We start from the raw sequence: 40,632 nt of genomic DNA on the forward strand, positions 1-40,632 counted from the left end.
CCGTGGACCCGGACGTGCTGACCGCCGTCGCCGCCGCCTGCCGCGAGCACGAGCGGCTCCGCTTCGACTACCGCAGCCACGACGGCACCGACTCGGTACGCGACACCGAACCTCACCGACTGGTCCACACCGGCCGGCGCTGGTACCTGGTCGGCTGGGACACCGACCGGCGCGACTGGCGCACCTACCGGGTCGACCGGATCCGTCCCCGCATCCCGACCGGCCCTCGCTTCACACCCCGACCGGCACCCGACGTCAACCTCGCCGGCTACCTCACCCACGGTATCTCCACCGCCCCCTACCGCTACCAGGCCCGAATCACCCTCCACGCCCCGGCCGAGACCGCCGCCGAACGGATCGCGCCCACCGTCGGTGTCATCGAAGCCGTCGACCCGCACACCTGCCTCCTGCACACCGGATCCAACTCCCTCGACGAACTCGCCATCTACGTCGCATCATTCGGCTTCCGCTTCCAGATCCACGAACCACCCGAACTCATCGCCCACATCCGAGACCTCACCACCCGACTCACCGACGCCGTCCGCTGACCGCCAACAAACCCCATGCAACGGCAAGGCCCAGCGGCCTCGACCAACTGCCGGCAACCTACTTCCGTAGATCCGGAAGCTGAGCGGTTAGCCGCGGTCAGGCGTCCGCCAGGCAGGGTTTGCCCATCGCGCGCTGACCATCACCTCCGGCGAACGTGAATGGCCGATCGTCGCGGGAGGGCCGACCTGCTGCTGGGTCGCACTCCGATCCGTGCCTGGTTCTGTACGCGTGCCGTCCGCCGTTGCCCTGCTGATCTCGGCGCGAGGCCGTCTCGGGCGAAGGCCCGGCCGGGGCGGCCTCTTTGCAGTTCCGATCTGCGTCCGTGAGTCGCTGTGAGGTCTTGTCAGGTCGTGACAGGCGGGCGGCGAGTTCGATCGACCTGACAGCCGAGATCTGGGCGGTGCATGTCATCCATGGCATGCCCGCCCGGTGGGGACCGCCCATCCGGCGAGGCTCACGGTCCGGCACGGCTGGCGCGGCGTACTGACACCGCAACCCTTCACCCGATGCAAGGGAGGAGCGCCCCCACCGGACCACAGGGTCCTTCGCCCGGTCCCCACCGCGGCGGCCCACCAATCCCTAGTGGAGGGCCGCAAAATGCACACGATCTCTGTCCTCAACGACCTAGTCTTGGCCGCCCCCGTCCCTGACGACGGCGGAGGCCCCCACTCCATCGCGCAGGTCATCGCCGGCATCACCGGCTGGGTCATGGGCATCATCGCGGTGGTCGCGACGATGTTCCTGGTCATCGGCGGCCTGCGGTACATGGCCGCTGGCGGCGATCCGGCGCAGGTCGAGCAGGCGAAGGGCAATGTCAAGTCCGCGCTGATCGGCTACGCCCTCGCGGTGCTGGCACCGGTGGTCCTGCAGGTGTTGCAGGGCATCCTCGGCGGCTGAGGCGGCTGTCATGGTCGACTGGCTGATGAACGGCCTGGTCAGCTGGCTCGCCGAGAAGGTCACCGACCTTCTCGGCAGCCTGCTGGCCTTCCTGGCCTCGTCAATCTTCGTTTCGCCGGACGTCACCGTCCTGCCGCAGGTGACGTCGATCGCCGGCAAGAGCGCGCTGGTCGTCAACGCCTGCTTCATCCTCGCGATCCTCACCGTGGGTATCGCTGCGATGATCGGCGACTCGGTCGAGATGCGCTACGGCATCAAGGACCTGATCCCCCGGCTTGTCGTCGGGTTCGTGCTGTCCGCGTTCGCGGTCCCGTTGACCCGTCTGCTCATCGACGTCGCCAACGCCTTGACGGTGTCGATGGCCGGCACGTCCGCGCCGACCACCGAGGCAGTCACCTTCGTTCGGGCTCGGATCGCCTCGGCGATGACCGACCAGAGCGCCGCCCTCCTGATGGCCATCATCGGACTGCTCATCGTCGTGCTGATGTTCATGCTCGTCGGCACCTGGCTCGTGCGGATCGGGGTCCTGGTCGTCCTGGCCGGCGTCGCGCCGGTCGCCCTCGCATGCTACGCCACCCCATGGACGCAGGGGGCCGCGCAGATGTGGTGGCGCACCCTGCTGGGTTGCCTTGCCACGCCCACGCTGCAGGCGGTCGCGTTCTCGGCGGGCATCAACCTGCTGATCGACCCGGAGTCGAACCTTCCGATCCTGCTCGGCCTGCCCGGCTCGGACACCCTCAACCTGCTGCTCGTCATCGTCGTCCTCTGGGTCACGATCAAAATCCCCGGAATGGTACGCCGGTACGCCAGCCGCGCGGGGTCGCCGAACGCCGGTGGGGTTCTGCTGCGCGCGGTGCTCATCCAGGTCGTCACCCGCCACCTACCGCTCGGCCGGGTCGCGCGTACCGCCGTGCGAGGTGGGCGATGACCCACGAGGACGCTCCCCCACGCGCTGTCGTTCCGGCCAACGTCAACGAGGCCGACCGCATCGCGTTCGGGCTGACGTTCCGGCAGCTGGCCATCATCGGCGGCACAGGACTCGCAGGGTTCGGCCTCTACCGCACGTTCGGACATCTGCTGCCGGCTGTGGCGTGGATCGTCGCCGGGGTCGTCGTGTTCGCCGTCGCGGTCGTGGTGGCGCTCGGCCGCCGTGACGGCCTGCCCTTGGATGTGTGGCTGCGGCACGGGTTCACGTTCGCCGGTAGCCCGCGCACGCTCGCGCCGGGTGCGGCTCGGGCCAGCGCGGTCGCGGCCGTCGTGGGCAAGCCGAGCGTGCCGGCGCCGCTGCGCTCTCCGGTCACGGCGGTCACACCGGCCGGAGTCCTCACCAGTGAGGGCAGCGACAAGGTCCTGATCGCCTGCGGCACCACGAACATCCACCTGCGCACCGGCAGCGAGCAGGGCGCGTTGCTGGACGGGTTCGGTCGGTTCCTCAACAGCTTGACCGGGCCGGCGCAAATTGTCGTTGCCGCGCAGCGGCACGACCTGACCGTCTACGCGCAAGCGACCGTCGATTACGCGCCGCGCCTGCCGCATCCGGCGTTACGGGCCGCCGCCGACGACTACGCCGAGTTCCTGCTCGACCTCGACAGCGAGCGGGATCCGTTGCGCCGCCAGGTCCTCGCCGTCGTCACTGGCGAGCACGCCGCCGACACCGCCGTACGCGCCCTGTCCGGCCTCGGTGTCGAAGCCGCCGCTCTCGACGGGCCGGCAGTCGCCTCGGCGCTCACGGGCGCGGTCGATCCGTTCTCCCCACCTGTGCCTGGCCCTCGTGCGGTGCCCGGCACCCCGATCACCCTACGGAGCACCTCGTGAACCTGTTGACGCCCAAGAAACAGAGCGTCGCGGCCGGGGACGGCATGCCCTCCCCGGCCGCGTTGTCGGTCACCCCATCGCACGTGCAGGTCGGCGACGGGTACGCCGCCACCTACGCGGTGTGCGGATACCCGGCCGAGGTTGGCCCCGCCTGGTTGGATCCGCTGCTGTCCTACCCCGGACGGGTCGACGTGGCGGTGCACCTGGACCCCGTGGCGCCGCAGCTGGCCGCGCCGATGCTCAAGCGCCAGCGCGCCCGCCTCGAGTCCTCGCGCCGCTTGGACTCCGACCAGGGCCGCTTGGGTGACCCGATGGTCGAGGCGGCAGCGGCTGACGCCGCCGACCTCGCCGAGCGCGTCGCCCGCGGGGCGGCGAAGCTGTTCGAGGTCGGCATCTACGTCACCATCCACGCCCGCACCCTCGACGAACTCGCCACCGTCACCGCCGGCGTGAAGTCAGCCGCCGCCAGCGTGCTTCTCGACTTGCAGCCGGCGACGTTCCGCCACCAGCAGGGTTGGATCTCCACCCTGCCGGTCGGCGTGGACCCGCTGCGGATCCGCCGCATCCTCGACACCACCGCCCTCGCGGCGGCGTTCCCCCTCGCCTCGGCAGATCTCGCCGCCCCCGCACCGGGCACCGTCGCCCCGCCCGAGGGAGTGCTGTACGGGGTCAACACCACCAGCAACGGGGTGCTGATCTGGAACCGGTGGGCGCAGGACAACCACAACTCGGTTGTCCTGGCCCGCTCCGGCGCGGGCAAGAGCTACTTCGTCAAGCTCGAAGTGCTGCGCAACCTGTACCAGGGCACGACGGTGTCGGTCATCGACCCCGAGGACGAGTACGCGCCCCTCGCCGAGCACGTCGGCGGCACCGTCGTGCAACTCGGCCAACCGGGCGTTCGCATCAACCCCCTCGACCTGCCCGCCGACAACCGGCCCGACACCCTGACCAGGCGCGGCCTGTACCTGCACACACTCATCTCGGTCATGCTCGGGGCGACCCCACCACCGGCCGAACGAGCCGCCCTCGATCGGGCCATCACCGCCACCTACCACCGGACCGGGATCAACGGCGACCCGGCCACCTGGACCAAACCCGCCCCGCTGCTGCGGGACCTCGCCGAAGTGCTCGCCGCGGACGACGACCCAGCCGCCGGGCAGCTGGCCGCGCGGCTCGCCCCCTGGACGGTCGGGAACTTCGCCAGCCTGTTCGACGGGCCGACCACCATCACCCCGCGCGGGCACCTGGTCGTGTGGTCGCTGCGGCACCTGCCGGACGAGCTGCGCACCGTGGGCACGCTGCTGGCCCTGGATTCGATCTGGTCGGGCATCGACAGCCCTGCCACGGGCGCCCGCCGTCGGCGGCAGCTCGTCGTGGTCGATGAAGCGTGGCTGCTGATGCGCGACGGCGAAGGCAGCCGGTTCCTGTTCCGGATGGCCAAGGCCGCCCGGAAGCGGTCCGCCGGGCTGTGCGTGATCACCCAGGACGCCGCCGACGTGCTGTCGACCGACCTCGGCCTCGCCGTGGTGTCCAACGCCGCGACCCAGGTGCTGATGCGCCAGAGCACGCAGTCCATCGACGCCGTGTCCGAGGCGTTCAGCCTGACCGCCGGCCAGGCGCGGCTGCTGCTGTCGGCGCCGCGCGGCGAGGGCCTCCTCGTCGCCGGCCGTAGCCGGATTCCGTTCCGCGCCCTCGGGTCGGCCGCCGAACACAAGATCGCCGTGACCGGCATCGGGGAGGCGCAGTGATGACCACCTCGACCTGGCCGCAAGAGGTCTGGCACTGGATCATCGCCCGGCCGTGGCTCGGCGTCATCGCCGCCGCCACGATCGTCGGCACGGTGTTCGCCCATGATCAGCTGCTCGCCTGGCGGCACAGGCGGTTCGCGGCCGGCGCGCGATGGCTGACCATCGCCACCCCACCAGAGGTCACCGAGGGGGCCGCCGCCGCGTTCTGGACCACCCTCGTCGGCGTGCTGACACCGTCGCTGTGGCAACAGCGCGTGTTCGGCTACCCGCACGTCGGGTGGGAGTACACGTGGACCGGCCGCGCCCTGACCATCCGGGTCTGGGTGCCCGGAACCGTGCCGCCCGGCGCGGTCGAAGCCGCCGTCCGCGCGGCCTGGCCCGCCGCGACGATGACGACCACCGACGCCGGCGCGCCGATCCTGGTTGAGGTCGGTGAGGAGGTGGGCGGGGCGCACTGGCCACAGCACCCCGACGGGCTGCCGCTGCGCAGCGAGCACGACAGCGACCCGCTGCGGGCGCTGCTCGCCGCCGGGGCCGAGGTCCGGAACCGCGAACACGCGTGCGTGCAGATCCTCGCCCGCCCGGCACCCGCCTGCCGCGTGCGAGCCGCCAGACGGGCAGCAGCGGCCACCAGTAACCATCCCCACGGGCGGCCCGATGTGGCCGCCCGCGTCGTTTCCGGCGCGGCGCGGCTGGCCATCGAGCCCCTGCTGTGGCTTTTGGATGTGTTCACGCCCGGCTCGTCGCGGCCGCGCACCGCGGCGGCAGTGGGGCGTGCGGTCGAGCGGGATCCGGTGGCGATCGCGGATGCCCGCACGATCGTGGACAAGGCCGTGCGGGTGCCGCACTTCGAGATCGCGGTCCGGTTCGCCGTGGCCGCCGACGCGGACAAGACACCACCGGACAAGCGACGGGCCAGGCAGATCCGCGGACGGCTCGTCGAGCTTCGGCACACCATCGCCTCGGCCGCCGCGGCCTACACCGGCCCGAACCGGCTACGGCGCATGAAGATGCCACAGCCGGTCGCCACCCTCGCCGGGCGCAGGCTGCGGCGCGGCTTCCTGGCCACCGTGCCGGAACTCGCGGCCCTCGCCGCGCTGCCGCAAGACCTCGCCGTGCCGGGCCTCGACCGAGCTCGGGCCAAGGCGGTGCCGGCGCCGGTGCAGGTGCCCTCCGGCGGGCGAGGCGTGAAGGTGCTGGGCCGGTCGCAGATCGGCCACCACAGCGTCGGCCTGAACGTCACCGACGCCCGCCAGCACGTGCACGTGGTCGGCAAGACCGGCGTCGGCAAGAGCACGCTGCTGCTGAACATGATCCTCGGCGACATCAAAGCCGGACGCGGGACGGTGGTCATCGACCCGCGCGGTGACCTGATCACCGACATCCTCGACCGGCTCCCGGTGTCGTACGCCCGCAAGGTCGTGATCATCGACCCGGACCAGGAGAACCCGGGCTGTTTCAACCCCCTCGACGATCAGGGCGATCCGCATCTGGCGGTGGACAACCTGGTGGGGATTTTCGCGAAGATCTTCCAAGGTCAGTGGGGACCGCGGATGGACGACACCATGCGGGTGGCGTGCCTGACGCTGATGCGGCACGCCAAGCCGACCCTGAGCCTGGTCCCGTCGCTGTTGCAGGACCGGGAGTTCCGGGCCCGGTTTACGCACGGCCTGGACGACCCGGATGGGCTCGGTGGGTTCTGGGTCTGGTACGACGGCATCAACGAGCAGTTCCGGGGGCAGGTGATCGCTCCGGTGCTGGCGCGGTTGCGCGCTTTCCTCTTGCGTGACTTCGTCAAGAGCGTGATCGGTAACGCGCACAGCTCGTTCGACATGGGCAAGGTGCTCGACGGCGGGGTGCTGCTGTGCCGGCTGCCGAAGGGAATCCTCGGCGAGGAGACCAGTCGCATCCTCGGCTCGATGATCGTTGCCCGGGTGTGGCAGGCCGCGATCGCCCGGGCCACCAGCCCCGAGGACCAGCGGAAAGACGCCTGCCTCTATGTGGATGAGTGTCAGAACTTCCTGACGCTGCCCGGCAGTGTCGGGGACATGCTGGCCGAGGCGCGTGGGTTCCGGCTCGGGCTCGTGCTGGCGCACCAGGACTTGGCGCAACTGCCCAAGGATGTCGCCGCAGCGGTGTCGGCCAACGCGCGGTCGAAGCTGTTCTTCACCGTCGACCCGGCCGACGCCAGGGAGCTGTCCCGGCACACCAAACCCGAGCTGGACGAGCACGACCTCGCTCACCTCGACGTGTACACCGCCGCCGCCCGGCTGCTCGTCGGCAACCGGGAGCTACCCGCGTTCACCTTCGTGACCAATCCGCCGGCGCCGGTCGTCGGTGAGGCGACCGCGATCCGGCAGGAATGCGCCACCGCCCACAGCCGCACCGACGGCGAGCCGCCGTTGCAGCAGCTCGCCCGCACGGCGATGCGCCGGCGTATCAACTCCCGCGACCGCTGACCCGCTCGCTCGTTCGGGGGCTCGGCTGGGTGCGGCATGGGGGGCTCGTTTGGGGGTGTCTGCGACACGAGTCCCCACACGAGTCCCCTCCGCCCGGCCTGTCAGGTGCCTGACCTGCCCAAACCCGCCTGATGACAGCGCCGAAAGCAAGATCAACCCGCCCAGACTCCCTACGGGATTTCTCTCTCCACGGGGTGAACACCTATGCCGCAATCACACTCTGCTGGCCTGCTGGCCATCTACCCCCACATCACCACCCGCGACCGTCGGCTGCTCCAACTGCTCGACGACCACCAAGTCCTCACCACCGACCAGATCCACCGCACGCTGTTCCACGCCCGCCGCACCTGCCAGATCCGGCTCGGTGAACTGGCCGCCCTCGGCCTGCTGGACCGGTTCCGGTTCGCCCGCGACGGCGGCGGCAGCCAACCCTGGCACTGGACCCTCGGCCACAACGGACACCGGTTCCAAGCCGCCGCCCACAACCTGCCCGAACCCACCGTCCGAGCGAGCCGCCAGAGCGTGCAACGGCTGTCGGCCAACCCCAACCTGACACACCTGCTCACCGCCAACGAATTCTTCGTCCGGCTCACCGCGCACGCCCGCCAGCACAACGACGCCCGACTGGACCGCTGGTGGTCCGAGGCGACCACCACCAAGCAGTTCCGGACCATCACCGCTGACGGGCACGGTCTGTGGAGCATCGGCGACACCACCGCGGGGTTCTGGTTGGAGGCCGACACCGGCACCGAGCCCCTGGGCCGGGTGGTGGCCAAGCTAGACCGGTACGCCCCACTCCCCCACCGCGGCGGGCCCCGCTACCCGGTGCTGTTCTGGCTACCCAACGCCGAACGCGAAGAACACCTGCATCGCCTGCTCCCCAGCGCAGCGGCTGACGTGCCAGCAGCCACCGCGACCCAGCAGACCGAGCCGGCCGAGGCGGTCTGGCTGCCCAGCGGCGGCATCCAGCGGGTCCGGCTGGTCGACCTGCCCAGCGACCACGGACGGGCCGTGGCGGACAACCCGAACTTCATCGACGGCATCTTCACGATCTGACAAACCCTGACCGGCACCGCACCCGATCCTGACAACGCAGCTCACCGGCATGATCACCATTCCTGACAGGGCCGGCGCTGTCAGGTCACGAAGCTACGGTGCTAGGCAGTTTCTCTTCTGCTCGCACCGCCGCCCGTCTGCCCTCTCTCGGATCTGCCCGCGCCAGCGGGACCACCGCCCACCGTCCGGTCGGCTCGTGACTCCCCGCCCCGCGCCCTCTCCGGCAGCTTCCCTGCCCAGACGCCGCGCCCGGTGACACCACCCCCTCGTCCGCTTCCTCGTGAAGGGATCTCATCTCCCATGCCCGCCAACCATCCGATGACCGTCCGCGTCGTCACCGTCTGCTTCGCCCCCGGCGAGGACGCAGACTGGTTCGCCGCCAGCGAGAAGGTCAACGACCTGCTCCACGCCGACGGCATCCCGGCCCGCCGCTACCACGTACGCCACCGTCGCCTGCTCGGCTGGTTCACCCGCTGGTTCGGCTACTTCCTGCTCGAGGCAGCCCGCCGCTTCGGCGCGATCACCGTGGCCGCCGGCGGCCGCAAGAGTCGCCTCGACCTCACCGGCACCGCAGCCCGCGCCGCCACCAGAGCAAGCCTGCGGTGGCGGGCGTGGAACGCCCACATCGCCCACACCACCCGTCCAGCCCGCCCCTGGGAAGACTTCCTCGCCCAACACCACGCCGACCCACGGAAGGTCCCCCTGACCGAGGCGCGTCGCCGCTTCGAGCAGCAACCCCGGGTGCTCGCCATGCTCGGCTACGCCGACGGCCACACCTTCGACCCCTACGAGCTGTCCCTCTACCAAGCCGGCGAAGTCACCTACGTCGGTCTCTACTGGCGCATCGCCCTCATCGGCGACGCGCTGATCACCACCGACGGGCAACTCCTCATGCCCGCCACCACCTCGGTGGCCGACCGGTTCCGGTTCCTCAACGCCGCGTGCGCCTACCTGCGCAGCCTGCGCGGCAACGCGCGAGTATGCGCGGTCGCCATCGCCTGACACCCACGCCCGAGGGCCGGTCGCAGCCCCGCTGCGACCGGCCTTCGCCATACCCACACCCCCACCAGAAGGAGGCCTCCTCGTGTTCCTGTCCGATCCCGCGCTGCGGCGCATCGCCGCCGAAACCAACGACGTGCACCGAGAACATCTGTGGCGCCACGACACCGCCGCCCTCGACCCCCTCGGCGATCTCGCCCGCCTGCTCCACAAGATCACCCTCGGGTTCAACGACACCACCGCCACCCTCGACAAGGCCCTCGCCCGACTGGCCGAACAGACCGAGGCCGCGCAGCGGCAGCTTGCCGCCCACGCGGACCTGCACACCCCCAGCCACGCCCAAGCCCTGACCGACGTGCTCGCCGCCAGCGAACGCCACGCCGCCCTCGCAGAAATGGTCGTCAATGCCTACCGGGCCTGGCGCAACCACCACCGCAGCGGTGACGGCGATGAGCGGTACGTACTGCTGCAGCCCGGCGACCCCTCCTACGGCGTTGCCACGCTGCGCCGGCACGCGCCGGACGCCTGGCTGGTACTCCCCGACCCGGAGGCCGCCAACGCTTTCGACGTGCCCTACCCGTGCCGCGTCGTCGGCGAGGTCTGCCAGACCGACGACGGGTGGGCGCCCGTCGCATGTACCAACCCGGAGCACCGCGACACCCAGCCCGCCATCACCTACCACCTGCCGACCTGCAACGACCTCCCGGCCGCATGCCGGTCGCTGCTGCGGTGGTGGCACCTGCGGCACTCGGCCGCCTGGGCAAACCGCACTCCCGCCCAGCTGACCCCGGCCGAAGCCGCCGGCCTCTCCGCCTAAGGACGGCCCCTGTCCGGCACGTATCCGCGAAACCGGAAGCCACCGGCCACCCGCGCCACGACGCATCCCGCGCCTGCCGCGCTGGCGGCGGCCCACGCCCCGGGCGCACCACAGCCCCGGCACAACCGTGCCGAGCTGCCCAACGAGTTCCCGAAGGAGGAACCCATTCATGGATAACCAGTCCCCATCCCTGTCGCCTGCCACGCAGGCGGTCCTCGACGCGCTGACCGCACTCGGTCAGGGCAACGTCCACGAGATGGCCGAAAGGTCGGGCAAGGCCCGCTCCACCACCGACAAGGCCATCAAGACCCTCACCGACGCCGGCCTGATCGTCGCGGTCGACACCGGCGCGGACCCCGCCGACGGCACCCCCACCAGGTGGAGGCCCGCTACCCCACCAGCCGGCACCGAGCCCCAGCCCGAAGACCAGACCGGCCCCACCGACGCCGCCCTCAACCCCGATGACGGTGACGACATCGACTCCACCAACGACGGCAGCACGGCCGAGACGGACCACGGCAGCAGGACCGACCACGACCCCGCTGCCGAAGACTCTTCCGGCGACACCTCGCCGCAGACCACGGACCCGGCCGAGAAACCCGCCGACGAGCCCGACCGCGACGGTCACGACGAGTGCACCAGCACGAACAACGCCCCCTCCGTCCAGCCCAGCCGCCCCGGTGACCGCAAGGTCATGGCCATCAAGGGCATCCTGGCCGACCACGACGACGGCGCAACGCTCGACGTGATCGTGGCCGAGAGCGGCATCGGACACCCCACCGCCGCCCGCCTGCTGACCGCAATGGAACAGGCCGACGCCGCCCGACGGCGGCCCGGCCTACCGCAGCGGTGGGTCGCCGGTCCCACCAAGGCCAGCGAGGTCGACCCGAACCCGCAGCCGCCCCGCTGCCCGCTGTGCTACCAGGTCATCCGCGGGCTGGCGAACACGCCGAGCGCCACAGCGACCGTGCTACCCCTCATCCGGCCTGACGGCACTCTGCACGTCGTCGGGCCGGACGGCGAGACCCACGTCGTCGCACTGCCCACCCGCACGACGGGCATCACCAGGAGCGCGGGCCGCCGCAGCGACGTGACCATCAACGCCGACGGCAGCCAACCGTTCGGCCGCGGCGAGCTGGAGAAGCTGACCCTCGACATCCTGGCCGCCAACCCCGGCAAGGCGATGACCCCGCAGGACATCGCCACCGAGATCGGCGGGCAGCTCGGCCGCACGGTCAGCTCAGGGGCAGTGCGCAACAACTGCACCAAGGCCGCCGCCGCGAGTCGCATCGTCATGGTCTCCGACGCGCCGCTGACCTTCGCCTACCCGACACACGCCGACGCAGGCAGCACAGAGCAAGGCGACAACGCCACCGAGCAGCCCTGATCCCACCCATCCCAAATCCCATCCGGGGGCCGAGCCGCGCGCTTGGCCCCCGCAGCGCATCGAGAGGGAAACCCCCGTGCCGCACGAACTCGAGACATTCACTGACGGAACGACCGCCTTCGCCAGCGCCCGCTTGTCGGCCTGGCACCAACTCGGCACCGTCACCCAGGACACCATGCGGGCCGAAGAGATCATGGCCGCCGCCCGCCTCGGCGACTGGGGCGTACGCACCATCCGCACGGTCGGCATCGACATCGTCGACGGGATCGAGATGCAGATCCCCGCCGACGACAAGCGGATGACCGTACGCCGCAACCCGGTCACCGGCCAGACGGAGTACCTGGGCATCGTCGGCACCGACTACACCGTGGTCCAGAACGAGCAATGCGCCGAGATGTTGGACCGCCTCGTCGATCAGGTCGGCGGCGCCCACTTCGAAACCGCCGGCAGCCTCCGCCGCGGCAAAAGCGTGTTCGTGACCATGAAACTGCCCGACGCGATGGAGATCGCCGGGGTAGACCGCCTGGACCTCTACCTGATCGGCACCACCTCCCACGACGGCACCGCCGCGCTACGGGTGGACGCCAGCCCAATCCGGATAGTGTGCGCGAATACGCAACGCGCCGCCTTCGCGCACGCGGTCGGGCACTACACGTTCCGGCACACCTCCAACGTCAACTCCCAGATCAGCCAGGCCCGAGAAGCGCTGGGCCTGATGTGGAAGTACATGGAGACCTTCGAGAAGGCCGCCGAGCGGATGCTGCACGCGGAGCTCACCATGCGCGAGTTCGAGAACGTGGTGGCGCAGGTGTGGCCGGTCAAGGACAACGCGTCCGAGAAGACCAAGAACAACGCCAAGCAGCGGCTCGGCACGCTCAAGTACCTGATCCGGGAGGCCGACACCCAGAAGGCCATCGCCGGCAGCCGGTGGGCCGGATTCCAGGCCATCACCGAGTACCTCGACCACTACCAGCCCGCCAAGAACGAAACCGCCCGCGCCAACCGGGTGCTCACCGGCAACGTCGGCGACCTGAAGGTGGCCGCCTTCGACCTGCTGAAGGTCTGACCGCATCCCTCGCTCACCGGCCGGGGCGGCGGTCACCCTGCCGCTGCCCCGGCCCGCAAAGGAAGGGACACGCCCCATGGCACAGCCGAGCACGACCAGGTGGGGATCGGGTCGGGCAGGCAGCCGTTGAGCTGCCACATCCGCCACCCCCGCCACCGACGGCAGTCGGTGTGCGGGCGGCCTGCCGCCGCCGCAGAAATCGACAGCCAGCACGACTTCTACGACGCCAGCGTGATCATCGAGCACCTCCTACGCCAAGCCGCCCACGCACTCCCAACCTCCATCAACTGACCCGACCGCTCAAGGTGGGCCGCCCGCGCGGCGGCCCACGCCCTTTTGTGTTTCACGACCCGAGGAGAGCTATGCACCGCGCGCACCCGCGCGGACACCGGCCCTTTCTGTTTGAACGGGAGTCAATCACCACATGACCAAGGTCATCATCGGCGTCATCGCCGTCGTCATCGTCGCGTGCTTCGGCGTGCCCATGCTGCTGCTGTCGGCCGTCATGGGCGGCGGCTCCGGCCGGTGCGGCATCGTCGCCGCTCCCGCCGTGCGCCCCTCCGGGCAGCCACCCGGCACCGGTAGGTGGGACACCGAACAGCTGGAGATCGCCGCCACCATCATCGACGTCGGCGTCGCCAAAGGCACACCCCGCTGGGGCTGGGTCATCGCCGTCGCCACCGCCATGCAGGAATCAGGCCTGCGCAACCTGCCCCACCTCGGCGACAGCAACGACCACGACTCCATCGGGGTGTTCCAGCAGCGCCCAAGCCAGGGCTGGGGCAGCGTCGCGCAACTGTCCGAGCCCGCCTACCAGGCAGGCAAATTCTTCGACAAGCTCCTCACCATTCCCGGCTGGGAGTCGACGCCCCTCACCCAGGCCGCCCAGGCGGTCCAGGCCTCGGCCTTCCCCGACGCGTACGCCAAGTGGACCGACGACGCTCTGCACCTGGTGGAGCAGCTGACCAGCACCCTCGCGGACTGCGCCACCGACGCGCTCGCCGCCCTCCCGGACGGGTTCACGCTCCCCTCCAACACCCCGCCCGCCGTCACGACCGCCATCTTCTGGGCCGTAAACCAACTCGGCACCCCGTACCACTTCGGCGGATCATGCACCGACCCCCACTCCGGCGACCCCGACAAACAGTGCGACTGCTCGTCCCTCATGCAGTCGGCGTACCGAGCGGCCGGCATCTCGATCCCCCGAGTCACCACCGACCAGGCCAACGCCGGAAAGCCCGTAACCGACCCGGCGCTCCTGCTCCCGGGCGACCTCATCCTCATTCCCGGTAGCCAAGGCACCATGGCCTACCCACGTCACGTCGGCATGTACCTCGGCGAGGGACTTGTCATCCAAGCCCCGAAGACCGGCGACGCCGTGAGGATCACTCGGCTGAGCAGCTGGATCAATCAGATCGCCACACTTCGTCGCATCGTCGCCCCGTCAGATGAGGGCTGATTGAGCGCCGACCTGCGGTGGAGTGCGGTGCGGTGACGCCAGCACCAGGTCGGCGGCCGGGTCCAGCAGTGCGCCCAGCTGCCCGAACCCGTGCGTCGTCTGGCTCAGCAGCTGATTTGCGGCGCCGATGACGTCCGCCGGCGATCCCGGCCGACGTGGCTTGACCCCGGCAACGGATTGAGCGGGAATCAGGTCCGCCGGTGGCTGATCCATCGGCGACGGTCCACAACATCACCAAACGGCCCGACAGGGCTCGCTGACGAAGAGGCGGGTTGCGATGGCTAGTCCTGGGCTGGGCCCACAAGCTCCGCCGTAGGCCCCTGCCGTGGGCGATCGCAAGACCCGCCTTCACCGCCATCCTCAGGTAGCCGGTATGCCCGCCGCCGCGGCTGCCAGGAGCAGGCTCTCACGCCGATCCTCGACAGATTCCCGGGCCGCGGTGAGAAGCGCCGCCGCAACGGACGTTCGCCTACGTATCGCACCGCCGCACCGGAAGTGCCGGCGGTGTCAACCCAGAGATCGGCCCGGGGCGCCACGACGCGCGCCGCGGACCCTGACGGACGGAGATCCGCAAGCCATGAGTCAAGCCGTCAAGGCTGTCCTGCTCACCACGAAAGATCTTGGGAAGAACGAGCGAGCGGTGGCCATCGCCATCGCCGCCCACGCCAACCATGAGGGCAACGCCTGGCCATCCGTGGCCACCCTCGCCGAGTACGTCGGCTGCTCCGAGCGCACAGTGCAACGATGCCTGGCCAAGCTTGTACAACTGGGTCGTCTCGTCGTGTCGAAGGTCACCGGCATCACCACCCGCGTCTATCGACTGGTGCACCCGGATCGACGGGCCACAACCGAAGCGGGGGTGACAGAACAAGCGTCGGGGGTGACACATTCGCCTGCCGAGGGTGACAGCCAGAGTGTCACCCGAAGTACTGAAGACCAATTGAAGGGTGACGCGCCCGTGAGCGCTGCGGGGTGGCGGCGGCTTCTGCCGACGAGCCGGCGGGCTCCGGCGCCAGCCGGGGCCGACTGGCGGCGCGCGGCCACGCCAAACGCCGGCGGCCGGTGCCAGCGTCCTGGCCATATTGGTCAGCCCGCTGGCCGCTGCGTCCCCTGCCGTTCGGAGGCGATCGAGCGCAGGTGAACGGTTCGACGCCAGCGCGGCATGGACCCGCATCGGAGCCCATGCCGCTGCCACGGCGACCTCACTGTCACAAGCCCACGGCGGCAGGACGCCCCTGGCTCAGCCGCAATTGCCCCAGCTCTACTGGCCGGTCGGGTACACCGACGTCACGCTGCGCCAACGCGTCCGCGTCTCGATCGGTGGCGACACGATGCGACTGCGCCTGAGCAACGGCTACGGCAGCGCCCCGCTGGCGATCCGCACCACCACGCTCGCCCGTCCCGGTGCCCGGCCCGGCGACGTCGATCCGACGACGCTGAAGCCGGTCACCTTCTGCGGCTCGCCCAACGTCCGGATACCACCCGGCGCCGAGATTGTCTCCGACCCGGTCCGGTTCGCCGTGCCCACCGGCGGCGATCTGATCGTCAGCAGCCACCTGCCCGGTCCGACCGGCCCGCTGACCTACCACGAGAGCGCCCATTCGACCGGCTGGCTGGCGGATGGCGCACTCACCGACGTCGCCAGCGGCGCCGCCTTCTCCCGGCGTAGAACCTCCTTCTGGATCCTGGCCGGCGTGGACGTCTGGACCGAGGTGGACGGGGGGTGGTCTGCTTCGGCGACTCCATCACCGACGGCACCGGCTCCACCCCCGACGCCGACCGCCGTTGGCCCGACCGGCTCGCCGCCCGGATGCTGGCCGGCCCGCTCGAGGAACGGTTCGGGGTGCTCAACGCCGGCATCGGCGGAAACCGGCTGCTGCTCGACGCCGGCAACCCGGGACAGGGCGTGAACGCGCTGGCTCGTCTGGAGCGCGACGTGCTGGCCCGGACCGGGGTGCGCACCGTCGTGGTGCTCGAAGGCATCAACGACATCCAGCAGGACCCCTCGGAGTACGACCCGGGGCAGCTGATCGCCGCGTACCGGCAGATCGCGCTGAGGGCCCACGACCGCGGGCTGCGGGTCGTCGGCGGCAGGATCCTTCCGTTTCAGGGCTGGCACAAGTGGACGCCCGAGCGGGAGGCCGTCCGGGCCGCGGTCAACGAGTGGATCCGTGGCACGGACGAGTTCGTCGACTTCGACGCCGCGACCCGCGACCCCGGTCAGCCGCTGCGGCTCCTCCCGGCGTACGACTCGGGCGACCACCTGCACTCGAGCTCTGGCGGTAGCAGGGCCTCGACGCTGCCCAGTGGTTCAGTCATCGCCCCTCGCAGTGGTTGCGGGGCCGGACGGACGCCCGGCCCCGCAATCACATAGGTATTTCGTCAGTAGTGGATCTGGACCGAGCCGGACGTCATGGCCGTCAGGCTGGCGCCGCCGGGCCGCACACTACTCAGACCGATGGTCAGACATATCCCTTCAGCGAACCAGCGCGGACCGCCACGACCGGTGGTGCGGCCGGGCGGCCGCACCACCGGTCACGGCTTCTCGCTGAGGCCCGTGACGGTGACGGCCGCGCCACGGTCCGGACCGGCCGTGCGCGGCGGAGACGGCGACCGCGGCGCGTGGGCACACCGTCAGCGCACGACGAGTAGTTCGAGCAGGTCGTCGGCTGGCGTGTCGAGCAGGCCGCCCCAGTCGGCGAGGCGCTCAGCCACCAGTTCCGCGCGCTCGGCGTCCAGCGCCGCGCGGAGCCCGCGACGCAGCTTGTCTCGCACCAGCGGCTCGGCCTCGGGCCGGCGTCGCGGGTGGCCGATCGGGATGCGGATTTCCTGCCAGCCGGTGTCGGTGCCGTCGGAGAAGGTGATCCGCAGCGCGTTGGCCACCGCCCGCTCGGCGGGGTCGAGGTAGGCGCGGCTGTACTCCGGGTCCTCGGTGACGATCATCCGCTCCCGTAGCGCGTCCACCCGGGGGTCGGCCGCCGCCTCGTCGGTGTAGTGCTCCTCGTCGAGTCGGCCGTGCAGCAGGGCGATGGCCACCATGTACTGCAGGCAGTGATCCCGGTCGGCCGGGTTGGCCAACGGTCCGGTCTTGTCGATGATCCGGACCGCCGCCTCATGCGTTCGGATCTCGATCCGGTCGATCGCGGTGACCCGGTCGCCTACCGTCGGCGCGAGCCGGAAGGCGGCTTCCACCGCTGTCTGGCCGTGGTACTCGGCCGGGAACCACGGCTTGAGCAGCACGTTCTCCATCACGTAGCTGCCCAGCGGCTGCGGCAGGGTGACCTGGTGCCCGCCGAGCAGCGAGTCCTGGAAGCCCCAGCCCTTGGCGGTCAGCGGGGTACGCGGGCTCTCCGCGCCGCGCAGCGCGAGGTAGGCCAGCCGGACCGCCCGGCTGGCCGCGTCACCGGCCGCCCAGGACTTACGCCAGGTTACGTTCGGCGTGTGCCGGTACGCGCGCAGCGCACCGCCGTCGACCCAGGCGTGCCCGAGCGCCCGCCGGATGTCCTCCTCGGAACCGCCGAGCAGCCGTGTGGCCACCGCGGTCGAGGCGATCCGGACGTACGCGACGTGGTCCAGCCCGTGCCGGTTGAGCGCGGTGCCGAGGGCCAGCACACCCTGGATCTCGTGCGCCTGGATCATGGCGACCAGCACGTCGCGTACGGTCGGCGGGGTGCTGCCGGTGGCCCGTGCCCGCTGGGCGAGGTGGTCGGCCAGCGGCAGGATGGCGGCCAGGTTGTCCGACGGGTGGCCCCACTCCAGAGCCAGCCAGGTGTCGTTGAAGTCCAGCCAGCGGATCAGCGTGCCGGTGCTGAACGCGGCCTGCACCGGGTCGGTGGCGTAGCCGGTCGCCAGCACCCGGCTGGGGTGCGGCGCGGCGGTCGGGAACAGCGGCTCTGCGGTCCGCCGGCACTCGGCGTCGGCCAGCCCGAGGAAGGCGCAGGCGGTGGCGTCGAGGAAGGACAGGTGGGCGGTTCGCAGGGCTAGCTCGGATTCGATCCGCTCCGGGTGGGCGGCATACTCGGCTATCTGTACCAGAACGTCGTCGTAGGCGGCGGACATCAGCTCTCCTATCGGATCGTGCTAGACGGTGGAGGATTCGCGGTCGGGGGTCGGGACGCCGGCGGCCTGCTGGGCCCGCCGGGTCCGCAGCCGCAGCAGTGCCGGGATGCACAGCACGAGCAGCAGGAGGCTGTAGACCGTCACGGTGAACGGGGTGCTGACCAGGGTGGTCAGGTCGCCGCCAGCGATGTCCAGCGCCCGGCGCAGTTGCAACTCGGCGAGCGGGCCCAGGATGGCGCCCACGATGAGCGGGGCGATCGGGAAGCCGAAGCGACGCATGAAGTAACCCAGGACGCCGACCACCAGCAGCAGGTAGACGTCGAACGACGAGCCGTTGACCGCGTACGCGCCGACCAGGGCGCACAGGCCGATGCCGGCGTACAGGTAGGGCTTGGGGATGTGCAACATCTTTACCCACAGCCCGACCAGCGGCAGGTTGAGCACGAGCAGGATCGCGTTGCCGATGAACAGGCTGGCGATCAGTCCCCAGACCAACGCCGGCTCGGTGTCCAGGAGCTGCGGGCCGGGCTGGATGCCGTACTGCTGGAAGGCCACCAGGATCACCGCGGCGGTTGCGGAGGTGGGGATGCCCAGGGTGAGCAGCGGGACCAGCGCGCCCGCGGCGTTGGCGTTGTTCGCCGCCTCCGGCCCGGCGACGCCCTCGATCGCGCCGTTGCCGAACTCCTCCGGCCGCCTGGACAGCCGGCGCTCCAGTGAGTACGACAGGAACGTGGGGACCTCCGAGCCGCCGGCCGGAATGGTGCCGAGCGGGAAGCCGATCGCCGTGCCGCGCAGCCACGGCTTCCACGACCGGCGCCAGTCCTCCCGGGTCATCCACCGCTGGCCGGCGACCGAGGCGATGCCGAAGGTGCTGGCCTGCTGGTGCGCGGCGACGTAGAGCACCTCACCGATGGCGAACAGCCCGACGATGAGCAGCACGGTGTCGATGCCGTCGAGGAGCCGGACGAGCCCGAAGTCGAGCCGCGCCTGCCCGCTCTGGAAGTCGATGCCGACCAGGCCGATGGCCAGGCCGAGGCCGAGGCTGGCGAAGCCGCGCAGCATCGACCCGCCGAGCAGGGAACCCACGCACATGAAGGCCAGCACCATCAGCGCCAGGTAGTCGGGGGCGCCGAGGCGTACGGCCAGATCGACGATCCTCGGTGCGGCCACGGCCAGCAGGCCGGTGGCGATGGTGCCGGCGAGGAACGAGCCGATCGCGGCGGTGGCGAGGGCGGCGGCTCCCCGGCCGGCCCGGGCCATCTTGTTGCCGTCGATCGCGGTGATGATCGAGCCGGACTCGCCGGGGGTCTTGAGCAGGATGGACGTGGTGGAGCCGCCGTACATCGCGCCGTAGTAGATGCCGGCGAACATGATGAACGCGCCGGACGGTTCAAGGCCGTATGTCAGCGGCAGCAGCAGGGCGATGGTGAGTGCCGGCCCGATGCCGGGCAGCACCCCGATCATCGTGCCGACGATCGTGCCGACCAGCGCGTAGCCGAGGTTGGCCAGGGTGAGGGCGACCGCGAAGCCCGCGAGCAGCTCGCTGATTCCGTCCATCAGCCGATCCCTTCCAGCGGGCCCGCAGGCAGGTCGATGCCGAGGCCGTAGGTGAAGCCGAGGTAGACGACCGCCGCCACGGCGAGTGAGATCACCGGGGTACGGACCGGGTGGCGCGCGCCCAGCGCGTACGCGATGCCCCAGAACGCGACGAACGCCGCGACGAGGTAGCCGGCCAGGTCGAGCAGCAGCCCGTGGGCGAGGACCGCGCCGACCACGAGCAGCGCCGGACGGACCTGGGTGTGGGACGGGTCTACGTCACCCTCGCCCTCGTCGGGGGTGCCCCGGTGGCCCCGGAGCACCGCGACGATCAGGGCGGCGGCGACGGTGAGCAGGGCGACCCCGACGATGGTTGGGAAGAACGCCGGGCCGACGCCGGAGGCCGACGTCGAGGCGGGCAGTCCGGCCGCGTCGACCAGCACGGTCACCGCGACCGCCGACAGGAGTACGCCGAACGCGAGTTCACCCCACGCGATCCGGCCCCGGGCCGCCCCGGTCGGCGGGGTACCGCCGACCGGGGGCGGACCATCGACCGGGCGGGGGGTGTCGGGCTGGTCGCTGAGGGAGGTCACTTCACCAGTCCGAGTTCGGTCAGGACGCCGCTGACCCGGGTCTGCTCCTGGCCAAGCCAGGTGCCGAACTCGTCACCGGCCAGGAAGGTGTCCTCCCAGGCCCGTTCCTTCAGCGTGGCCTGCCACCCCGCTGAGGAGTGCATGGCAGTGACGGCGTCGACGTACGCCTTCTTCTGCTCATCCGTCAGGCGGGACGGCGCCATGATCGAGCGCCAGTTGTAGAACTCGATGTCCGGGTGGCCGGCGTCGGCGATGGTCGGCACGCCCGGCATGCTCTCCACCGGCTTCGCGGCGGAGACCACCAGCGCCCGCAGCTTGCCGGCCTTCACCTGCTCCTGGAACTCGCCGGTGCCCGCGACGCCCGCGGCGACCTTGTTGCCCAGCAGCGCGGTGGTGGCCTCGCCGCCGCCTGAGAACGGCACGTAGTTCACCTTGGCCGGGTCGATCCCGGCCGCCTTGGCGAGCAGGCCGATGAAGATCTGGTCGGCGCTGCCGGCCGAGCCGCCGGCGATCGGGACCTTCTTCGGGTCCGCCTTGATCGCGGCGAGAAGGTCATCGAGCTTCTGATACGGCGAGTTCGCCGGCACCACGATCGTCTCGTACTCCCCGATCAGCCGGGCCACCGGCGTGAGGTCGTCCAGGGTCACATCCGTGCCGTTCGTGAGGACGCCGCTCATCATGGCCAGCCCGGACATGATGAGCAGGTCCTTCTTGCCCTTCTGCGGCGCCACCTGGGCGAGCGCCACGGTTCCGGAGGCGCCGGGGACGTTGGTCACCTCGACCTGGCGGGCCAGGTCGGCCTTCTGCAGCGAGTCCTGTACGGCCCGGGCGGTCTGGTCCCAGCCGCTGCCGGGCGCGGCCGGGGCGATGATGTTGAGCCGGGCGAGTTGCTTCGCGCCCTGATCGCCGCCGCTCTTGGCGGACCCGCCGCCGCATGCGGAGACGGTCGCGACGAGCGCGGCCAACACGGCCGCGATGGTGCCGGTTCTGGTGATGCGCATGGTGCTTCTCCTTTGGGGGATGAAGGAGTGGCAGGGGTCGTTAGGCGTAGCGAGATTCGAGTTCGCGGTAGCGGGGCAGGCCGATGAGGTCGTCACGCTCGGTGAAGGTTGCCATCCGGTCGGCCAGCCGGTCGGTGGAGCCGCTCTCGCGCAGCTCCCGGGCGGTGTCCTGCATCGCTCGGATGGCCGCGCGTTGCAGGTCGGACGGCGCGATCATCAGCTTGAAGCCGAGCCGCGCCAGGTCCTGCGCGTTCATCAGGGGTGTCTTCCCGCCGGCGAACATGTTGATCAGCAGGGGTACGGGCAGTTCGTCGGCCACCCGCTCGATCTGTGCCACCGAGGTGGGCGCCTCGATGAACAGCATCTCGGCGCCGGCCCCGACATAGGCGTGGGCGCGGGCGACCGCGGCGTCGAAGCCCTCCGCCGCGATCGCGTCGGTGCGGACGATGAGCAGTGGGCCGTCGTCGCCGCGGGCGTCGGCCGCGGCCCGGACCTTGCCGGTCATCTCGTCGACGGAGATGAGTTGCTTGTCCTCGTAGTGTCCACAGCGTTTCGGGGTGACCTGGTCCTCCAGGTGCAGCGCCGCCGCGCCCAGCCGGGCGAACTCCCGTACGGTGCGGCGCACGTTGAGCGCGTTGCCGTACCCGGTGTCGGCGTCCGCGATGACCGGCACGTCGACCGCGTCGACCACCTCGCGCAGCCGGCCCAGCACTTCGGTCATGGTCAGCAGTCCGAGGTCCGGCACGCCGCTGCTGCGGGCCACCGCGCCGCCGCTGACGTACACCGCCTCGAAGCCGGCGAGGGCGGCGATCCGCGCTGACAGCCCGTCGTAGACGCCGGGCGCGACGACGATCCCTGGGCCGGCCAACCGGGCACGCAACTGCTGGGCGGGACTCATGGACAACGGCGCTCTCCCTCGCTTGCGGGCCGGACCAGGAACTTCTCCGGCTGAGAACGAGACCGTAACGCCGTGGGTACTTGTATGCAATAGTGCAACGGGCAACGAGTCATGGCAGGATGAGACGGTGACCAGAGGGCAGGCGAATCTGCGGCGGCAGTCCGGCGCGCAGGCGGTGTACGAGTTGATGCGCGCCAAGATCATTTCAGGTGAGTTCGAACCGGGCGGCCGGCTCACCGAGCCGGAGCTTGCCCGCACGCTGGGCGTCAGCCGGACCCCGGTGCGCGAGGCGCTCCGGCTGCTGATCGCCGAAGGTCTGGTCGACCAGTTGCCCACCGGCGGGTCCCGGGTGGCCCCGCTCGACCCGGCCGACATCCGCCGGGTCTACGACATCCGGGCCCGCCTCGAGGGACTACTGGCCCGGGACGCCTGCACCCGGATGACCCAGCCGGACCTCGACACGCTGACCCGACTGATCAACCTGATGCACCGGCTACGCGGCGACGAGACCGAGGTGCTGCGCATCGGCCGGGAGTTCCACGCCCGGATCGCCGAAATCGCGGAGAACCGCTGGTGCGAGCAACTACTGCACCAGATCCGGGGCCACGTCGACCGCTACCGATCACTGTCCACACGGGAACCAGGCCGGCCAGACCAAGCGGTGGCCGAGCACCAGGCGATCTACGAGGCGCTGGCCAGTGGCGACCCCGACCGGGCCGAGCAGGCGATGCGGCTGCATGTTGACCAGAGCGCAACATCCGCCGTGCATGCGGCCGGTCATACCGTACCGACGGTCGACGTACCAGACGAACCGTCAGCTAGTCGGTAGGGAGAGACCCGGTCCACCGGTCCGGATCCAGATCCGGCATTGCGCTTGCGGATCTCGTCGGTGGCCTGGGGGACGACTTTGAACAGGTCGCCGACCACGCCGTAGTCGGCCAGTTCGAAGATGGGTGCTCAGCGTCCTTGTTCACCGCGACGATGGGCTTCGAGGTTTGCATGCCGGCCCGATGCTGGATCGCGCCGGAGATACCCAACGCGACGTACATCTGCGGGGAGACGCTCTTACCGGTCTGACCCACCTGGAACTGATGCGGGTAGAAACCAGAATCGACCGCCGCGCGGGACGCCCCGACCGCACCGCCAAGCAGATCAGCCAACTCCTCCATCAGCGTACTGTCCGCGTTACCAACACCACGATCGCCGGAGACAACCACCGTCGCCTCGGTGAGCTCGGGACGGACACCCTTCTGCTCCGCGACCCGCCGCACGTCGCTGCTGGAGTCGTCGCGGCGTAAGGTGATCTGCTCCGCGATGTCGGCATAACGACGCTGGCCGCGCCATCCTCTGCTCATTTGTTCCGAGTTGAGGAAGCGGTCATGGGTCGACCGGTGAGCAGGGTCAGCAGGGTCTTGAAAGCGGGGCCGCTGGCCTCGTGGCCTCGGGCATCGTATCGGCGCCTCCACGATCCGCCGGATCCTCCAACGTCTGGGCATACCGCCAGCACCGCCGCGCCGAGACCCCACCACCTGGCGAAGCTTCCTCCGCACCCAGGCGTCGAACATCCTCGCCTGCGACTTCCTCCATGTGGACTACGCGCTCACCCTCAACGCCTGTACGTGTTCTTCGTGATGGAAGTCGGCAACCGGTACGTGCACATCCTCGGCGTCACCGCCAACCCCGACGGGCCGTGGACCGTCCAGCAGGCCCGGAACCTGCTCATTGACCTGGCCGACCGGGCCGACCAGGTCGAGGTGCTGATCCGGGACCGGGCCAGCCAATTCACCGCCACCTTCGACGCCGTACTGGCCGACGCCGACATCACCGTCTGCAAGAACCCGCCGCGCAGCCGTCGCGCGAACGCCTACGCCGAACGGTTTGTCCGCACCGTCCGCAGCGAGGTCAGCGACCGCATGCTCATCGTCGGTGAGCGGCACTGCAGTTGCAGCCTCCACGCTCCGACCGCCCCATCGTCAACCTTGCCCACCGGCCGATCGAACGCCGACCATCCTCGGCGGACTCATCTACGAGTACAAACGAGCCACATAAAGACCCAGCTCAGCGCACGCGACGAGGTTCTCGAACCCCACAACGGCCATCGCGTGACCTTCGGTCGTCCACACAACACCTGATGATCAGGGCGTGACTGCAGCGGATCCAGATGCACCTGCTGCTCATCGGCAGGCCCGCGGTTGCTCACCCCGGGTCGCCGTAGTAGCCCTGCTCCTCGCCGAGCAGCAGCGGCACGTCATAGACCGACAGGTCCGGCCGGTGCCGCGCGTAGCGCACGCGGTGGCGCCAGCGTCCGTGTTCGAACGCCACGTCGGCGTCGATCTCCGCTACCACGCTGGGCTCCACCTGCCCGTACGGCAGCGGCTCTGGCCGGTCCAACTGGCCGGACCAGGACGCCGGCAGTGGATTCGGCCACGGGTGTGCGACCGCGCCACGGCGCGGCATGCGTGGCGGTGAGAGCTGTTCGGCCAGCGCCGCCCGCTGATCGGTGGTCAGTGGGTGGGAGCGGCCGGTGTACCGCAGCCGTTCCCGCCGGTCGAATCGGCCGAGCAGCAGGGTCTCCGGGCGGCTGATGCTGCCAGTAACCCCGCCGACGATGGCCTCGGTGACGATGCGGGTACGGAACTTCGACCAGCCGCGGCGGCCGGGCTCGTACCGGCCGGCCAGGCGCTTGCTGACCACGCCCTCGATCCCCACGGCGACGGTCCAGTTCAGCAGCCAGTCCGACACCTCCCGCATGTCGGCCGTCTGCGGGGTCACGGTGAGCTGCGCCGGGACGCCGGCGAGCAGCCGCTCCAGCCGGGCCCGACGCTGCGCCAGCGGCAGGTTCAGGATCACGCGACCGCCGACGTCGGCGAGCAGATCGAACAGCACGTAATGAGCAGGGCACTCCCGCGCCACGCGCAACACAGCGCGGCCGGCGGTGACGCGCCGCTGCAGCTGCGCGAAGTTGGTCCGGCCACGCTCCCAGACGATCAGCTCACCGTCGAGCACCACGCCGGGCGGGATGACCGCCCGGATCGCGCGGGTGATGTCCGGGAAGTAGGTCGTCAGGTTCCGCCCGGCCCGCGACTGCAAATACACCCCGCCCGCCTCGCGGAAGGCAATCGCTCGCCACCCATCCCACTTCGGCTCGTGCACCAGATCCCGGCCCTCCGGCACCGCATCAACCGGTGCAGCGAGCATCGGCGCAACCGGCCGACGCAGCACCGGTTCCGCCGCCGCACCCACCCGCGCCCGGCCGGAACTCACCTCCAGCCCCGCCCACGAGCCCCGCTCATCTCCGCCCCCCACATCATCGTGGAAGGGAGCCGGCTCGCCTCGGGCGGAGATCCGGGACAACGAATGCCGCAGTGGTCACAGCACCGCTATCGCTGGACGATCCGGCGACGGAGGATGCGCTCCTCCTGTTCAAAGCACGTCAGACCAATCTGCGCGGACTGATTCGGGGCCACGTACCACCGTTGTCACCTTTGAAGGTGCCAGCATTCGGGCGGCCGGATGGGATCCAGGCAGTGCTCGCTCGTGAAACCCGGTCGGCATACCGCGGCGACAACCGCCTGGTGGGGTGCTAGCACATTCGGTCATGATCAGGGCGTTTTCCACAGCGGCCAAAGTTCTATACAGCACGCGATCCCGGGCTGGCGAGCGACGGGCGCCGAAGGCGAACCTGATCCGGTCGGCGAGGCCACCGCTCGGCTGCTGATCACGGCCACGTGGAGGTGGAGCAGCCCCGGCCGCAGGCCACCGACGACCGGCCCCCGCAGCGAACAATTGCGGGGACCGCGCCACCCCAAGCTCCCACCCGAGTCCGACGACAGAGTCTCGTACGCCGCGCCCCGCCTTCGCCAAGCACGTACCGTCGGAGCGTGGACGTGCTGCTACGCGGCGGGCCAGGTGACGGCCAGGTGCTGCCCGGCAGCGGGGAAACCGTCGTGTGGCAGGCCTGCCTGTACGAGATCACCACCGAGCACGGCCACCGGAACGGCCGCGATCTACGGGCCTACCGGCACCGCCCCGACTGCTGCGAGCCGTACGGACGAGGCGCCGACGACCGCTGCGAATGACCCGCTCCCACCGCTGTACGCAGGCTTGGTCGTGTCACCCCAACTCGCCAGCCTATCGAACATGCGTACGATAACGGTGTGGAAGAGGTGGCCCGGAGGTGGTGGAACGGCGTCTGGGGGCGCCTGGCGCGCCGCGACGTGTGGCTCGTCCGCGAGACGCGCTGGAAGGTGTTCGGCCGCGCCGGGGACACCGAGACGGGGAAGGTGATGCGGTGGGCGTTCGAGACGGAGCCGGAAGCCATGCTCATGGTTGATCGCCTTCTGCACGCCGACACCGCCGGGCAGTGGCGTGAACAAGAAGTTACGGCGCCACCCGGCGTGGCAGCGACGGATACAAACAGCGCTGCGGCCCGGCCCGCCCGTAGAGGCGGAACAAAGCGTCATGCCCCGGCCTCGCCAGGCGGACACGGTCGACGACATGACCGCGAAGGTGGCCGCCATCGTGGCGGACCGGCCGGGCGTGACCGCTGAGGACGTGGCCGTCGAGATTGGCCGTGCGCCGAGGACGGCCCGGCGCTACTTGGCCGCCGTCCGGGCCAACCTTGCGGGCGCGTGACCGAGCTGGTGCCTCGTCACGCCAGCTTGACCGGGAATTCCGGGTGCCGGCTGGCGGTGCGCCAGGGCGCGGTGGTGCTCTCACTGCGTGGCCAGGCTTCTGCATAGCTGGTTCGCCTGCGTGATGGTCGATTCTTGGGGTTCAGCGTCGAGGTCGGCGAGGGCTTTGGCCAGGGCGCGTTGGAGGGTGCGGATGCCGTCGGCGTCGCCGAGGGCGTGGCGGGCGTGCATGGCGCGGGTGTAGAGGGTTTCGTTGTAGCGGTCCAGGTCGATGGCCTTGGTGAGTAGGTCGGATGCGGCCTGCGGGTCGGTGTCGAGCAGGTCGTCGGCGAGTAGTAGGTGGGCTTCGGTGCCCCAGCGGCGTACGGTCTCGCGGTGTGGCTGGAGCCATTCGTATTCTTGGCCTTCTGCGAGGGGTGCGGTGTAGAGGTCGCAGGCGGCGGTGAGTAGTTCGCGGCGGCGTTGGCCGGTGGCGATGGCTGCGGCCCGTAGGAGGTCGCGCAGCGTCCAGACGTCGACGTCGATGGTGGCTGGGTCGAGCCGGTAGCGTCCGGTGGTCTTGATGAGGTAGGCGTTCTTCGTCTCGGCGGTGCCGGCGCGGCCGAGGACGTGTCGCAGGTTGCTCGCGTTGGTGTGTACGCGTTGGTCGGCTTGGCTGATGCGGGCGTCGGGTTCGAGGTATTCGCCGATCTCGCGGGTGGTGACTCCGTCGGGGTGGCAGGCGAGGAATACGGCGAGTTCGAGGGCTTTGGCGCGGAGCGGCCGGCCGGGTTGGGTGATGTTGTCGATGTGCGGCTGCCCGAGCACCCGCAGCTGCGCTTTGCCGGTGACGGCAGGGGCGGACTGCGTGGTGACGGGGGCAGGCTGGTCGGCTGGCTCGGTGTCGGTTCGGTTGGCGTGCAGTGGGACGACCGTGACTGGTAGAGCGGGTGAGGCGACGGCGGGTGGTTCCCCGGTCTGCGCCTCCCGCAGCGTGGTGAGGATGTGGATCGCCGGGTCGGGCTCAAGTACGGGCAGGCGCGGTGGCAGCGGCTCGGCCGCCTGGCCCGACACGAGTGTGGTGTGGCCGTCCGGACTGACCTCGACGGTGGCGCCGTAGGCCCACTCGCCGAGCAGCAGGGCGGACACGTGCAGGTCGCCGCCGAGGGCGAGCGCGGTCTTGGTGCGCATGCGGGCGCCGGCGGGCGGGGTTTCGGTGATGAGCATGGTCGGCGGCAGCGCTTCCTCGTCGGGCGCATGTTGGCGCAGGGTGTCCAGATCCGTGAGGGCGTGCTCGTCGAGGATGCGGCTGCGGTGCAAGAGTTTGGCCTCGATCACGGTGAGCGCGTCGTCGACGCTGTCGGTGACGTGGAGCCGTGGCCATGGCCTGAGGGCCGTGGTGTTGGGGCCGAGCAGTGTTTCCAGGGTGGCGGCGTCGATGATGACTTCGCCGCGGGCGTCGGGGTGGTGCGGGCCGCCGGATGCCAGGACGGCGACGAGGGTGGCGCGGGCGGCGGCGTGCGCGCCGTTGCCGACGATGCCGGTGCCGCCGGGTGGCAGCGGTGCGAGGTCGGGCACGAGTGCGGGCGGCTCGGTGTTGTTCGGATTTGGCAGTTCGGGGTTGCGGGTCACGGCGCGGCGCAGGTGGCGCACCGGTGGTGGTAGCTGCGTGAGTGGGTGGGCTGCGGGCTCGCCGGTGTATCGGCGGCGGCGTTGTGCCCAGACCAGCACGGCGGCAGCGCTGATCGCGGCGGCGAGTGACCAGGGCAGCCAGTTGGACGGTGATAGCTGCACGCCGTGCTCGTCGGTTGCCACGGTCGGGCTTTGCGTGTCGCTGATGCCCGGCGAGGTGGACGGCGACGCTGACGCGGTGGGGGTGGGGGTCGCAGGTCGGGTGGGCGATGTGGACTCTGGCGGGCTCGGGGTGGCCGTCGGTGTGCTGCTGGGGATTGCTGCTGCTTCTTGTTCGGTCGTGGCGGGCGGCACTGTGGGACTCGGCGAGTCTGGGGCGGCACTCGGCGATGCCGAAGGAGCCGCGGTCACCGGCGGTGGCGTTGGCGCAGCGCGCGGCGTCGCCGGTGTGGCACCGTTCGGCGGGCGGGCGTCGGCGGGGAGCCGCAGTTCCCAGCCGGGGTAGATGAGGCTGCAGTCGCGCAGGGTGCCACCGACTTGAGGGAAGTGGCGGTGCTTGTTCAAGCGGCAGATCTCCGGCCACCTCTTGGCGTCGCCGAGCCACTCCTTGGCGATCTTGGACAGGGTGTCGTGCCGCTCAACGGTGTAGACGTAGCGGGTGTCGGCGACGTGGATCAGCGCGGGTCCTCGCGCGACGGCTTGTCGAGGAATCACGCCGGTGCTGTCGGCGGAGGCGACGACGGCCGCCGACCTGTCACCGTCCTCCCCCGTGTTGAGGGGTCCGACGGAGGTGACGGCGATCGCGGCGGTTCCGGCAAGGCCGAACACGAGCCGGTGTAGCGGTGCCGGAAGCCGCAGCGCTGGGATCCGCCACCGGGTCAACACCGCGAGCAGCTCTGCGGTCAGGAGCAGCGCGCACGCTGCCCAGAACAGCCACAGCATCCAGATGGCTGCGCCAGTAAGCACCTCCGGGGTGAATCGCCCGCTGGGCTCGTCGAACCAGGTGACAACCTGCGGCCACGTCGGCAACCGTCGCACCGGGGCACCACCGACGATCCACAGCAGAGCCGGCACCCCGACCAGGAAGACCAGAGCGCCCACGACGGCGCGGATTACCCCAACGGCAGCCGACCGCCGCTCTGGCGGCCGGGGCGATGACGATTCGTGTGGGGCATAAACCGTGGGACGCACATATTCGGCCAGCCGGTTGCCTCTGTTCGGGGACTGCTGCGGCACGCTGCCTCCATCCGCCGATGCTGATCTTCCTCCCGCATACACGACAATGGCCGTCGATGGCCATCTCCTCAAGAAGGATTCTCACCATACGCGCACAAAAGATCACTGCGCGGGACGGTGGTTGACGATCCACTCCCCTGCCGGGAGAAACTGCCGCACATGCCAAGCGGGGGCGTCCGCCTATCCATCGATCTCAGTTCGTCGGCCATCGCCGCCACCGTCGACCGACACGGCGCCCGGATCCCCGTCATGCTCGACAGTGGTCTCGTCATGCCGCACGGCGTCGCCCTCGACCCTGCCGGTCACGTTCACGTCGGGGTGGCCGCAGCCTCCCAGCCGACGGCGGACCACCAGTTCGTCAGCGACCCGCTGGACCTGCTCGGCAGAAAAGAGGCCGACCAGCCGGTCGACGGCGTGCAACTGCTCGCCGCACAACTGTGGCATGTCGCCGACCAGGCCGCCCGCCAGGTCGGTGAGCCGATCACCACACTCACCGTGACCATCCCGGCAAGCTGGGGACCACGCCGAAGAGGACAACTCACCGACGCGGCAGCCCACGCCAGCCTGCCCGCCCCCGCCATGGTCACCGCGCCGGCAGCGCTGGCCGCCTACACCAGGACCCACGGGGTCACGACACCTGACGGCGCCTGCATGCTGATCTGCCAGACCGACCGCCATCCGGTCACCCTGACGATCCTCCAGGTCAGCGCCGACGGGTACCGCGAGCTGGCGACCCGATCGATCGACCTGCCCCGCGACGTGAACCAGGTTCTCGCCCAGCGAATCGTTGACGCGGCCACCGAGGACGACGACCCACTGCGAACCGAGATCGCTCACCCCACACAGGACCAAAACAATCGAGCGCTGCTGGAATCCATCCGACATGCCAGACAGCTGTTGACGGCGCAGGATCGCGCGCCGGTGCTACTCCCCGCACCCCGCAAGCCCGCGGTCATCACCCACGACGACGTCGCCGTCGCCGCGCAGCCCCTCCTCAACAGGGTCCACGACGCGGTCCGAGACATCCTCGACGCCGCCGACATCGACAGGCAACACCTCAGCAGCGCCTTCCTCCGGCAAGCCGAAGCGATACCCGGCCTGCAAGACCGCCTCGCCACCGCCAGCGGCCGCACCCCGACCACCCTTACCGGCCACTCCCACGCCCTCGCCGACGGCGCTCTGGCCCTCACCGCGCCACACCACCACACACCCACCGCCGCCAACGCGCAGCTACCACGCGTCCGACTCCGCATCCGGGACCTGACCAGCGCCCTCCTTCTCGGCGCCTGCTCCCTCACACTGCTGCTCCAAGCAATCCTCACCGCAGACATCACCGCCACCTACGCTCTCCGGGTCGTCGGCGTCCGCACCTCCCTACCCCAGTTGGGCACCGCCGGCGCACTCGCCATGCTCACTGCCTTCGCCGTCGCGCACCTCGCCCCCACCACCTGGCTCGCCGGAACACCCACCACAGCAACACCCGAGCCCGCGGCCGGCAGCCTCATCCGGCGCGGATACCTCGCCGCCGCCGTCGGCGGCGCGGTCACCGCCGCCCTCTACGGCCTCGCCACCGGCACCTCCGTCCAATTCGACTACAGCCAATACCTGAAATGGACACTCGGCTCCGCGCTACCTCTCGCGGCCTGCGCCGCCGTCATCGCCGCCGCCGCACCCCGGATCCCGGTCCACGCCCTGCCCGCCTGGCTCGCGCGCACCAGACCGGCGATCATCCACGCCGCCATCGCCGTCGCCGGCATCTACCTCATGCGAGCGGCGCTCACGATCACTGCGCCCGTCGACCTGACCGGCATGGAAGGCCTCATCGGCAGCATCGGAGCGGCACTTGTCGGCGTCGGCACCGGCCTGACCGCCAGCCGAAGCCGCACCATCCGCACCATCACCGCAACAGGCCTCGCCATCGGCTACGCCATCGTCTTCACCAACAACACCCACGGCGCGCTAATCGTCGGCTACCTCGTCGCCCTCACCTGGTGGGGCATCCGCCTCACCGCACACACACTGCAACTTGCATTCCCTACCGCAGGCGCAGCCCTCCGCCGCATCGTCGACGGACGAGACACCTGACGCGCTCCGGCCAGCTGGGCCGCCCGCTGGCCATGCGGTAGCTGGGTCCAACGCACACCGCATCGGCCGGCAGGTCGACGACCTGGTTGCCGAGGCCCACGAGATGCCGAGCGTCGGGGCGTACCAGGTGATGGTGCGCCGCTATGTCGAGGGCCGGCTGGCCGAACTGGCCAGGGCGTGGGGCAGGGCCGCGGCCGGCTTCGAGTCCGACCTGCTCACGGTCTTCGAGGATCTGACCGGTCGCGGGCAGGCCGACCCGCTCGGGGCGCTCGCGATGGCCACCGGACGGCCGCGAACCGACCTCGACCATCTGCTCGATGTGGCTCGCCAGCGGAATGATCACGATTGGGCGTAGCTCATCCGGGCAGCGGGAGTGGCACCGACCTGGGTGTGCCATCCCGCGAGGCGCGTCAACCTGCTTGTCCGCCGACCACCTTCGTGAGCTTGATGTAGTCGATGACGATCGACCCTGGTTTCACGGCCTCAAAGCGGATCGGATGCTGTCCGGCGTTCGCGAAGGTCACTCGCCCCAAGTTCACCGGGATGTACTGGTTGGCCGTCGAGCTGTTCTGGTCGACCGCTGCCCCGCTCGCGACGCCGTCCACGTAGGCCTGGACCGTCGCCCTTCCGGACGTGTTTGTTTTGTACTGGTACGAGACGTCGTAGGTCCCCGCGACGGGAACATCGACGAGGAACTGGATCCACTCCCCGGCCGGCACCGAACTGGTCTGCAGGTACGTCCTCCCGTTCGTCGAGGAGGTGGACAGGGTGATGCTGGGGACGCTCCTCTCGACCGAGCCGAGTTGCGACTCTCCCTCGATCACCAGGTCAGGTGAGATGGCGATCCGGTACTCCGCTCGCGTCGTGCCGTCTTCCGCAGTGACAGCCAGGGTGTCCCCGGTGTCGATCAACGCTTCCGCGCTCCTCGGCCGGCCGTCGGGATCGGTGACCGCATACGTCTGGGCGGTGCCGTCCGTCGACTCGATCTGCGTGGTCAGGTCGGCCGTGGTGGATCCCAGTACCGTCGTGACGACCATCGTTTCGGTGTTCAGGTCTGTCACGTTTTCGTGGCCGCTCCGCTTGAGCTGGATGGCGGTGTTGTGCGGGTCCTTCACTCTCGGCGGATAGGCCTGGGCGTCCGTAACGGTCACGTTGGTGAGGTCTTGGAGTGGAGTCAGCTCGTTTCCCCAGGTGCCGTCGTAGAAGGCGGAGTTTCGGACAGTGATGTTGCTGGCGTTCTTCAATTCGATGACGCTGGGGTTGTTCCTTCCCCTCACCATCGTCAGGCCGTCGAGTTCCGCGTTCTTGACGTCGTCGAGCACGAAGGCGTAGCGGTCGTCGTTGCGCTCGAAGTTCGTCGTCACGTTTCTGAAGCTCAACCCCTGCACGTGCCGCGCCCAGAACCCGTAGGAGGGCTGCACCCCGAAGTCGGCGACGTTGTACTTACCCACGCCCAGCTCGGGAGGGCTGACCTGCGAGTCCTCGTAGCTGTTGCCGCCCTTCACCAGCACGTTCACGTTCTCGAACGTGACGTTCTCGACGTAACCGATGGTGCGGCCGTCCGGGAGGGCCGGTCCGCCCTCACCGACCTTGTAGCCGGCGATGATCGGCGTCGCCTTGTTCTGGTTGGTGTAGGGAACCCATCGCTTCGAGGGGTCGCTGTACTGACTGCCCCCGTAGACCTCCTCGATGTTGACGTCCTTGATGTGCACGTTGCGGACATGCCCGATGTTGACGTTGGTGCTCAGCAACTCGTCCCGCTGCACACCGTTCTCCCAGAACTTCGTTCGCTGCGCCTGTCCGCCGATCACCCGGCCCCGGTTGGAGATCGAAATGAAGAAGGGTGCTCCCGTGCGTCGCATCTGCGCCTGGTGGTGGACCGGTCCGGTCTTACCCGAGTTCAGGTAGATGTTCTCGACGGTCGCGCCGTCATTCGTGGAGATGGAGAAACCGGCCTTGTTGCCGGCCAGCACATAGATGTTGTCGACGTAGGCGTTCCTGATGTCGTCGGCTGTCTCGCTGCCGATCTGGAAGAGATTGCAGTTCGTGTCGCCGATGATGTTTCGGACGTAGAAGTCGGTCGCCGGCCTGGTGAACCCCAGGGAGGAGTCGCTACCGGGTTTGACGATGTCGTCGGACGTCCCCTTGGCGTAGATGTTCCTGGCGGTGACGTAACTGCTCCCCATGTAGTCGAAGACGTCTCGCGCTTGACCACCCTTGCCCTTGTCGTAGTAGAAGTCGTGCGTGTTGATGTGGTCCGTGCCGGTGGCCAGCAGTGCGAAGTGTCCGGCGTTGTCGACCCTCAGCATGTTGCTGATGTCCGTCTGCTTCGACTCGGTCGTGCCGTCCTTGCGCAGGCTAACCGATTTGATTATCGATGATCAGTGATTATAGATTGGCCTGTGTGGAACGTTTTCGGCTTTCCAGGGCCGGGAAGCGTGTCGGTGTTCACCCCGTGCACGTTTTGGGTTGGCTCGGGGAGGGTTCCGGTGGTGTGGGTCGGCGGTAGGGCCGGTTTTTGTGGATCGGTGTTGAGGCGTTGAGTCGGTGAGCGGGAAGCTGCGGCTGGCCGAGGGTGAGGCCGCCCGCACCGCGTGTGCCCGCGCTGTGCTGCGCACCGGTGTGGACGAGGAGACCGGCGAGGTGCTGTCTCCGATGGTGCTGGCGCAGCGGGTCGGTTGGTGTGCCGATCTGGTGGCGGGCATGGTGGCCGCGCTGATCGGCGCGCATTGGAACAGCGTGGATGTGGGGGTGTTGGCTTCCGGGGTGGATGCGGGTGGGCGCAGGTTGCCGTCGAACGCGTGGATGGCGCTGCGGCGGCTGGGGTGGACGGTCGCCCCGTCTGGGGGTGTGAGGGTCAATGACCGGGTCGTGCGAATGGCGCAGGAGCAGGCGGGGCGTGCGCTGCGGTCGGTGAAGTGGCGCGCGGACGTGACCGCCGGGATCCTGGCGGCCTGGCCGGACGATCCGCGCAAACGCACCCCCGCCGAGTGGGATCAGGTGCGGGCCTCGATCCCCGGCGGGCAGCATCTGCCATCCAATGTCATCAAGGGCCGCACCCGGCAGGCTGTCACGTTCGCCAAGACCAACGGCCGGCTGCCGGTGGACGTGTTCGAACTCGAAGGCATCCCGAGGATCGGGCGGATGTTGCTGTTGGCCGCGTGTGATCGGCAGCAGGCCAGCATCGAGCGCTGCGACGCCGACCTGGGCAGTGCGCTGCTGCGGCTGCAACTGCCCACCCGTCCGGATCCGCAGACGTATCGGGACTGGACGTGGGTCGAGTGTCCGATCAGCCTGCCGTCCACGGTTCCCGCCGCGGCGGTGCTGCACCTGCCCACCCTCCGCCTCACCGACGGGACGGTGCGTGCCGACATGGCGTACACGCACGTCGTGCCGAAGGCCCGGGCTACCGGCCACACGGTGGCGCTTGGCGTGGACTGGGGCCTCAACACGCTCCTCAGCGCGGGCGCCCTGCGACTGGGTAAGGATGGTCGGATCACGGCGTTGGGGGCTGGTGGACAGTTCCGCGCCGCTGGGGTCCTGGCCAAGCAGCACCGGCTCCGGCGCCTGTCCGAGCGGCTGCATGCGAAGGCCGAGCAGTACGCGCGGCTGCTCGGCGGCTGCCCGGACGAGCAGTTGAGGGCGAAACAGGAGGTGCTGGCCGGCGAGATCCGCCACGTGTCCGCCCGCCGCCAAAACTTGAATACCGCGCTCGCCTGGGCTGCCGCCCGCTGGACTGTCGACCAGGCGATCGCCGCCCGGGCGTCCGTCATCTATCTGGAAGACCTGCGGTCGATGGAAGCCAAGGGCATGGGGCACAGCCTGAACACGCGCTTGTCCCAGCAGGTCCGCGGAAAGATCAGCGACCGGATGCGGCACCTCGCCGCCGAGCACGGTATCGCCGTGGTCACCGTCCCCGCCCGCAACACCTCCAAACACTGCCCGCAATGTTTGACCCCGCTACAGCACCGTAAAGCCCCCGACCAGCCGACCGTGGCCGGATGGAAGTGGGCCATCTGCCCCGACCAGTCCTGCCGCTGGCAGGGCGACCGCGACCACGGAGCATGGCGGCGCATCGCCGCCCGTGGCCTCACCCACCAGGGCAAGACCGTCACCGACAAGACCAGCGGCGCCATGGTGATCCGCACGGTCGTCGACGAACTCGAAGCCGCAGCCGTCGTCACCCCGAGCTCCCATGCCAGCCGGAGGGACCGGTCGAAGACCAGCCCCACCCGGCCCCACACCTCACGCCCCGCGCCCAGGCGACGCAGGGCACCCTCCCCCACCCGGCCCCACGGTCAGGCGGGCAAGCGTCCGGAGGGACACGCACCAACGGACCGCAGGCTGCCCCGCGCAGCCCACCGACACCAGAGCGTGAACACGATCAGCACACCCACCACCACCGGCCACCGGCCACGAGGAGCGGCACTGGGCGCAGGATTCCATCTCCACGCCCACGCGACCCCACCACAGTGGGAAACGATCCCGGAAACCCCATCCGACACAGGATCGCTAAGCTAATCAGAGACGCTCAGATGGTGTACGACGACGACCCGCCCGAGCCTCTCGGCGCCATCGACGACGACCGGCTCCGGCTGATCTTCACCTGCTGTCACCCGGCGCTGGCGATGGAAGCCCGCGTGGCGTTGACGCTGCGCATGGTCGGCGGTCTGACCGTGCCCGAGATCGCCCGCGCCTTCCTGGTGGCCGAGAGTGCCATGGGGCAGCGGATCACCCGCGCGAAGGCCAAGATCAAAGCGGCTCGCATCCCCTATCGCGTGCCGTCCGCCGAGGATCTCCCAGCCCGGGTCTCCGGCGTACTCGCCGTCCTCTACCTCGTGTTCAACGAGGGCTACCTGGCGACCGGCCCCGACACCGATCCCCTACGTCACGACCTGACCGCCGAGGCGATCCGGCTCACCCGCCTGATCCGTGCCCTCCTGCCCGACGACGGCGAGGTGGCCGGGCTGCTGGCGCTGATGCTCCTCATCGAGGCCCGCCGCCCCGCCCGAGTCTCGGCCAGCGGCGAACTGGTCGCCCTCGACGAGCAGGACCGCGGGACCTGGGACGCGGCGCTGATCGCCGAGGGTCACCGGCTGGTCCGCGAACGCCTCGCCGCTGCCGCCGCCGGGGTCGCTCCAGGCAGCTACCAGATCCTCGCCGCGATCAACGCCGTACACACCTCCGCCCGCGACATGCGCGACACCGACTGGTCGCAGGTCCTCGCCCTCTACAACCAACTCGTCCGCCTCGACCCCTCCCCGATCATCACCCTCAACCGGGCCATCGCAGTCGCCGAGCTCGACGGCCCGCAGGTGGCACTGGCGGCCGTCGACCGGCTTGAGCACAAGTTGGCCGGCTACCACGCCTACCACACCACCCGCGCCGACCTGCTGCGCCGGCTGGGTCGCAGCCAGGAGTCACGCGCGGCCTACGACAAAGCCATCGACCTGGCCGGCAACACCGCCGAGACCGCCTACCTGACGCGCCGCCGCGACCAGTTGGGGTAGCCGGGATCCCGATCGAAACCCCGCGCAGCGGCGACCGAACCCGGGGTGCCCTGCCGACGCATTCCGCAACCTATCGCGCCAGCGACGGGTCTCTCGCTTCGTCCGAGCTTCGAACGCCAGGTCGCGACTACACATTTCGCGACGCCGAGCGCGCAGACGATGCCCCGGTAACGGCCATCAGATCGGCCCAATACCCGCATGAGGTCGTTCAGCTTCTGACGGTCGGCACCGCACTGTCATCGGCAGTTCAGGTTGCCCGCTCGACCCAGTGGCCAGCTACGGACCGTGACCGCTCTTGGTCGATCAGCATGCACGGACTGCGGCAGATCCGTGCGTTCCGACCCGGGCGCGGCAGGCCCCGCCAGCGGTCCGCAAAGCACTCGTCAGCTGCGCACGGGCTGTTATCGGTAGAGCGGCTGGTCCTGGGTGGGGTCGGCGGGGACCACGTCGAGGCGTGGATCGGTGGTGAGGTGGGTGATCAGCGCCCGAGTCCCGCCGATCCCGGCCCAGTGCGGATCGACGTCCTTGGCCACGCACCAGGCGTGATCAGCGGGCCAGGCGTACGCCGGCTCGGCGTTGCTGAGACGTCGCTGGCCCGGCCACTCCGCAGCGGTGTCCCATGTGCCGACGTCGGCTAACGGCCCTCGAAACGCTCAAGTGTCCAGGACCAGGGGGCAACTCCCCTCGGCGGCAGATCAGGATGCCTGGCGCGCCTGCCTACCCGCGCCTGCAGTCTTGCCGGCGCACTCAGATTCTGTGTGCTGCGGCGTAGAGCAGGTACCACAGCGCCGCGCTCAGGGCACCGCTTGAGATGGCCGCGGTAAGCAGCATCGGCCATGTGCGCCAGAGGCGGTGCACCGCCGCCACCCAAGCCAGGACGACGATGGGAAGCACAATCTTGATGAGTTCCCCGATCGCAACGCCTCGGAAGAACTCTGCTTGGTGCGGGTCGGGCACGGTCAGCAACTGCCAGGGCGGCGCCAGCATCACGGCCTGCCAGCCTTCGCCGGAGAGAAGGCCGCATACCGCACCCGCGGCCAGCGCCGAGGTCGACGCTTTGCCGACTCGCACGATGTGGCCGAGCTTTCCGAGAATCGTTCCCCCGACGAGGGACCCGGTCAGCCATAGCGCCGTCATGATGGCAACCGAGCGCAGCCCCAGCAGGTCGGCCGACGTGCCGTCCTCCAGAGTTCCCCCACTCCATCGGCGGCTGATGATCAGCACAAGCAGGTAATAAAGCAGCGTCGCTAACACCAACAAGGCGGTGGCACCGCCAACCGCTCGTTTCGCCGTGGCCGCCGAACGGCCGGCCACGAACGCCGCCAAGCCCCAAGCGAAGCCGCTGCTGGTCAGCGCGATCAGGACCTGCCCCACAACGCCCGCGACGGAGTCGGCAGCGAACGCAAGGAGGCCAAGCGCGACAGCGGCAGTTGCAACCACCGCCAGATGGGTACGACGGAATCCCTCAACAGCAACGTCGGTCACGCCCGCCCCCTCCGAAGGGACGCCGACCATACCAAGATCCGGCACTGCCGCGGTTCCTTCGTAACAGGGGAGGGAAAAGCATCCTCATTTCGACACGTCCGGACGTTCCTCCGGACGCAAGCGGTCACGATCCGTAACGCTCGGATCGCGGCTACCCGTGCGCTGGAGCGACGGCGTGAAGCTCGGGTGGGCGGTGAGCTCACGCTCGCGTGTCGCCCCGACCGAGCCGCGTCTGCGTACGACGCCGCCACCGTGCGTCTACCGCCCGACCAATCAGCACGGCGGAGACCACGCCCGGTCCGCAGTGGACCAGCAGCACGCCGGCCAGGCTGGGACCACCCCAATCGTCGCGATAGCTGGCCGGATCGCTGAGGTCGATCACGAACGGCTCGGCGAGCGCCCGTGCGATGAGGTAGAGACCGAACACCATGCCGAGAACGACAAGACCCTTCTTCATGAGCGCGACGATAGGAAAGCATGGTTCGGCACCGCGTCAACCCTCGGTAGCATCGCCCGATAGCTCCGAAGTACGACTCGGCGCTCCCGGGTCAGGTCGGCCTCGGGATGGCTGGTGGTGTCTACGGCCAGGTAATTGAGGTCAGTACATCTGCACGCTGCGACCGGTTCGGCACCTCGCGGTGGTTGCCAGTCAACCCCTCATCAGCATGTGTATTACGGAATGATCATCGACGCCGCCGCTGGTTTATTGCGTGCGAATCGAAATGCGTTCGACGCACAGGCAAGCGACCTGGCCGATTCGCGCACATCGGCATGTCCGGACACTCCGAGGGCTGCTGCTGGGTGGTCACGCTCCTCATCGCGCTGATCGCGGCATGGCTGCTCAGACAGGCAAGCACGTGCCATCGTGCAGCGTCCCAGCTACGCCGGCCGCCTCTCTCGAGGGAAGCACGTAGCCGAGCACGCAGGCACCTCCAACTCGCGCGGCGAACACGAGCCCCTTGCCCTCGGTGATGTCGTCGGACCGTGCGGGTCGTACGACATGGTCGACCAGACCCACCCGGTTTAGCGCGTTCCGCAGCTCGCCGGCGTCGATTTTGTCGCGACTGCATGGCCCGGGTCCGCCGGCCGCAGTCGTCACGCAGACCAACGGCTGCCGATCGATCAGGGCCGACACCTCCGTTCGGAGTTCAACGGCGGCGAGTCGGGCGGCCTCCCGCGCCGCTTGGCTCGGGGTGCTCCGGCCCGCCGCGACGGCGAGGTCCCAGCATGGATCGGGCACCGCCCCGGTCGGTTGCGGGGGTTGGAAACAGGTGATGGCTCGGGGGGCGGTCGGTTCTGCCGCAGTGCTGCCACCATCACTGCTCTGGACCAAGATTGGCACGCTGAGCGAAACGGCGGCAGAGAGGACGAAGGCAGCACCGAGCGCTGCCGCTATGACGGCCGGTCTCGGTGAGCGCCAATTCATCCGCTAGACAATACGCATGACGGGTTCGGCTCGCCGAGTGGGACGAGGGGCCGGCTGGGTTGAAGGTATCGAGTCCTTCGCCGCTCTGATCCCTACTTCCTAAGCCCGGCTACCCCGCCAAAGGGTGACACCCTCATCTCGACATGTCCGGACGTTCCTCCGGGCGCAAGCGGTCACGATCCGTAACGCTCGGATCGCGGCAGATCAGGATGTCGGCGGTGACGACGAGGCCCAAAGTCGGGTCGGCATCTGCACTGCTGGCATGATCGTGGCCATGTGGTTGGAGTCGCGGTGACGGCTACGTCG

At 69.7% G+C, this 40,632-nt stretch carries 33 protein-coding genes and 1 pseudogene; 22 read left to right on the top strand and 12 right to left on the bottom strand.

Features of this window, described 5'->3' with window-relative positions; all coding sequences use genetic code 11:
• The 14 genes from ACFYM6_RS33625 to ACFYM6_RS33690 all read left to right on the top strand — a co-directional run.
• Positions 1 to 548: helix-turn-helix transcriptional regulator (locus ACFYM6_RS33625; RefSeq protein WP_387281504.1), on the top strand; the 548-nt coding region annotated here is incomplete at its 5' end.
• A gap of 583 nt (positions 549 to 1,131) precedes the next feature.
• A complete protein-coding gene (locus ACFYM6_RS33630; RefSeq protein WP_387281505.1) occupies positions 1,132 to 1,446 on the top strand; it encodes a pilin in 315 nt (104 codons plus the stop codon).
• Positions 1,447 to 1,456: 10 nt separating this feature from the next.
• A complete protein-coding gene (locus ACFYM6_RS33635) occupies positions 1,457 to 2,374 on the top strand; it encodes a conjugal transfer protein TrbL family protein (protein WP_387281506.1) in 918 nt (305 codons plus the stop codon).
• Complete coding sequence (locus ACFYM6_RS33640; RefSeq protein ID WP_387281507.1) at positions 2,371 to 3,261, top strand: PrgI family protein; 891 nt, start codon at positions 2,371 to 2,373, stop codon at positions 3,259 to 3,261. Before ACFYM6_RS33635 ends, ACFYM6_RS33640 begins: the two co-directional genes overlap by 4 nt.
• Positions 3,262 to 3,305: 44 nt before the next feature.
• Complete coding sequence (locus tag ACFYM6_RS33645) at positions 3,306 to 5,009, top strand: VirB4 family type IV secretion system protein (RefSeq protein WP_387281535.1); 1,704 nt, start codon at positions 3,306 to 3,308, stop codon at positions 5,007 to 5,009.
• Positions 5,009 to 7,468: a helicase HerA domain-containing protein gene (locus ACFYM6_RS33650; protein WP_387281508.1), complete on the top strand. Its 2,460-nt coding sequence runs from the start codon at positions 5,009 to 5,011 to the stop codon at positions 7,466 to 7,468. Before ACFYM6_RS33645 ends, ACFYM6_RS33650 begins: the two co-directional genes overlap by 1 nt.
• Before the next feature lie 204 nt (positions 7,469 to 7,672).
• Positions 7,673 to 8,524, top strand: a complete 852-nt coding sequence (locus ACFYM6_RS33655) for a replication-relaxation family protein (RefSeq protein ID WP_387281509.1) — start codon at positions 7,673 to 7,675, stop codon at positions 8,522 to 8,524.
• Between the two features lie 300 nt (positions 8,525 to 8,824).
• Positions 8,825 to 9,526, top strand: a complete 702-nt coding sequence (locus tag ACFYM6_RS33660; RefSeq protein ID WP_387281510.1) for a hypothetical protein — start codon at positions 8,825 to 8,827, stop codon at positions 9,524 to 9,526.
• An 82-nt stretch (positions 9,527 to 9,608) separates the two neighbouring features.
• Positions 9,609 to 10,340 (top strand): hypothetical protein, encoded by a 732-nt coding sequence (locus ACFYM6_RS33665; RefSeq protein ID WP_387281511.1) that lies wholly within the window; start codon positions 9,609 to 9,611, stop codon positions 10,338 to 10,340.
• A 169-nt stretch (positions 10,341 to 10,509) separates the two neighbouring features.
• Positions 10,510 to 11,727, top strand: coding sequence for a helix-turn-helix domain-containing protein (locus ACFYM6_RS33670; protein WP_387281512.1), 1,218 nt, complete (start codon positions 10,510 to 10,512; stop codon positions 11,725 to 11,727).
• A gap of 76 nt (positions 11,728 to 11,803) precedes the next feature.
• Positions 11,804 to 12,793 carry a DUF932 domain-containing protein gene (locus tag ACFYM6_RS33675; protein ID WP_387281513.1) on the top strand — a complete coding sequence of 330 codons (990 nt, stop codon included), beginning with the start codon at positions 11,804 to 11,806 and terminating at the stop codon, positions 12,791 to 12,793.
• A 424-nt stretch (positions 12,794 to 13,217) separates the two neighbouring features.
• Complete coding sequence (locus ACFYM6_RS33680) at positions 13,218 to 14,252, top strand: C40 family peptidase (protein WP_387281514.1); 1,035 nt, start codon at positions 13,218 to 13,220, stop codon at positions 14,250 to 14,252.
• Positions 14,253 to 14,829: 577 nt separating this feature from the next.
• The gene (locus tag ACFYM6_RS33685; RefSeq protein WP_387281515.1) at positions 14,830 to 15,393 is read left to right on the top strand and encodes a helix-turn-helix domain-containing protein; all 564 of its coding nucleotides are present in this window, start codon (positions 14,830 to 14,832) and stop codon (positions 15,391 to 15,393) included.
• Positions 15,394 to 15,975: 582 nt separating this feature from the next.
• Positions 15,976 to 16,626, top strand: coding sequence for an SGNH/GDSL hydrolase family protein (locus ACFYM6_RS33690; protein ID WP_387281516.1), 651 nt, complete (start codon positions 15,976 to 15,978; stop codon positions 16,624 to 16,626).
• A 260-nt stretch (positions 16,627 to 16,886) separates the two neighbouring features.
• On the opposite strand, the gene ACFYM6_RS33695 is transcribed toward ACFYM6_RS33690, so the two are convergent.
• Genes ACFYM6_RS33695 through ACFYM6_RS33715 form a run of 5 tightly spaced genes read right to left on the bottom strand, consistent with a single transcriptional unit; the run spans position 16,887 to position 22,339 of the window.
• Complete coding sequence (locus ACFYM6_RS33695; protein WP_387281517.1) at positions 16,887 to 18,311, bottom strand: bifunctional 2-methylcitrate dehydratase/aconitate hydratase; 1,425 nt, start codon at positions 18,309 to 18,311, stop codon at positions 16,887 to 16,889.
• Positions 18,312 to 18,332: 21 nt separating this feature from the next.
• Complete coding sequence (locus tag ACFYM6_RS33700) at positions 18,333 to 19,868, bottom strand: tripartite tricarboxylate transporter permease (RefSeq protein ID WP_387281518.1); 1,536 nt, start codon at positions 19,866 to 19,868, stop codon at positions 18,333 to 18,335.
• The gene (locus ACFYM6_RS33705) at positions 19,868 to 20,440 is read right to left on the bottom strand and encodes a tripartite tricarboxylate transporter TctB family protein (protein WP_387281519.1); all 573 of its coding nucleotides are present in this window, start codon (positions 20,438 to 20,440) and stop codon (positions 19,868 to 19,870) included. Before ACFYM6_RS33705 ends, ACFYM6_RS33700 begins: the two co-directional genes overlap by 1 nt.
• Positions 20,437 to 21,441, bottom strand: coding sequence for a Bug family tripartite tricarboxylate transporter substrate binding protein (locus tag ACFYM6_RS33710; RefSeq protein ID WP_387281520.1), 1,005 nt, complete (start codon positions 21,439 to 21,441; stop codon positions 20,437 to 20,439). The genes ACFYM6_RS33705 and ACFYM6_RS33710 overlap by 4 nt, the downstream gene beginning before the upstream one ends.
• A gap of 40 nt (positions 21,442 to 21,481) precedes the next feature.
• Positions 21,482 to 22,339 carry an oxaloacetate decarboxylase gene (locus ACFYM6_RS33715; protein ID WP_387281536.1) on the bottom strand — a complete coding sequence of 286 codons (858 nt, stop codon included), beginning with the start codon at positions 22,337 to 22,339 and terminating at the stop codon, positions 21,482 to 21,484.
• A gap of 127 nt (positions 22,340 to 22,466) precedes the next feature.
• On the opposite strand from ACFYM6_RS33715, the gene ACFYM6_RS33720 reads away from it, so the two are divergent.
• Positions 22,467 to 23,168: a GntR family transcriptional regulator gene (locus tag ACFYM6_RS33720; RefSeq protein WP_387281521.1), complete on the top strand. Its 702-nt coding sequence runs from the start codon at positions 22,467 to 22,469 to the stop codon at positions 23,166 to 23,168.
• A gap of 41 nt (positions 23,169 to 23,209) precedes the next feature.
• On the opposite strand, the pseudogene ACFYM6_RS33725 reads toward ACFYM6_RS33720, so the two are convergent.
• Positions 23,210 to 23,610: pseudogene (locus ACFYM6_RS33725) on the bottom strand (electron transfer flavoprotein subunit alpha/FixB family protein); the annotation flags it as partial.
• Positions 23,611 to 23,958: 348 nt separating this feature from the next.
• Here ACFYM6_RS33725 and ACFYM6_RS33730 point away from each other — a divergent pair.
• A complete protein-coding gene (locus tag ACFYM6_RS33730; RefSeq protein ID WP_387281522.1) occupies positions 23,959 to 24,471 on the top strand; it encodes a hypothetical protein in 513 nt (170 codons plus the stop codon).
• Between the two features lie 64 nt (positions 24,472 to 24,535).
• Here ACFYM6_RS33730 and ACFYM6_RS33735 read toward each other — a convergent pair whose 3' ends face one another.
• Complete coding sequence (locus ACFYM6_RS33735) at positions 24,536 to 25,537, bottom strand: ATP-dependent DNA ligase (protein ID WP_387281523.1); 1,002 nt, start codon at positions 25,535 to 25,537, stop codon at positions 24,536 to 24,538.
• Positions 25,538 to 26,220: 683 nt separating this feature from the next.
• On the opposite strand from ACFYM6_RS33735, the gene ACFYM6_RS33740 reads away from it, so the two are divergent.
• Positions 26,221 to 26,418, top strand: a complete 198-nt coding sequence (locus ACFYM6_RS33740; RefSeq protein WP_387281524.1) for a hypothetical protein — start codon at positions 26,221 to 26,223, stop codon at positions 26,416 to 26,418.
• A 418-nt stretch (positions 26,419 to 26,836) separates the two neighbouring features.
• Positions 26,837 to 26,974: a hypothetical protein gene (locus ACFYM6_RS33745; RefSeq protein ID WP_387281525.1), complete on the top strand. Its 138-nt coding sequence runs from the start codon at positions 26,837 to 26,839 to the stop codon at positions 26,972 to 26,974.
• Between the two features lie 80 nt (positions 26,975 to 27,054).
• Here ACFYM6_RS33745 and ACFYM6_RS33750 read toward each other — a convergent pair whose 3' ends face one another.
• The gene (locus ACFYM6_RS33750) at positions 27,055 to 29,685 is read right to left on the bottom strand and encodes a transcriptional regulator (RefSeq protein WP_387281526.1); all 2,631 of its coding nucleotides are present in this window, start codon (positions 29,683 to 29,685) and stop codon (positions 27,055 to 27,057) included.
• Between the two features lie 294 nt (positions 29,686 to 29,979).
• Here ACFYM6_RS33750 and ACFYM6_RS33755 point away from each other — a divergent pair, with 294 nt between their 5' ends.
• Together ACFYM6_RS33755 and ACFYM6_RS33760 are read left to right on the top strand one after the other, a co-directional pair.
• The gene (locus ACFYM6_RS33755; protein WP_387281527.1) at positions 29,980 to 31,905 is read left to right on the top strand and encodes a hypothetical protein; all 1,926 of its coding nucleotides are present in this window, start codon (positions 29,980 to 29,982) and stop codon (positions 31,903 to 31,905) included.
• 103 nt (positions 31,906 to 32,008) lie between these two features.
• Positions 32,009 to 32,260, top strand: a complete 252-nt coding sequence (locus ACFYM6_RS33760; protein ID WP_387281528.1) for a hypothetical protein — start codon at positions 32,009 to 32,011, stop codon at positions 32,258 to 32,260.
• 55 nt (positions 32,261 to 32,315) lie between these two features.
• Here ACFYM6_RS33760 and ACFYM6_RS33765 read toward each other — a convergent pair whose 3' ends face one another.
• Positions 32,316 to 34,214 (bottom strand): carbohydrate-binding domain-containing protein, encoded by a 1,899-nt coding sequence (locus ACFYM6_RS33765; RefSeq protein WP_387281529.1) that lies wholly within the window; start codon positions 34,212 to 34,214, stop codon positions 32,316 to 32,318.
• A gap of 238 nt (positions 34,215 to 34,452) precedes the next feature.
• Here ACFYM6_RS33765 and ACFYM6_RS33770 point away from each other — a divergent pair, with 238 nt between their 5' ends.
• Positions 34,453 to 36,426, top strand: coding sequence for a zinc ribbon domain-containing protein (locus ACFYM6_RS33770; protein ID WP_387281530.1), 1,974 nt, complete (start codon positions 34,453 to 34,455; stop codon positions 36,424 to 36,426).
• Positions 36,427 to 36,440: 14 nt separating this feature from the next.
• Positions 36,441 to 37,415 carry an RNA polymerase sigma factor gene (locus tag ACFYM6_RS33775; protein WP_387281531.1) on the top strand — a complete coding sequence of 325 codons (975 nt, stop codon included), beginning with the start codon at positions 36,441 to 36,443 and terminating at the stop codon, positions 37,413 to 37,415.
• A 401-nt stretch (positions 37,416 to 37,816) separates the two neighbouring features.
• On the opposite strand, the gene ACFYM6_RS33780 is transcribed toward ACFYM6_RS33775, so the two are convergent.
• The 3 genes from ACFYM6_RS33780 to ACFYM6_RS33790 form a co-directional block, all read right to left on the bottom strand.
• Positions 37,817 to 37,948 carry a hypothetical protein gene (locus ACFYM6_RS33780; RefSeq protein WP_387281532.1) on the bottom strand — a complete coding sequence of 44 codons (132 nt, stop codon included), beginning with the start codon at positions 37,946 to 37,948 and terminating at the stop codon, positions 37,817 to 37,819.
• 214 nt (positions 37,949 to 38,162) lie between these two features.
• Entirely contained in the window at positions 38,163 to 38,900 is a 738-nt protein-coding gene (locus tag ACFYM6_RS33785) for a hypothetical protein (RefSeq protein WP_387281533.1), read from the bottom strand.
• A 199-nt stretch (positions 38,901 to 39,099) separates the two neighbouring features.
• Positions 39,100 to 39,357 (bottom strand): hypothetical protein, encoded by a 258-nt coding sequence (locus tag ACFYM6_RS33790; protein ID WP_387281534.1) that lies wholly within the window; start codon positions 39,355 to 39,357, stop codon positions 39,100 to 39,102.
• Positions 39,358 to 40,632 lie beyond the last annotated feature (1,275 nt).

Origin of the sequence: Micromonospora sp. NPDC006431, from assembly GCF_042870725.1 — a bacterium.
In the GTDB taxonomy this organism is placed as follows: Bacteria; Actinomycetota; Actinomycetes; order Mycobacteriales; family Micromonosporaceae; genus Micromonospora.

What these genes read in the sequence shown, in the direction of transcription:
- ACFYM6_RS33635 (WP_387281506.1), top strand. Translation starts at nt 1,457, where the DNA reads ATGGTCGACTGGCTGATGAACGGCCTGGTCAGCTGGCTCGCCGAGAAG.
- ACFYM6_RS33640 (WP_387281507.1), top strand. Translation starts at nt 2,371, where the DNA reads ATGACCCACGAGGACGCTCCCCCACGCGCTGTCGTTCCGGCCAACGTC.
- ACFYM6_RS33645 (WP_387281535.1), top strand. Translation starts at nt 3,306, where the DNA reads ATGCCCTCCCCGGCCGCGTTGTCGGTCACCCCATCGCACGTGCAGGTC.
- ACFYM6_RS33650 (WP_387281508.1), top strand. Translation starts at nt 5,009, where the DNA reads ATGACCACCTCGACCTGGCCGCAAGAGGTCTGGCACTGGATCATCGCC.
- ACFYM6_RS33655 (WP_387281509.1), top strand. Translation starts at nt 7,673, where the DNA reads ATGCCGCAATCACACTCTGCTGGCCTGCTGGCCATCTACCCCCACATC.
- ACFYM6_RS33660 (WP_387281510.1), top strand. Translation starts at nt 8,825, where the DNA reads ATGCCCGCCAACCATCCGATGACCGTCCGCGTCGTCACCGTCTGCTTC.
- ACFYM6_RS33670 (WP_387281512.1), top strand. Translation starts at nt 10,510, where the DNA reads ATGGATAACCAGTCCCCATCCCTGTCGCCTGCCACGCAGGCGGTCCTC.
- ACFYM6_RS33680 (WP_387281514.1), top strand. Translation starts at nt 13,218, where the DNA reads ATGACCAAGGTCATCATCGGCGTCATCGCCGTCGTCATCGTCGCGTGC.
- ACFYM6_RS33685 (WP_387281515.1), top strand. Translation starts at nt 14,830, where the DNA reads ATGAGTCAAGCCGTCAAGGCTGTCCTGCTCACCACGAAAGATCTTGGG.
- ACFYM6_RS33695 (WP_387281517.1), bottom strand. Translation starts at nt 18,311, where the DNA reads ATGTCCGCCGCCTACGACGACGTTCTGGTACAGATAGCCGAGTATGCC.
- ACFYM6_RS33700 (WP_387281518.1), bottom strand. Translation starts at nt 19,868, where the DNA reads ATGGACGGAATCAGCGAGCTGCTCGCGGGCTTCGCGGTCGCCCTCACC.
- ACFYM6_RS33710 (WP_387281520.1), bottom strand. Translation starts at nt 21,441, where the DNA reads ATGCGCATCACCAGAACCGGCACCATCGCGGCCGTGTTGGCCGCGCTC.
- ACFYM6_RS33715 (WP_387281536.1), bottom strand. Translation starts at nt 22,339, where the DNA reads ATGAGTCCCGCCCAGCAGTTGCGTGCCCGGTTGGCCGGCCCAGGGATC.
- ACFYM6_RS33735 (WP_387281523.1), bottom strand. Translation starts at nt 25,537, where the DNA reads ATGCTCGCTGCACCGGTTGATGCGGTGCCGGAGGGCCGGGATCTGGTG.
- ACFYM6_RS33745 (WP_387281525.1), top strand. Translation starts at nt 26,837, where the DNA reads ATGACCGCGAAGGTGGCCGCCATCGTGGCGGACCGGCCGGGCGTGACC.
- ACFYM6_RS33755 (WP_387281527.1), top strand. Translation starts at nt 29,980, where the DNA reads ATGCCAAGCGGGGGCGTCCGCCTATCCATCGATCTCAGTTCGTCGGCC.
- ACFYM6_RS33760 (WP_387281528.1), top strand. Translation starts at nt 32,009, where the DNA reads ATGCCGAGCGTCGGGGCGTACCAGGTGATGGTGCGCCGCTATGTCGAG.
- ACFYM6_RS33765 (WP_387281529.1), bottom strand. Translation starts at nt 34,214, where the DNA reads ATGCTGAGGGTCGACAACGCCGGACACTTCGCACTGCTGGCCACCGGC.
- ACFYM6_RS33775 (WP_387281531.1), top strand. Translation starts at nt 36,441, where the DNA reads ATGGTGTACGACGACGACCCGCCCGAGCCTCTCGGCGCCATCGACGAC.
- ACFYM6_RS33790 (WP_387281534.1), bottom strand. Translation starts at nt 39,357, where the DNA reads ATGAAGAAGGGTCTTGTCGTTCTCGGCATGGTGTTCGGTCTCTACCTC.